This is a genomic window from Aequorivita viscosa (genome assembly GCF_900106795.1).
Classification (GTDB): Bacteria; Bacteroidota; Bacteroidia; order Flavobacteriales; family Flavobacteriaceae; genus Aequorivita; species Aequorivita viscosa.
In genome coordinates this window covers 1-57,671 of the sequence record NZ_FNNS01000012.1, presented here as the reverse complement: position 1 = coordinate 57,671, position 57,671 = coordinate 1, and the positions used below count along the sequence as shown (strand labels likewise).

General features: G+C 36.9%; 56 protein-coding genes, 1 tRNA gene and 1 pseudogene (1 of these 58 running past the window's edge). 27 read left to right on the top strand and 31 right to left on the bottom strand.

Annotated features, from left to right (window positions below):
• From BLW28_RS08660 to BLW28_RS08605, 12 genes are all read right to left on the bottom strand, one after another.
• On the bottom strand, positions 1 to 672 hold the beginning of the coding sequence (locus tag BLW28_RS08660) for a PD-(D/E)XK nuclease family protein (RefSeq protein WP_073217880.1). Its footprint begins 2,058 nt before the window's first position; only the first 672 of its 2,730 coding nucleotides appear in the window; its start codon is at positions 670 to 672; its stop codon lies beyond the left edge, outside the window.
• A 71-nt stretch (positions 673 to 743) separates the two neighbouring features.
• Complete coding sequence (locus BLW28_RS08655) at positions 744 to 2,126, bottom strand: OmpA family protein (RefSeq protein ID WP_073217877.1); 1,383 nt, start codon at positions 2,124 to 2,126, stop codon at positions 744 to 746.
• A 122-nt stretch (positions 2,127 to 2,248) separates the two neighbouring features.
• Positions 2,249 to 3,448, bottom strand: a complete 1,200-nt coding sequence (gene kbl / locus BLW28_RS08650; protein ID WP_073217873.1) for a glycine C-acetyltransferase — start codon at positions 3,446 to 3,448, stop codon at positions 2,249 to 2,251.
• 177 nt (positions 3,449 to 3,625) lie between these two features.
• On the bottom strand, positions 3,626 to 4,384 hold the full coding sequence (locus tag BLW28_RS08645) for a tetratricopeptide repeat protein (protein WP_244885844.1): 759 nt from the start codon (positions 4,382 to 4,384) through the stop codon (positions 3,626 to 3,628).
• 2 nt (positions 4,385 to 4,386) lie between these two features.
• Entirely contained in the window at positions 4,387 to 6,159 is a 1,773-nt protein-coding gene (locus BLW28_RS08640) for a BatD family protein (RefSeq protein WP_073217869.1), read from the bottom strand.
• A 3-nt stretch (positions 6,160 to 6,162) separates the two neighbouring features.
• The gene (locus tag BLW28_RS08635; RefSeq protein ID WP_073217866.1) at positions 6,163 to 7,023 is read right to left on the bottom strand and encodes a tetratricopeptide repeat protein; all 861 of its coding nucleotides are present in this window, start codon (positions 7,021 to 7,023) and stop codon (positions 6,163 to 6,165) included.
• 107 nt (positions 7,024 to 7,130) lie between these two features.
• The gene (locus tag BLW28_RS08630) at positions 7,131 to 8,177 is read right to left on the bottom strand and encodes a vWA domain-containing protein (protein ID WP_073217863.1); all 1,047 of its coding nucleotides are present in this window, start codon (positions 8,175 to 8,177) and stop codon (positions 7,131 to 7,133) included.
• Between the two features lie 36 nt (positions 8,178 to 8,213).
• Positions 8,214 to 9,218: a vWA domain-containing protein gene (locus BLW28_RS08625; protein WP_073217860.1), complete on the bottom strand. Its 1,005-nt coding sequence runs from the start codon at positions 9,216 to 9,218 to the stop codon at positions 8,214 to 8,216.
• A complete protein-coding gene (locus BLW28_RS08620) occupies positions 9,208 to 10,914 on the bottom strand; it encodes a DUF4381 family protein (RefSeq protein ID WP_083540708.1) in 1,707 nt (568 codons plus the stop codon). The genes BLW28_RS08625 and BLW28_RS08620 overlap by 11 nt, the downstream gene beginning before the upstream one ends.
• Positions 10,915 to 10,936: 22 nt before the next feature.
• Positions 10,937 to 11,800 (bottom strand): DUF58 domain-containing protein, encoded by an 864-nt coding sequence (locus BLW28_RS08615; RefSeq protein ID WP_073217858.1) that lies wholly within the window; start codon positions 11,798 to 11,800, stop codon positions 10,937 to 10,939.
• Positions 11,801 to 11,875: 75 nt separating this feature from the next.
• Entirely contained in the window at positions 11,876 to 12,880 is a 1,005-nt protein-coding gene (locus tag BLW28_RS08610) for an AAA family ATPase (protein ID WP_073217855.1), read from the bottom strand.
• 149 nt (positions 12,881 to 13,029) lie between these two features.
• Complete coding sequence (locus BLW28_RS08605; RefSeq protein WP_073217853.1) at positions 13,030 to 13,809, bottom strand: DUF4382 domain-containing protein; 780 nt, start codon at positions 13,807 to 13,809, stop codon at positions 13,030 to 13,032.
• Positions 13,810 to 13,951: 142 nt separating this feature from the next.
• Between BLW28_RS08605 and BLW28_RS08600 the strand changes: the two genes are divergently transcribed.
• The 8 genes from BLW28_RS08600 to BLW28_RS08565 all read left to right on the top strand — a co-directional run bounded on the left by BLW28_RS08600 (position 13,952) and on the right by BLW28_RS08565 (position 20,380).
• Positions 13,952 to 14,707: an SDR family NAD(P)-dependent oxidoreductase gene (locus BLW28_RS08600; protein WP_073217850.1), complete on the top strand. Its 756-nt coding sequence runs from the start codon at positions 13,952 to 13,954 to the stop codon at positions 14,705 to 14,707.
• 402 nt (positions 14,708 to 15,109) lie between these two features.
• The gene (locus tag BLW28_RS08595; RefSeq protein ID WP_234946470.1) at positions 15,110 to 15,457 is read left to right on the top strand and encodes a four helix bundle protein; all 348 of its coding nucleotides are present in this window, start codon (positions 15,110 to 15,112) and stop codon (positions 15,455 to 15,457) included.
• 36 nt (positions 15,458 to 15,493) lie between these two features.
• Positions 15,494 to 16,630, top strand: coding sequence for an ATP-binding protein (locus BLW28_RS08590; protein ID WP_073217847.1), 1,137 nt, complete (start codon positions 15,494 to 15,496; stop codon positions 16,628 to 16,630).
• A 57-nt stretch (positions 16,631 to 16,687) separates the two neighbouring features.
• Entirely contained in the window at positions 16,688 to 17,413 is a 726-nt protein-coding gene (locus BLW28_RS08585; protein WP_073217844.1) for a metallophosphoesterase family protein, read from the top strand.
• Positions 17,414 to 17,474: 61 nt separating this feature from the next.
• Complete coding sequence (locus BLW28_RS08580) at positions 17,475 to 18,464, top strand: acyl-ACP desaturase (RefSeq protein ID WP_073217840.1); 990 nt, start codon at positions 17,475 to 17,477, stop codon at positions 18,462 to 18,464.
• A 153-nt stretch (positions 18,465 to 18,617) separates the two neighbouring features.
• Positions 18,618 to 19,040, top strand: coding sequence for a hypothetical protein (locus tag BLW28_RS08575; RefSeq protein WP_092842560.1), 423 nt, complete (start codon positions 18,618 to 18,620; stop codon positions 19,038 to 19,040).
• A gap of 11 nt (positions 19,041 to 19,051) precedes the next feature.
• Complete coding sequence (locus BLW28_RS08570; RefSeq protein ID WP_073217833.1) at positions 19,052 to 19,990, top strand: 2-hydroxyacid dehydrogenase; 939 nt, start codon at positions 19,052 to 19,054, stop codon at positions 19,988 to 19,990.
• Positions 19,991 to 20,083: 93 nt separating this feature from the next.
• Complete coding sequence (locus BLW28_RS08565) at positions 20,084 to 20,380, top strand: TM2 domain-containing protein (protein ID WP_394331658.1); 297 nt, start codon at positions 20,084 to 20,086, stop codon at positions 20,378 to 20,380.
• 174 nt (positions 20,381 to 20,554) lie between these two features.
• On the opposite strand, the gene BLW28_RS08560 is transcribed toward BLW28_RS08565, so the two are convergent.
• The 3 genes from BLW28_RS08560 to BLW28_RS08550 form a co-directional block, all read right to left on the bottom strand.
• Positions 20,555 to 22,393: a GNAT family N-acyltransferase gene (locus BLW28_RS08560; protein WP_073217830.1), complete on the bottom strand. Its 1,839-nt coding sequence runs from the start codon at positions 22,391 to 22,393 to the stop codon at positions 20,555 to 20,557.
• A 48-nt stretch (positions 22,394 to 22,441) separates the two neighbouring features.
• Positions 22,442 to 23,695 (bottom strand): aspartate kinase, encoded by a 1,254-nt coding sequence (locus tag BLW28_RS08555; RefSeq protein WP_073217827.1) that lies wholly within the window; start codon positions 23,693 to 23,695, stop codon positions 22,442 to 22,444.
• Between the two features lie 147 nt (positions 23,696 to 23,842).
• On the bottom strand, positions 23,843 to 24,322 hold the full coding sequence (locus tag BLW28_RS08550; RefSeq protein WP_073217974.1) for a GNAT family N-acetyltransferase: 480 nt from the start codon (positions 24,320 to 24,322) through the stop codon (positions 23,843 to 23,845).
• A 333-nt stretch (positions 24,323 to 24,655) separates the two neighbouring features.
• On the opposite strand from BLW28_RS08550, the gene fbp reads away from it, so the two are divergent.
• The 3 genes from fbp (at position 24,656) to BLW28_RS08535 (ending at position 29,433) form a co-directional block, all read left to right on the top strand.
• The gene (gene fbp, locus BLW28_RS08545; RefSeq protein WP_073217824.1) at positions 24,656 to 25,663 is read left to right on the top strand and encodes a class 1 fructose-bisphosphatase; all 1,008 of its coding nucleotides are present in this window, start codon (positions 24,656 to 24,658) and stop codon (positions 25,661 to 25,663) included.
• A 238-nt stretch (positions 25,664 to 25,901) separates the two neighbouring features.
• Entirely contained in the window at positions 25,902 to 27,116 is a 1,215-nt protein-coding gene (locus tag BLW28_RS08540) for an OprO/OprP family phosphate-selective porin (protein ID WP_073217820.1), read from the top strand.
• Positions 27,117 to 27,189: 73 nt separating this feature from the next.
• A complete protein-coding gene (locus BLW28_RS08535; RefSeq protein WP_073217818.1) occupies positions 27,190 to 29,433 on the top strand; it encodes an inorganic phosphate transporter in 2,244 nt (747 codons plus the stop codon).
• A 189-nt stretch (positions 29,434 to 29,622) separates the two neighbouring features.
• On the opposite strand, the gene BLW28_RS08530 is transcribed toward BLW28_RS08535, so the two are convergent.
• The 7 genes from BLW28_RS08530 to BLW28_RS08500 form a co-directional block, all read right to left on the bottom strand.
• Positions 29,623 to 30,018, bottom strand: a complete 396-nt coding sequence (locus tag BLW28_RS08530; protein ID WP_073217813.1) for an acyl-CoA thioesterase — start codon at positions 30,016 to 30,018, stop codon at positions 29,623 to 29,625.
• The gene (gene mgtE, locus BLW28_RS08525) at positions 30,015 to 31,367 is read right to left on the bottom strand and encodes a magnesium transporter (RefSeq protein WP_073217810.1); all 1,353 of its coding nucleotides are present in this window, start codon (positions 31,365 to 31,367) and stop codon (positions 30,015 to 30,017) included. Before mgtE ends, BLW28_RS08530 begins: the two co-directional genes overlap by 4 nt.
• Entirely contained in the window at positions 31,345 to 32,184 is an 840-nt protein-coding gene (gene rsmA, locus BLW28_RS08520) for a 16S rRNA (adenine(1518)-N(6)/adenine(1519)-N(6))-dimethyltransferase RsmA (protein WP_073217807.1), read from the bottom strand. The genes mgtE and rsmA overlap by 23 nt, the downstream gene beginning before the upstream one ends.
• Positions 32,185 to 32,207: 23 nt before the next feature.
• Positions 32,208 to 32,549 (bottom strand): DUF4286 family protein, encoded by a 342-nt coding sequence (locus tag BLW28_RS08515; protein WP_073217805.1) that lies wholly within the window; start codon positions 32,547 to 32,549, stop codon positions 32,208 to 32,210.
• 5 nt (positions 32,550 to 32,554) lie between these two features.
• Positions 32,555 to 34,336, bottom strand: coding sequence for a tetratricopeptide repeat protein (locus BLW28_RS08510; RefSeq protein WP_073217802.1), 1,782 nt, complete (start codon positions 34,334 to 34,336; stop codon positions 32,555 to 32,557).
• Positions 34,337 to 34,474: 138 nt separating this feature from the next.
• On the bottom strand, positions 34,475 to 35,077 hold the full coding sequence (locus tag BLW28_RS08505; RefSeq protein ID WP_073217800.1) for a putative periplasmic lipoprotein: 603 nt from the start codon (positions 35,075 to 35,077) through the stop codon (positions 34,475 to 34,477).
• A gap of 95 nt (positions 35,078 to 35,172) precedes the next feature.
• Positions 35,173 to 35,736: a DUF3109 family protein gene (locus BLW28_RS08500; RefSeq protein ID WP_073217797.1), complete on the bottom strand. Its 564-nt coding sequence runs from the start codon at positions 35,734 to 35,736 to the stop codon at positions 35,173 to 35,175.
• A gap of 122 nt (positions 35,737 to 35,858) precedes the next feature.
• Here BLW28_RS08500 and BLW28_RS08495 point away from each other — a divergent pair, with 122 nt between their 5' ends.
• Complete coding sequence (locus tag BLW28_RS08495; RefSeq protein WP_073217794.1) at positions 35,859 to 36,440, top strand: MarC family protein; 582 nt, start codon at positions 35,859 to 35,861, stop codon at positions 36,438 to 36,440.
• Between the two features lie 96 nt (positions 36,441 to 36,536).
• Positions 36,537 to 36,734: a hypothetical protein gene (locus BLW28_RS08490; protein ID WP_073217792.1), complete on the top strand. Its 198-nt coding sequence runs from the start codon at positions 36,537 to 36,539 to the stop codon at positions 36,732 to 36,734.
• Between the two features lie 5 nt (positions 36,735 to 36,739).
• Here the strand turns inward: BLW28_RS08490 and BLW28_RS08485 are convergent, their stop codons facing one another.
• From BLW28_RS08485 to BLW28_RS08470, 4 genes are all read right to left on the bottom strand, one after another.
• Positions 36,740 to 38,365 (bottom strand): S41 family peptidase, encoded by a 1,626-nt coding sequence (locus BLW28_RS08485; protein WP_073217789.1) that lies wholly within the window; start codon positions 38,363 to 38,365, stop codon positions 36,740 to 36,742.
• Positions 38,365 to 38,799 carry a deoxycytidylate deaminase gene (locus BLW28_RS08480; protein ID WP_073217786.1) on the bottom strand — a complete coding sequence of 145 codons (435 nt, stop codon included), beginning with the start codon at positions 38,797 to 38,799 and terminating at the stop codon, positions 38,365 to 38,367. The genes BLW28_RS08485 and BLW28_RS08480 overlap by 1 nt, the downstream gene beginning before the upstream one ends.
• 433 nt (positions 38,800 to 39,232) lie before the next feature.
• On the bottom strand, positions 39,233 to 39,484 hold the full coding sequence (locus tag BLW28_RS08475; RefSeq protein ID WP_073217783.1) for a GIY-YIG nuclease family protein: 252 nt from the start codon (positions 39,482 to 39,484) through the stop codon (positions 39,233 to 39,235).
• 51 nt (positions 39,485 to 39,535) lie between these two features.
• A tRNA-Leu gene (locus tag BLW28_RS08470) sits at positions 39,536 to 39,617 on the bottom strand.
• A 123-nt stretch (positions 39,618 to 39,740) separates the two neighbouring features.
• Between BLW28_RS08470 and BLW28_RS08465 the strand changes: the two genes are divergently transcribed.
• From BLW28_RS08465 to serS, 6 genes are all read left to right on the top strand, one after another.
• Positions 39,741 to 40,679 (top strand): ribose-phosphate pyrophosphokinase, encoded by a 939-nt coding sequence (locus BLW28_RS08465; protein WP_073217778.1) that lies wholly within the window; start codon positions 39,741 to 39,743, stop codon positions 40,677 to 40,679.
• 269 nt (positions 40,680 to 40,948) lie between these two features.
• Positions 40,949 to 41,569 (top strand): 50S ribosomal protein L25/general stress protein Ctc, encoded by a 621-nt coding sequence (locus BLW28_RS08460; protein ID WP_073217775.1) that lies wholly within the window; start codon positions 40,949 to 40,951, stop codon positions 41,567 to 41,569.
• A gap of 130 nt (positions 41,570 to 41,699) precedes the next feature.
• Complete coding sequence (pth, locus tag BLW28_RS08455) at positions 41,700 to 42,332, top strand: aminoacyl-tRNA hydrolase (RefSeq protein WP_073217772.1); 633 nt, start codon at positions 41,700 to 41,702, stop codon at positions 42,330 to 42,332.
• Positions 42,333 to 42,334: 2 nt separating this feature from the next.
• On the top strand, positions 42,335 to 43,267 hold the full coding sequence (locus tag BLW28_RS08450) for a bifunctional riboflavin kinase/FAD synthetase (protein ID WP_073217767.1): 933 nt from the start codon (positions 42,335 to 42,337) through the stop codon (positions 43,265 to 43,267).
• The gene (locus tag BLW28_RS08445; protein ID WP_073217764.1) at positions 43,260 to 44,597 is read left to right on the top strand and encodes an HTTM domain-containing protein; all 1,338 of its coding nucleotides are present in this window, start codon (positions 43,260 to 43,262) and stop codon (positions 44,595 to 44,597) included. Before BLW28_RS08450 ends, BLW28_RS08445 begins: the two co-directional genes overlap by 8 nt.
• Positions 44,598 to 44,737: 140 nt before the next feature.
• The gene (serS, locus tag BLW28_RS08440) at positions 44,738 to 46,006 is read left to right on the top strand and encodes a serine--tRNA ligase (protein ID WP_073217761.1); all 1,269 of its coding nucleotides are present in this window, start codon (positions 44,738 to 44,740) and stop codon (positions 46,004 to 46,006) included.
• A gap of 77 nt (positions 46,007 to 46,083) precedes the next feature.
• Here serS and BLW28_RS08435 read toward each other — a convergent pair whose 3' ends face one another.
• On the bottom strand, positions 46,084 to 46,854 hold the full coding sequence (locus tag BLW28_RS08435; protein WP_073217758.1) for a hypothetical protein: 771 nt from the start codon (positions 46,852 to 46,854) through the stop codon (positions 46,084 to 46,086).
• 338 nt (positions 46,855 to 47,192) lie between these two features.
• Here BLW28_RS08435 and BLW28_RS08430 point away from each other — a divergent pair, with 338 nt between their 5' ends.
• The 6 genes from BLW28_RS08430 to BLW28_RS08405 all read left to right on the top strand — a co-directional run bounded on the left by BLW28_RS08430 (position 47,193) and on the right by BLW28_RS08405 (position 53,832).
• Positions 47,193 to 48,647 (top strand): oligosaccharide flippase family protein, encoded by a 1,455-nt coding sequence (locus BLW28_RS08430; RefSeq protein ID WP_073217755.1) that lies wholly within the window; start codon positions 47,193 to 47,195, stop codon positions 48,645 to 48,647.
• Between the two features lie 5 nt (positions 48,648 to 48,652).
• A complete protein-coding gene (gene dut / locus BLW28_RS08425; protein ID WP_073217751.1) occupies positions 48,653 to 49,087 on the top strand; it encodes a dUTP diphosphatase in 435 nt (144 codons plus the stop codon).
• A 202-nt stretch (positions 49,088 to 49,289) separates the two neighbouring features.
• Complete coding sequence (locus BLW28_RS08420; protein ID WP_073217748.1) at positions 49,290 to 50,306, top strand: sugar nucleotidyltransferase; 1,017 nt, start codon at positions 49,290 to 49,292, stop codon at positions 50,304 to 50,306.
• A gap of 37 nt (positions 50,307 to 50,343) precedes the next feature.
• Complete coding sequence (locus BLW28_RS08415; RefSeq protein WP_092842559.1) at positions 50,344 to 51,741, top strand: tetratricopeptide repeat protein; 1,398 nt, start codon at positions 50,344 to 50,346, stop codon at positions 51,739 to 51,741.
• Between the two features lie 2 nt (positions 51,742 to 51,743).
• A complete protein-coding gene (locus BLW28_RS08410) occupies positions 51,744 to 52,586 on the top strand; it encodes a lipoprotein insertase outer membrane protein LolB1 (protein WP_083540706.1) in 843 nt (280 codons plus the stop codon).
• A gap of 4 nt (positions 52,587 to 52,590) precedes the next feature.
• Complete coding sequence (locus BLW28_RS08405) at positions 52,591 to 53,832, top strand: murein hydrolase activator EnvC family protein (RefSeq protein ID WP_073217743.1); 1,242 nt, start codon at positions 52,591 to 52,593, stop codon at positions 53,830 to 53,832.
• Positions 53,833 to 53,891: 59 nt separating this feature from the next.
• On the opposite strand, the gene trpS is transcribed toward BLW28_RS08405, so the two are convergent.
• Entirely contained in the window at positions 53,892 to 54,860 is a 969-nt protein-coding gene (gene trpS, locus BLW28_RS08400) for a tryptophan--tRNA ligase (protein ID WP_073217740.1), read from the bottom strand.
• Positions 54,861 to 54,934: 74 nt separating this feature from the next.
• Here trpS and BLW28_RS08395 point away from each other — a divergent pair, with 74 nt between their 5' ends.
• Entirely contained in the window at positions 54,935 to 55,675 is a 741-nt protein-coding gene (locus tag BLW28_RS08395) for a lysophospholipid acyltransferase family protein (protein WP_073217737.1), read from the top strand.
• A 58-nt stretch (positions 55,676 to 55,733) separates the two neighbouring features.
• On the opposite strand, the gene BLW28_RS08390 is transcribed toward BLW28_RS08395, so the two are convergent.
• From BLW28_RS08390 to BLW28_RS08380, 3 genes are all read right to left on the bottom strand, one after another.
• Entirely contained in the window at positions 55,734 to 56,219 is a 486-nt protein-coding gene (locus tag BLW28_RS08390) for a hypothetical protein (RefSeq protein ID WP_073217734.1), read from the bottom strand.
• 44 nt (positions 56,220 to 56,263) lie between these two features.
• Positions 56,264 to 56,494, bottom strand: a complete 231-nt coding sequence (locus tag BLW28_RS08385) for a hypothetical protein (RefSeq protein WP_073217731.1) — start codon at positions 56,492 to 56,494, stop codon at positions 56,264 to 56,266.
• Between the two features lie 102 nt (positions 56,495 to 56,596).
• Complete coding sequence (locus BLW28_RS08380) at positions 56,597 to 57,073, bottom strand: Hsp20/alpha crystallin family protein (protein ID WP_073217729.1); 477 nt, start codon at positions 57,071 to 57,073, stop codon at positions 56,597 to 56,599.
• 318 nt (positions 57,074 to 57,391) lie between these two features.
• On the opposite strand from BLW28_RS08380, the pseudogene BLW28_RS08375 reads away from it, so the two are divergent.
• A pseudogene (locus tag BLW28_RS08375) lies at positions 57,392 to 57,671 on the top strand (transposase); the annotation flags it as partial.

Below are 57,671 nucleotides of genomic sequence, written 5' to 3'. Positions count from 1 at the left end.
CCAAAAGGTTTCTGAATTTCCTGTTTTTAATAGTTGCTGAATTATTTTCTGTTCAGCCGCGTTAAGTGCGTTAAAACCAATAAATACGTGATGTTTTTTACCGTGTTCCGCAATGTAGGCCGAAATATTGTTAGCGGCTTCTCGATATACCATTCCTTGGTATCCCAAATTTTCACTTTTTAGAAGATTCCATAGTTCGTTGTATAAACTTGGAAGCCCTTCCCAAAATTGAAGATAGCTTGATACTAATTTTGATTCTTGTTTTTCTACTCCCCACCTTTCAAGAGTTTTGATATTTGCCAGATATTCAAAAAAAGGTTTGGGTTCTATAAGATAACGATCTACTTCATTAAAATCATTTAATAAGGTTAGCGCCCAAGTTGCATAATTTTCGAATGTCTCTTTTTCACGAATTGAGGCAGTATTTAAATAAGCTTTGTAGCTTTTAAATATTAGTTCGGTAGGATCGATTATCGATAAGTTGGCTATTTCCTCAATAAACTCCTCAATACTTAAGATTTGAGGTGCGAAGTGAGTTACTGAGGCTTGTTTTTTAAGTTCATTCATTAAAAAACCGCCCGCTCTTTTACTCGGTAAGATAATAATGCTTTCAGAAATATCTGCACGAGAATTTCGCAAAGCAGCCAATGATTCTTGTAGAAATGTTACCATAGGCTAAAAATAAGAAACGCCCCCAATATTGGAGGCGTTTCTAAACTATTTATTAAGTGTGTTTAAAGAAATTACTTCTTTAAAGAAATTTCAACTCGACGGTTTTGTTGTCTTCCAGCCGCAGTATTGTTTGTTGCGATTGGTCTAGATGGACCGTATCCTTCAGAAGTTAATCTGTCTCTGTCCATTCCAATAGAGATTAAGTAATCTTTTACTGAAGCAGCTCTTTCTTTAGAAAGTTTTTCGTTCAATTTCAAGCTACCAGAGCTATCAGTATGTCCTTCGATCTCAAATTTAGCAGTTGGGTATTCTTTCATAATATCAACGATATTCTGAAGAACTGGGTAAGAGTCTTTACGGATACTTGCTTTACCTAGGTCGAACAAAATAGTTTTAGAGAACTCATTCAATTGCTTAATGATTTCAACTGTTACTTCTGGGCAACCGTTGTTTGCTACAGTTCCAGGAACATCTGGGCACTGGTCGTCTTTATCAAGAACACCATCACCATCTCTGTCTGGCCAAGGGCAACCATCGTTTGCAGCAGGTCCAGCTTCGTTTGGACACTTATCTAAGTGATCAGGGATTCCGTCACCATCAGTATCAGGACAGCCGTTAAATTTAGCCAATCCAGCTACAGTAGGACATTCGTCAAGGTGATCTGGAATTTTATCTCCATCAGTATCAGGGCAACCGTTAAATTCAGCTAAACCTGGAGTATCTGGACACTCATCAAGGTGATCTGGGATTCCGTCACCATCAGTATCAGGACAGCCGTTAAATTCAGCTAAACCTGGAGTTTCAGGGCACTCATCGTCCTTATCATAGATTCCGTCTCCGTCAGTGTCTACACCACCAAACTGGAATACAACTCCTGCTGAGTGTTGGAAATGACTGATACCGTAATCGTCCTCAAAAGCATGCTTATAAGTAGATTGTAGGTTAAGAGCGATGTTTTCGTTGAACCAAAACTTAACGCCTGCAAGGGCATTTCCAGTTCCAAATCCGATATCATCAACCCAAGTGTAACCACCTCCAATACCTATAGAAGGATCGAACCAAGTGCTTCCAATTGCATTTTTAAAGCTGTACTTGATTTCACCATCAGCTGAGTAGTAGTTTAGGTCATCAGCAGAGCTATCACCAATTTTGGTGATTTTGTTGACAGAACCACCCGCAGTAAATACAATACCGTTGGCGATATAGCGGCTAAGCGCAATTCTTGAAACAGAAGGGAGGATGTTCCAGTGATCGTTAGCATTAAAGAATTCGTCAAACATTTCCCCTCTCATGCTTGGGTCAATACGACCTTTATCGCTTGTGCCTACTGGGTAAAAGTCAACAGCGTTAACTCCAACCTCTAGGGCCCAAGGATGATTCTCGTCTTGTGCGTTCGCTACGCCAATCCCCATAAATAGGATGGCAGCAACTAATAATTTGAATAGATGTTTCATATTCGATTGTTTAATTTTTAAGTGTTAATTAAAGGCAAAAGTAGGTTGTTAAAGTGTATCTACAAAAGCAAATTTGATAAAGTTTTCCTAAAACAGACACGATTAATGCGAAATTGTTGGGTTTAAGAGTTGATTATTCTCAATTTTTTACCTACAGTTATAAATGCATTTATAGCTTTATCTAAATGCTCGCGAGTGTGAGCAGCAGATAATTGCACTCGAATTCGTGCCATATCTTTCGGCACCACAGGGAAGAAGAATCCAATTACATATATACCCTCTTCAAGTAGCATATCTGCCATTTGTTGAGAAAGCTTCGCATCATAAAGCATTACCGGTACAATTGCTGAGTCCCCATCGATAATATCAAATCCGGCTTTTTTCATTCCTGCTTTAAAATACGCTGTGTTTTCGGTAAGTTTATCGATAAGCGAATTATCTTTTTCAAGCATTTCAAAAACTTTTAAGGAAGCACCAACAATTGCAGGAGCAAGAGAATTAGAAAACAAATAAGGACGAGAACGCTGACGCAGCATTTCGATTATCTCTTTTTTACCAGTTGTATAACCGCCCATTGCACCTCCTAGCGCTTTACCAAGTGTTCCGGTAACGATATCTACTCTGTCCATTACCCCTTTTTCCTCACCGGTTCCACGTCCTGTTTTTCCGATAAATCCAGTTGCGTGGCAATCATCAACCATAACCAAAGCGTTGTATTTGTCTGCTAGGTCACAAATTTTATCTAATGGGGCAACAAGGCCGTCCATTGAGAAAACTCCATCTGTAACGATAAGTTTGAAACGATCTCCATTTTCAGTTGAAGCGATGAGCTGTTTTTCCAACTCTTCCATATTACTATTTTCATAGCGATACCTAGAGGCTTTACATAGTCTTACACCATCAATTATGGAAGCATGGTTTAATGAATCTGAAATTATTGCATCCTCTGGGCCTAACAGCGGTTCAAAAACACCACCATTAGCATCGAAACAAGCAGCATATAGAATGGTATCTTCATAACCATAAAAATCGGCTATCTTCTTTTCCAATTCCTTATGGATATCTTGAGTTCCACAAATAAATCGGACAGAAGACATTCCGAAGCCATGCGTATCCATAACATCTTTGGCTGCTTGAACTACTTCTGGATGGGAAGAAAGCCCTAAGTAGTTGTTTGCACAAAAATTAATTACCTCCTGACCTGTCGATATTTTTATAACCGCATCTTGGGGTGAAGTAATAATGCGTTCTTTTTTAAAGAGTCCATTTTCCTCTATTTCTTGTAGTTCTTTCTGTAAGTGTTCCTTGATTTTTCCGTACATTTTTTGGAGTTTTAAAATGTGTATATAAAAATCAAATTTAACCTTTATTTCTCAAATAGAACAAGATTTAGAAAATGCAAACCAAACGGTGGGTTAATGCTTGGGGAATTTTAACCTAAGAACACGCTAAAAAACCTTTAATTAAAATACAATAGATAAGATACCTCAACTCTACCCTTATAATTGTTTTAAATCGGATGCAGGAATCCATCCATCTTTTCCGTCGGCTAGAGAAATTCTGAACCAATTACCGTCTTGCGCCATAATTTGAACTTTGGTTCCTTCGTGAAGCACAAAAGCGGAATTGCTGCCCATAGAAGGTTCTGATTTGACTTCAATTTGATTGGCAAAGATAATTGCAGGTTGGTTTTTAGAATAATCTCCGTACGTTAAAAACGCCATAGTTACGGCTCCTAAAAGCAATACTATTGAAAGCATTGAAGTGGCAAACAACAATCGCTTTCGCTTTTCAATATGTGAGAAGTAATACAATAAAAATAAGATTACAAAAACTATAGAGAACCCAACTGCAAGAATTGCCCATCCATCATAAGTAAATGTGTCGGCGATATTTTTATACCATTTTGTAAATACCGATTGTGGTAAAGGTTCGATTGCGTCAATACGTGCGTTTTCGGCAAAAGCGAGATTGGTTTTAATATCAGAATCGTTTGGCGAAAGTTGTAAAGCCTTTTCATAATAATAAATACTTGGCCCAATTTGATTCAATTTATATTGTGCATTCGCTATATTAAAATAAAGTTCGGAGGAAGTCTGACCGTTTTCCAGAATTTGCATCCAGGAATTAATAGCCTGTTGGTATTTTCCATTTTTATACAACTCTTTTCCTTGGTCAAAAAGTTTGTCATTTTGACCAAAACTTAAAATTGAAAAAAGTAAAATCGATAAGTACAGCAGCTTTTTCATCATCTTCATTTTTACTGTATTTGTTTGTCAATATTTGAAATTACCTCAACCGATTTAGCGTAATCCTTTTCAACCGAAGTAGGCGAAGTTGACGCATATCTAGCAAACTCACAGCTCTTCAACAATTTGATAAACTCGTGAACAGTTTCAGTTTCAACATTTCTTTCGAGCAACATTTCAGAAATTAAACCTTTTTCCATTTCTGAAGTTTCAATGTTCAGTTTTGCTTTTAAGTAATTGTGAAGCGCAAGTTCCAAAGCTTCGTAAAAGGCAACTGGGTTTGAAATATTTCTTTTAGCTTCAGAAAGGTATTTTTTCGCGAGCTTGTTCGCTCTTCGCAATTTATTTCCTTCTACATCAGATAATCGCTCCTTGCGCTTTTTTCCTGCCATTATAAATAGTGGGATCAATAACATTGGACCACCTAATAACGACCAAAAAAGGGTAGATTTAAAAAATGGCTCTTGCCCAATAGGCTCTAAGTTAGCTTCGAGTTTAATGTATTTAAAATTATCCTGAGAGAGTACCACCTTTTGTTTGTGATTATTTGGAGTTGTTTGGCTACTACTCGCCGTTACTGGACCGTTTTCAACTTCAATAGTAAATTCTTTGGATGTAATTGTTCTATACTTTTCTGTTTTAGGATCGAAAAAAGAAAAAGTTAAAGGTTGAATAGGGTAACTTCCTTTAAACTGAGGAACTATGGTGTATGTATTTGCTATTGAACCCTGCATCCCGTTAATATTGGTTGTTACATTTTCGCTGTGTTCTGGCTCATAAACCTCCAATGAACTTGGTAACTTTACTGAAGGTGGCGTGAACAATTTTAAATTTCCTTTTCCTGAAATTTTTACATTCATTTCTAAGGATTCATTTGCATTCAGCGTGGTTTTATTGGTGGTAACTGCAAATTGAAAATCTCCTACCGCTCCATTAAATCCGTCAGGTTTTCCAGTTAACGGCAGCGGTTTTACATCAATGGTTCTTTTTCCGGCTGATATAGTTTTATTAACACGCTCCATTACACGTCGACCAAAAATATCACGACGATTGCCCTGTACGTCGATAGGAATATCTAGAGTGAGAGGTTCAATTTCAAGTTCGCCTGTTTTTTGGGGATAAAGGACAGTAGTTCTCAGAATTACATAGCGATAATCTTCACCATTGTATTTTCCTTCATACACCTTATAATTATTTCGATTATCGATGTTTTGGCTCCAGAAATCGGCATATTTCGGGGTGTCTATTTCACGCCACTGACTGGTAATGCTCACATCGTGTGAAACATATAGCTTATAAGTAACTGTTATTGCTTCATTTAAATACGGATTGGCTTTGGACACTTCGGCTATTAAATGCACGTTTTCACTCGCAACATAATCGGCATTATTTCCATCTTTTGGGACATCTACAGCCGCAGTAACCACCACCTCTACGGGAGAGGTTTTATAGACTTCGCCTTTTACATCTATAGTAGCTTGGCCAATCGTTAATTTACCTGTTTTTTGCGGTGCTAAAAAATAGGAATATGTTTTTGAAAAGCTTCGTTTCCCATTTATCCAGGAGTTGCTGATGGACTGATTTGGACCACCTACTACTCTAAAGTCTTCAAAACTAGGCGGCCTAAAGTTATCGCCATCTTGATTCATTTCAAAATCTACACGTAGTCGTTCATTAATCCCAAGTCGGTTTTTACTCACCTTGGCATCGAACTGAACTTGCGCTGAAGCATTTACGCCATATAGCATAAAACCAATTAGGAATAAAAATATCTTCATCTTCATAATCTACCAATCTTTATCTGACTTCACTTTTACGCCTTTTTGCATTTCGGCGTTTATTTTATCCTGTACTTTTTTCTCTTCGTTATTCATTGCTTCCAAGAGACTTTTCACTTGTTGCGGCGAAAGTTGCCCTGGAACCTGTTGCTGTTGTTGGGGCTTATCGCCCTCTTCTTCTTTTGGCTTATTTGGCTCGCCTTTTTCTTTATCTCCCTGCTGCTTATCTTCTTTTTCGTCTCCTTTATCTTTATCTTCTTTCTCTTCTCCTTCGTCGCCTTCTTTTTTATCTTGATCCTTTTGGTCTCGATCTTTTTCTTGCTCTTTATTGTCTTTGTTATCCTCTTTTTTATCGTCCTTGTCTTCTGGTGGCGGTGGATTTTTTTCGAGCATGTCTTTCGCTAAAGCTAGATTATATCGGGTTTGGTCGTCGTTAGGATTGTTTCTGAGTGCATTTTTATACGATTCTACCGCTTCCTGATATTTCTTTTCGTTCATAAAAGTGTTTCCCAAATTATGGAAGGCTTGGTGTTTCTGTGCCTTTGTTGTCGCTGTTGTTGCCGCTTGTTTAAAACGCAACATTGCTTCTGCATTTTTTTCTTTTCCATAATAAGCCGTTCCCAAGTTGTATTTTGCAACTTCACTTTTAGGATTTAAGGAAATGGCTTTTCGGTAATCTGCTTCGGCTTCGGCAAATTTTTCCTTTTGAAGTGACTGCTGTGCTTCACTAAGGTAATTCTGCGAGGCTTTTATTTCTTTTTCTTGTTCTTTCGTTTGTTGAGAAAATGAGAAAAAAGGAATGAGCAACAAAACCAACAGTGCGGTTTTGCCAAAATCAAACTTTGATATTTTCTTTAGTGAAATGTTCATTTTTTCAAATTATCCAGTTTTTTTAAGACCTAAAAGATTTTTGAGTCCAAGCAGGAAACAACTTTTTCAGACCTACAAGGTTTTGAAAATCTTGCAGGAAATATTAATTAAGTTGATTTCTTCTTTTCGTTAAACAAATTCAATCGTTCTAGCCACGCTGTTTTTCGTTCTAAAAAGAATATATCTAATACCAGCAAAAATAATGCCCCAGCCAAAAACCACTGAAATTGATCTTTAAAATCGGTAAATTGTTTTGCTTCGAATTCCTGTTTATCCATTGCATTCAGGATTGTTTTTACACGATCCACCACATCTTTGGTATTTGAGCCGTCAAGATACTCCCCATTGGTGATTTTTGCAATCTCTTTAAGAGTTTCTTCACCTAATCGGCTGATAACTTGCTCGTTGTTATTGTCACGGAGGTAATGCTGAAGAACACCATTCCGTTTTATAGGAATAGGTCCGCCTTCCACAGTTCCTACACCAATTGGATAGATGCGAATTCCCACTTCGGCTGCCTCTTCTGCGATTTTAGCGATGTTTCCGCCGTGGTCTTCTCCATCTGAAATCAGGAATAACACCCGGTTTGTTTGTCCTTCATCGTTATAAAAAGTTTGGGCAAGTTCGATAGCTTCGGTGATAGCAGTTCCTTGCGAAGAAACCATATCGGTATTCATGCTACTCAAAAATAACTTTGCCGCTGCAAAATCGGTGGTAATTGGAACTTGCGGGAATGCACTTCCGGCATATCCGATAATTCCAATTCTATCGCCCGCTAGGTTATTTATTATTTGGGTGATGAGCTGTTTTGATTTATCGATACGATTTGGCGCGATATCTTCTACCAACATACTTTTTGAAACATCCAAAGCAAAAACAATGTCTACTCCTTGCCGTTTTACCGTTTCGAGCTTGGTTCCTATTTTTGGATTGACCAATGCAAAACTAAGGCAAGCGATGGCGAGGCAAAGAACAAAAATCTTTAGTATAGATTTAAACGTAGACCGATTGGGACTCAGTTTTTTAAGCAGCTCTTTATCTATAAATCGTTTTTGCACCGATCTTTTCCAAACCATAACCATTGAAAACAGAATCACCACCACCGGAATGGCGAAGAGAATGTAGAAATATATGGGTTGCTCTAGTTGGTACACTTTATATTTAGTTAATGGTTATTGGATTTTCTGAATTTATAAAAAGCCTTTAAATAGTGTTATTCGAAGTATGAATTCCAATCCAATCAAGATCAAACCCAAAATGACCCAAAAGCGGAACATTTCGTTATAGTTTGTGTATTTGAATTCTTCGATATCGGTTTTTTCCAGTTTATTTATTTCTTCATAAATCTTTTCAAGCTTTTCATTATCGGTTGCTCTAAAATATTGACCTCCGGTTCTATCGGCTATATCTTTCATTAACTGTTCATCAATTTCAACCTGTACATTTCCATATTGGAATCCGCCATCTGGGCGTATTGCAATGGGCGACATTGCCATCCCGTTGCTTCCAATACCGATGGTGTAGACTTTAATTCCAAATTCCACAGCCAATTCACTTGCGATTTTTGGATCTATAAAACCTGAATTATTCACTCCATCTGTCAATAAAATAATAACCTTGCTTTTCGCACGACTGTCTTTTAATCGGTTTACGGCAGTGGCTAAACCCGAACCAATAGCTGTTCCTCCTTCGATTGTAGTATTGTATTCCATACTTTTAATCGAGGACAGCAAAAGGTTTTTATCGCTTGTAAGTGGCGTTCTTGTGTAACTTTCCCCGGCATATTCTACCAAGCCAATACGGTCATTTGGCCTGCCTTGAATAAATTTAGCCACGGTCGTTTTTAAGGCTTCCAAACGATTAGGCTTTAAATCACGCGCCAACATACTGGCCGAAAGGTCCATCGCCATAACGATGTCTATACCACGAGTAGTTTTGGTTTTAGTTGTTTCGTCTACCGTTCTAGGTCTCGCCATGGCCACGATAATTGCCGAAAGTGCCAAAAGCCGAAGTGCAAACAATATCGGTTTTAACTGAGCCAACCAGTTTTTTCCGGTTTTAAAGCCTTGAATACTCGATATTCTCAAGGTAGCTGTTTGTTGTTTCCGCTTCCATAAATACCACAGCACAAGCACTGGAAGTAGTAGGAACAACCAGAATAATTGCGGATTTACAAATTCGAAATTACTTCCCATCTTTCTGTTTTATTTCGAGTTCTATGGAAGCTTCCATTCGCTTAATTATTTCCTTGGCGTATTTATCATCATCTTGATAAACAATTAAAACTTTTTGCAAACCGTTTTCTTGCGCAAAGAGCATTAACTGATACGTGCTTTTTTCATTTAAAACCTTGTTATCTGAAACTTGAACGTTGAAATCGCCATAAGCCTTTAATCCGTTAATTCCTTTATCGGTTTCAAAATCGTCACGTTTAACTATCATGTTTTTAGCGCCACTTTGTTCTAAATCGTCTAATACAGAATCTAAAGCTAAGTTTAGGTCGATATCTTGTTTTTGCTGAAATTGAATGGTTGAAACTTGAATGTAGAATGGATCCTTCATTTCACCATAAGTGAAAATATCTTGTCCTTTAATGATACTTTCATTGGCATTTGTGACAGAGACTTCAGCTCTTATCAATACTTCAGGGGTTTCCAGAATAACTGCTGGGTTTCCGTATTCACTTTTTATCCAACGGCCTTCAGCAAGTTCGCGAAGATCATTGCCAAAAATTTTATCTTTTAAATTGTCGAATCCAGTTACTCCTCCATATATAACGGCTGCTAAAACAACTGCGGCGAGTACACCTGAAATTCCTAATATCCATTTTCTACGTTGGCGACGTTTTTTCAGTTTTTCGAGGTATTCTTGATTTTTCAAAAGCTCTTCCTCGGTAGGTTCAGGAATAACTTCGTGGGTTTCATTGATAATTTCTTCAATAGTTTTACGATCCACCTCAGCCTGTCCAGCTTGTTGGTTCATTTTGGCAAACTTCACCAAATCTGCTCGTTTAAAAATTGAATCTAATTTCCGGATTGTTTCAGTATCAAAATCGAAATTTCCCGCATCTTTGTGCATCATTAAGCGTGAAATAAGCTCGTCACTGGTGCTTTCCATAGCTGCTTCATCGACTTCGCGATCTAAGTATCGTTTTACAATTTCAGTTAAGCTACTGTAGTATTCCTTACTTTTATTTTCTTTTAGAAGCTGGGTGTTGTCTAACTGCTTTAAGGCTACAATTGCTTCTTCATAAGGAGGTAATTTCTTTTCGGCAGCCTCTCTTCGTTTTTTTCTTCTGAAGAGAAATAAGGCGATAGCAACAATTAAAATAAGCGGTAGTATCCAAGTTAGTGGTTCAATCCAGTTAAAAGGAGGAGCTTTAACTTGCATTGCAGGTTTAATGTCGAACATTTTCTGCTGCGTCGTGTCTACAACTACATCGTTAACCCTTACATTTATAGAGTCTGTTAAAAATGTTTTGTTGGTGATGGTGACACGTTGTTGCGGAATGGTGTAATGGCCGCTGTCAAACTGTGTGAGGCCATATTTTTTAATTATTCGGTATTTTGAAGCTTCAAAAGTAGTGTCGACTTTATACGATTCAATCATTTCTAAAGGCGCAAATGTTTGCTCTTCAGAAAAAACAACAGTATCGGTAGAATCTGCTTCTACGCTGATGATGTATAGTATTTCCTCACCGATTTTTATTTGAGTGGAATCAACGGTGGAGGTAACCTGGGCGGTTGCGAAGAAAGAGAAAAGAATAAAGAAAACAGAAAACAGGACTGGGATATAATTATTATACCTACAAGGTCTTGAAGACCTTGCAGGAAGTCTTGAAGACCTTGCAGAGATTGAAAATCCAATCGGTATTTGTCTAAAATCAAGCATCTAAAATCTACCGTCTTTTTTATTAACGTCTTTTAAAATATCCTAATAATTTTTTCACATAACTTTCGTCGACCCTGCAGCTTAAAGCCCCAGCTCCACTTTTTTTAAAAGCTTCAGAAAAATAGTCTGCACGCTCTCGATGATATGCGTAATATTGATTGCGTACACTTTTAGAACCTGTATTTACAAGCACTAACTCACCCGTTTCTTGATCTTCCATCTGCACCATTCCTAAATTTGGAATGTTTTCTTCGGCTTGATCGTATATTCTAATTCCTGTTAAATCGTGTTTACTGGCCGCTATTTTTAAAGTATCGCGGTAGTTATCGTCTATAAAATCTGAAAGCACAAAAACGATGGCTTTCTTCTTCATTACATTGCTCAAGAACTTCAACGCATGGGCAACATTGGTTTTATTGCTTTTTGGCTTGAATTCGATTAATTCACGTATAATTCGCAATACGTGAGATTTTCCTTTCTTTGGCGGAATGTAAAGTTCGATTTCATCTGAAAACAGGATCAATCCCGTCTTGTCGTTATTTTGCATTGCTGAAAAAGCCAAGGTTGCAGCTATTTCAGTAAGTATTTCATTTTTAAATTGTTCTTGAGTTCCAAAAAACTCCGAACCACTTATATCTACAACCAGCATTAAAGTAAGTTCGCGTTCTTCTTCAAAAACTTTTACAAAAGGCTCATTGTAGCGGGCGGTTACGTTCCAATCGATATTTCGAACATCGTCGCCAAACTGGTACCCGCGCACTTCGCTAAACGTCATTCCACGACCTTTAAAGGTACTATGATACTCACCACCAAACACGTGATCGCTCAAGCGTCGCGTTTTGATTTCGATTTTCCGTACTTTTTTAAGAAGCTCTTTAGTATCCATTTTCGTTATTTACGACATACGATTTTAGATTTATGATTGTTGGAATCGTAAATCGACATTCTAAAATCGAAAATCCTACGGTACTTCAATTACGTTTACAATTTTATTGATAATATCTTCTGAAGTGATGTTTTCAGCTTCAGCTTCGTAGGTGATTCCAATTCTATGACGAAGCACATCGTGAACTACTGCACGCACATCTTCAGGAATTACATACCCTCGGCGACGGATAAACGCGTAGCATTTTGAAGCTATAGCAAGGTTGATACTTCCACGAGGGGAAGCGCCGAAATTGATAAGAGGTTTTAAGTCGGCTAGACCAAAATTTTCTGGAGTTCTTGTTGCGAAGATGATATCGAGGATATATTTTTCAATTTTTTCATCCATATAAACTTCACGAACGGCGGCTTGGGCTCTTTTAATCTGATCTAAACTAACTACTGGATTTACCTGCGCATACTCCCCTTTCAAATTCTGGCGAATAATCAATTGTTCTTCAGAAATTTGTGGGTATTTAATTACGGTTTTCAACATAAAACGGTCAACCTGAGCTTCTGGCAATGGATAAGTACCCTCCTGCTCTACTGGGTTTTGGGTTGCCATTACCAAGAAAGGTTTTTCTAAGGTAAATGTAGTGTCACCAATAGTTACCTGCTTTTCCTGCATTGCCTCCAGAAGGGCTGACTGAACTTTTGCAGGCGCACGGTTAATCTCATCTGCCAGTACAAAATTGGCGAAAATTGGGCCCTTTTTTATACTGAAATCATTCTGTTTCATGTTGTAGATCATCGTTCCCACAACATCGGCAGGAAGTAAATCTGGCGTAAATTGAATCCTACTGAAACTACCGTGAACAGCCTTAGACAACGTATTAATAGCAAGGGTTTTTGCAAGTCCAGGAACCCCTTCCAAAAGAATGTGTCCTTGCCCTAAAAGACCAATCATCAATCGTTCAACCATATGTTTTTGGCCAACGATCACTTTGTTCATTTCTAAAGAAAGAATATCCACAAAGGCACTTTCTCTCTCAATCTTTTCGTTTAATGCTCCAATGTCAAGGGTCGAATTTGTATTTTCCATACTATATTTAGATTCAATTTATGCTCTTTATAAAAGACCGTGCAAATTGAAAATTAATTGATTAAATAGCTGTTAACAATTGGTTAAATATAAAAAGAGGAAAACCTAAATTCTCCTCTTATTCATCTACAATTGTTAAATTTTTAATTTTACAGATTAATCTCGCCCATACTTGTCACCTCACCTCGAACCACAGTAACATTTTCAACGATTACTGGTGGAATTCCTAGGCCTAAATCGGCTTGAATGGTTACGGTGTAATTTCCGTCTGGCACACCGCTAAGTAGAAAATCTCCTTGAAGATTTGTATAACTAGAAATTTCAAGGGATCCATTAACCGCCGTTACCATGGTTAACACCTCTGCAGGAAACACTTTTCCAGAAATAGCACCGCTTTCGGCAACAGTAGTTGCTCTAATTACAGGTTTTAGGCTGTAGCCTCCATTTCCTTGAGAAACAATAGATTTGTCAACATCAAAATCGAGCATAAATTCATACAAAACTCCAGGTTGAAGTGTTTCGTTAACCTGAATTTTTAAACCTGATTGTTGGGCGCTTGGAGTAGCCAATGGCAGTGTTTCTCCATCAACCACGATGGTATTTTCCTCTCCCAGAACTAATCTGATTTGGCTAATAGCTCCAGCAGGAACTTCATCATCATATAACAAAACATTGACACCAGCTGTTAACTCTAATAGATTGTAAATACCGGCGTTAATGCCTAAAGTAACATCATCTTGTCCGCCATTATATTTGATCACTACATCTTTCACATCGATATAAACTGCTTCATAATCGCCTGGAGCATCGGTAAGTCTTAATGCTAGTTTTGCATTACCTTCACTTTTAATAGCATCGTCATCACTGCTACAGGATGCAAATCCTACGAATACTAATGCAATCAAACTTAATTTTAATAGGGTTCTCATATTTGCTATTTTTAGAATTAGATTTGTAAACCTACCGAGTGAAAGTTTCTACTACAAATGAGTTAAGAACAATTAACTTATGAGTTAACAAAATTTAACCCATCATAGCTTTCGTGAAAATGAAAATTTAAAAAATCGTAAAATGAAAAATAAAATAGCCCTCATAACTGGAGCGACTTCTGGGATAGGAATGGCAACCGCAAAACTATTTGCCAAAAACAAAATGAAATTAGTGCTCTGTGGAAGACGTGCGGAACGCTTAAAAACTCTTTCCGAAGAACTTGCTGAACTTACTGATGTTTATACTTTAAAATTTGACGTTCGAAGTAAAGAAGATGTCAAAACCGCAATAAATTCACTTCCGAAACCCTTTTCAGAAATCGACATTTTGATAAACAATGCAGGTAATGCACATGGATTGGACGCTTTTGATGAGGGAAACACAGACGATTGGGATGCAATGTTGGATATTAATGTGAAAGGATTGTTGTACGTTACCAACGCTATTCTTCCTAAAATGATTGACAGAGAAAGCGGACACATTATCAATATTGGAAGTACTGCAGGAAAAGAAGTCTACCCTAAAGGAAATGTGTATTGCGCTAGCAAACACGCTGTTGATGCCTTAAACCAGGGAATGCGCATAGACCTAAACGGAAAAGGAATTAAGGTAGGTGCAATAAACCCCGGCATGGTCGAAACTGAATTTAGCGAAGTCCGTTTTAAAGGAGACTCTGAACGAGCAGGAAAAGTTTATCAAGGTTTTACGCCCTTAAAAGCAGAGGATATTGCCGACATTATTTGGTTTGCCGTTACCCGTCCGCCACACGTAAACATTGCAGATTTAACGGTAATGTGTTTGGATCAGGCGTCTTCTACGATTGTGAATAAGAGATAATTATTTATTCCCTATTATTATTAATTATTACACCTTATAAATTAACAGTGTAAAGAAATAATAATAGATAACAGTAAAAAAGAGTAAAAAGAATCAGTATTGTCCGAGGAAAGAAACAAGACCGCTGCGCTACAAGAACCTAGAGCCAAGACTAGAAACGTAACCTGTTGTGAATGAGTACTTAAAGATTTTAAATCAGATTGCATTTTAATATTTTGGTTTTGTTTATAAATAAGATAAAAAGGAAGGTCATCATTAAGCTAAATAGCCTAAAATCTTTGTTGGTCTGACTTTAATAGGAATATCTAAATTTTAATCGGACAACAGTGAAAAAGAATAATAGCAATAAAGAATAAAAATATGGCACACTATAACTCATATCAGGAACTGGAAATATAGAAACTGGCTAGAGAAATTTGTAAAGATGTTTGGGGCTTAATAATTTCAACGCCGCTTGGCAGTGATTTCAAACTTAAAGATCAAATAAATGGTGCTTCTGGTTCAATTATGGACAATATAGCTGAAGGATTTGGACGAAGAGGGAATAAAGAGTTTATAAACTTTTTGAGTTATTCCAGAGGTTCTTGTTGTGAAACTGAATCACAATTAATTAGAGCTTTGGATCGAAAACATATTTCTCAAGAGGAATATGATTTACTCATCATTAAAACACAAAATGAGATAGATCAAATATCAAAGTTTATGAATTATCTAAAAAACTCAGATCGTAAGGGACCAAAATTCGATTAATCCTTGAATAAAAAATAGGAATAGAAAATAACTATAATGATTAACAAACGGCTTCTTATTAAAAAACTACTCGCGCATAACGACGAGAGTAGTTTCTATGATAAAAAGCGAAAAATTGATCTTGGTACTAAAGAAGGTAAGGCAAAATTCCTAAAACATATTTGTGCGCTAAGCAATAGCAATCCGGCAAATAATTCATTTATAGTAATTGGGGTTGAGGATGAAACTAATGAAATAACAGGAACCGATTTTTTTGACGATAGCAAAATACAAAATCTTATAAACGCCTATTTGACTAACGCGCCGTTAATTGCTTATGAAAATGTTGCTTTTCCAAATTTACCGCCTGATAAAGTGGTTGGTTTGGTAACCATTCGGCCCAATGGGAAGATAACCTCACTTCGGAAAAATATTTGGAAATATTGGGGAGGCACCATATTCCTTCGCGATGGAAGTATCTCGATGCCTAAAGACTTTGACATCGAAATAAAGGATGTAAATTCCGAAATCGTGAAATCTATTGAAAATGCTGCCAAAAACAATATAGAAATGACGTTGGACGGCGTCATAGATTTTATAAACAACCGCCACAAAGATTTTGAAAGTCACTACAAGGTTTTTAAGGAGCAATTCGTTTTATGTTGGGCTGGAATCCCAAAAAAGGTGAAGAACGAAATTTATTATTCGCGTGTAGATATTGAGCTAATAAATGAACAAGTGCGACTTTTTTATTCTGCCTTGGATGAAATAACCATCAGTTATACAGCAGATTATTTTAGGACGGTAGAGTATGTACATTTAGGTCTTAATGAGCAGTTTAAGTATTATCCGCTAGAAGAGGTAACTATTTACTTCAATGAAAATGGTTCGTATAAAATCGACACCAAACTGCTTTTTGAGCCGCCTCAATTCAACAAAAAAACGCTCTATCATATTTATAACGCCAATAATTCAATTCTTGAAAAACTAAAAAAGCAAACCTCTTTGAGCAGTTCAGAAAAAAAGGATCTTTACAATTTACCTTCGACGTATCTAATTTGTTATTTGAACAATTTTGAAGAAGCCAAAGATAAATTACAAGAAGCCCGAGAACTCTTAAAAGATTTTGATTCTACAGTGTATCAATTAGCGAAAGAAGCGCTTCGAATTTTAAGAAAAGTGAATTATAATTAAATCTTCAATTATAAAATTCTTAACTCTTGAAATTCTCAAATTGATTATATTCCCAACATGAAAACAGTAGTAATAGGAGATGTTCACGGCGGGCTCAAAGCCTTAGAGCAATTAATAGAACACGCAAACCTTCCCAAAAACACAAAATATATATTCTTAGGAGATTATGTAGATGGATGGAGTCAGTCTGCCGAAGTAATTTCGTATCTAATCAATTTTTCTCAGGAAAACGACTGTGTTTTTATTCGCGGAAATCACGATGAACTGCTTTGCAACTATCTTAAAACAGGTACAAGTAATCCTATGTGGCTCAGCCAGGGTGGACAAAGTAGCGTTGATGGGTATTTAAATCTATCAAAAACAAAAAAAGAAATCCATATTCGATTTTTAGAACGCCTTACCAATTATCACATAGATTCTGAAAACCGACTCTTTCTACACGCTGGTTTTATGAACCTCCACGGCCCTCAAAACGAGTATTACCCAAATTTGGTGTATTGGGATCGTACGCTTTGGGAAATGGTTTGCGCAATGAACCCTTCCATTCCAGAAGATGACGACAGGTACCCTAAGCGTTTAAAATTGTTTAACGAAATTTATATAGGGCATACCCCAGTAACTCGCATCGGATTTGATAAACCAACCAATTTTGCCAATGTTTGGAACATCGATACTGGAGCAGCATTTAAAGGGCCAATCTCAATGCTTGACATAGATTCTAAGGAAATATGGCAAAGTAACCCCGTTCATTTACTCTATCCCGACGAAAAAGGACGGAATTAAGAGTTCTTTATTGCAAAATCAATTTTCACCTTCCTATATTTGTAGTTAACAAAAGACAATTATGGCTCTTAAGAATATACGATTGGAAGTAATGCAGACAGTGGAAAAGGAAATCGATGATTATATCGATAAATTTCTTATTCCAGTAGAAGAAATTTGGCAACCTACCGATATGCTTCCCGATTTTCAAAAAGAAAATTATATGGATGAAGTTACTCAACTTCGCGAAGAAGCCAAAGAATTAGGTTACGACTTTTGGATTGTACTCGTGGGAGACATGGTTACAGAAGAAGCTCTACCAACCTACGAAAGCTGGTTAATGGATATGGAAGGCGTTGATCAACACGGTAGAAACGGTTGGAGCAAATGGATACGCCATTGGACTGGTGAGGAAAATCGCCACGGAGACACGTTAAACAAATACTTGTATTTATCTGGAAGGGTAAATATGAGAGAAGTAGAAATAACTACCCAACACCTTATAAACGACGGCTTTGAAGTTGGAACGGGCCGAGATCCATACCGAAACTTTGTATATACCAGTTTTCAGGAATTAGCGACCAATATTTCACACAAGCGAGTAGCTAAAATCGCCAAGCAAAAAGGCAATAAAATGCTTTCAAAAATGTGTGCAATTATTGCTGGTGACGAAATGCGACACCATTTGGCTTATCGTCAATTTGTAAAAACTATTTTTGAATACGATGCAAGCGAAATGATGCTTGCCTTTGCAGATATGATGCAGAAAAAAATTATTATGCCAGCACAAAACCTGCGACAAAGTGGTGGGAAAATGGCATCTGCTTTTGATGATTTTAGTAATGCCGCACAACGATTAGGCGTTTATACAACTTATGATTATATCGACATTTTAGAAAAACTAAATGCGCATTGGGAAATAGCCAAAATGAATAATCTTACCGACGACGCTGAAAAAGCAAGGGATTATTTGGTGAAATTACCTTCTAGAATGCATCGAATTGCCGAACGCGTAAAAATTCCACAAGACACTAATTATTTTAAATGGGTAGAGCCTAACGGAATGATTTAAAACAAGCTTTTGTAGTTTGGTAATTCAGTTAGTAGTCCAAAATAAGTTTCAATAATGATAAATTACTTTAAAAGTACACTATTATTGTTATGCCTCTTTAGCCTTTCTTTGATAGCAGAAAGTTGTGGTAGTACTCAAATTTCCAATAATATTATGTTTGAAGCAAACCCTCCCTTTACAATTAAAGAAGCCTATTTTCAAAAATGGGTAGCTGGCACTAAAGAAGGTGGCGCTGGCACTAAGGTGCATCTTGTTTTTAAATCGATTGGACCTGAAGTGGCTTTAAAGGAAATTTATTTTCAAAATCAAATTCAAAAAGTACAAAAAGCTTCAAACAGCGGCTATGACTATTTCGCCGAGTTCGATAGTAATACTAGAAGTAATATCATTATGGATATCGACCCAATGAAAGAAGCACAGAACACACCCTCTCAAAATTTTCCGTTTGAATTACAAGAAAACGAAGCCGTTGTAAGCTATTTGTTTAACGACAAGACAAATTATTTTAAAATAATAAACCTTTCCGAAAAAGAGCGAATCGCCTATCCACAGTCCAATCCAAACCTTCGGAATTAATTTTTCTGATTATGAAAGTCCTTCACTTAGACAGCAATCATCCACTATTGATCCAAATGCTTCGGGAAGCAGGATTCAAGAATGAAGAAAATTACAAAGCGTCCAAAGCTGAAATTGAAGAAATAATTTCTGAATATGACGGAATTGTAATCCGAAGTCGATTTAATATAGATCGCCAATTTTTGGATGCAGGTAAAAATTTAAAGTTTATAGCGAGAGTTGGTGCAGGACTTGAAAGTATTGACACCGAATATGCCGAAGAACTTGGAATAGCGTTAATCGCTGCGCCTGAAGGCAATAGAAATGCCGTAGGAGAACAAACTTTAGGCATGTTACTATCCTTGTTTAACAAGCTAAACAAAGCCGATCGTGAAGTAAAACAAGGACAATGGAATCGGGAAGCCAACCGCGGAACCGAGCTCGACGGAAAAACTGTCGGTATAATAGGGTATGGAAACATGGGAAATGCTTTCGCAAAAAAGCTACGAGGTTTCGATTGCAATGTGCTTTGTTACGACCTTAAAGACAATGTAGGCAATGAAAACGCCAAACAAGTATCATTAAAAGAACTACAACAACAAGCCGATGTCCTCAGCCTACACACCCCTTGGACGCCATTGACAGACAAAATGATAAACACTGACTTTATCAATTCATTCTCAAAACCATTTTGGTTAATTAATACTGCGCGCGGCAAAAGCGTAGTAACTTCAGATTTAGTTGAAGCATTGAAGTCTGGAAAAATCCTTGGAGCAGGCCTAGATGTTTTGGAATACGAAAAATCTTCATTCGAAACATTATTCGATTCAGACAATTTTCCACAAGCTCTAAAAGAACTTTTTGAAATGGACAATGTGCTTCTAAGCCCCCATGTTGCAGGATGGACGGTGGAGAGCAAAATTGGTTTGGCTCGCACAATTGCTGAAAAGATTATCCATAACTTTAACTAGCACCCAAATTTTTACAAACTACTTTAACAGCTTTATGATAAAGTTTATTTCACTTTTTTTTACTTTAGTCAAACAAAAAAAATCAACTAAAACATGGAATACCAAAGAAATAATCCTACCAATGAATTTAAAGAAGAGTGGAACCAAATGCCTTACAACCAAGAAAACAAAAAAGTTTTGGCTGGCGTTTTGGCCATTGTTTTAGGAAGTTTAGGAGTTCACAAATTTGTTCTTGGTTACACTAAAGAAGGCGTAATTCAAATTATAATTTCAATGGTTACTTGCGGAATGGGAAGTGTTATTGGCTTAATTGAAGGAATAATTTATCTAACAAAAAGCGACGAAGAGTTTTACCAAACGTATCAGGTAGGTAAAAAGGGATGGTTTTAATTTAATTGACGCTTTATAAGAAACCAACACCAATTGGGTTTGTTACTTTAAGCTGAGTTGTGATTTAATGGTATATTAGAATCTGATAATTTTCGACTACACTTGGAATTGACATTCAGAAGGCCTTTATAGAAACCTCTTAGGCTTCTACACCATTCGCTTCATAAACGCATATTAATCTTCTTTTTCCGTTGTTATGGAGTCATTTTCCATATTCTGGTCGGAATATTTCTTTTCCAATTCTGCCTGAAACTCTTCCATTACGGGTTTTACCGTACTTTCGGGTAAATCGGCAATACGAATATACATTAACCCATCTATCGCATTATTGAATAGTGGATCTACATTAAAAGCAATCACTTTCGCATTTTGCTTAATGTACTTTTTAATAAGCACAGGAATACGCAGACTACCTGGCTCCACTTCATCGATTATTTTATCAAACTTATTCAGATCTGCCTCGCTTGCATCAAAAATAAAGTCTTTGTCAGCATCTTTTAGTTTGACTTTATATTCCTTTTTAGGCTTGATAAATTGTGCCACATACGGATCGTAATAATTCGACTTCATGAATTCTATCATCAAGCCTTTAGAAAACTCCGAAAACTTGTTGCTTATGCTCACCCCTCCAATCAAATAGCGATGTTCGGGAAACCTAAGTGTGGTATGCACAATTCCCTTCCAAAGTAAAAACAATGGCATTGGGCGTTGTTGATATTCTTTAATGATAAACGCCCTTCCCATTTCAATGGATTCGCTCATCATTTCATATAATTCAGGCTCAAAACGAAATAGATCTTGTAAATAGAACCCGTTTATGCCATATCTGGGGAAAATCTCAGAACCTAGCCCCATTCTATAAGCCCCGGCTATTTTCTGCGCCTCATTGTCCCATAAAAACATGTGGTGATAGTAACTATCAAATTTATCTAAATCGGTGCTATTGTTGGTTCCTTCGCCCACTTCGCGAAAGGTGATTTCCCGCAATCTCCCTATTTCTTGTAACACATAAGGTATAGATTGCGCCTTGGCTAAAAACACCTCATAATTTTTACTAGTAAGAAGTCGCTTATCCTCTTGTCGTAGCTTTTCAACTTCGGCCATCATCTTATCGACTGAAATCGGTCCAGCAATTTTCTTTGGCGGCTTCGGAAATTTTAGTGTTTTAGGAATATTATCAAGCAACTTTTTTCGCTCGAAAGCGTTAGAAAGCATATATGTTTTCCTACGAATAAATTGGGTGAAACCAAGGAGGGATTTGTGTTCGTTTTGGTCTTCAACCGAAATAGGATTGCCAATACGCACTTTTATCAATCTATCTTTTTGCGTCAAAAGTTCAGACGGGAGTTTGGCTGTACGCATCGTATCGCTTACACTCGCCATGCGATAAAACATTTTACTGTTTTTAGCATGAAAATATATTGGAACAATAGGCACTTGCGCTTTTTTAACAAGTTTCATTGCACCTTCTTCCCACGGGCGATCTACCAGAAGTCTACCTTCGCGATGTGTAGAAACTTCGCCAGCAGGGAAAATTCCCAAAGGGTGTCCGTCTTGTAAATGCTTTAATGCAGATTTAATACCAACTGTGCTTGATTTTACATCTTTTCTATCCTCGAAAGGATTTACAGGCATTACATAAGGTTTCAATGGTTCGATGCGATGCAGTAAAAAATTTGCTATTATTTTATAATCAGAACGCTGTTCTAGCAGAAGTTTCAGTAGTAAAATACCATCAATACCACCTAATGGGTGATTTGAAATGGTAACAAATGCTCCGTTTTTTGGAATCCGACGTAAATCTTCTTCGGGAATTTCAAAGTTAATTTCAAATTCATCCAGAAGTGCATTTATAAAGTCTAGATTGGTTAAATGCTTATGTTTATCGTAGATTTTGTTGAGGGCACTAATGTTTAGTACCTGCATCAAAGACCAGCCAACGAACGTGCCCATAAAGCCAAATTTGTCTAAACTAATAGCTTTTGCAACTTCTTTTGCATTGACTAATCCCATAAAATTGGAGGTTGTTTATTTCAACAAATATAAGGAAACCATTCGACTCTATTCCTTAATTACTAGCTGTACCGTTTCTTGAGTTTCTTGCTTTAGGAGTACTTGTTTATCTTCCCGAAGTGTCTTTATTTCAGTTGGATTAAAATGGCGAATGGTATAAAGAGCAACATTTTCATTCCATTTTACGCTAAATTTTTCTCGAAGTTTTTCTAACAAAGCATTCAAATTACCGAATTTATCGCTCACACAGACTGAAAAACTGATGGCTGAGTTTTGAATGAGTTCTACTTTCATTTTATACTCATGAAGCCATTTAAAAGCGTCGCCAATGTTATCTTCCATCATAAAACTGAAATCTAAGGACGAAAGGGAAATCAAGACCAAGTCTTTTTTTAGGATAAAACACGAAACTTGAGGTTCCAATGTTACGCCTTTCCCCACGCAAGTACCGCTATCTAATGGTGAGAGAAACGATTTTACATATAACGGAATCTCTTTTCTTTGCAACGGTTGCAATGTTTTTGGGTGAATGACCGAGGCTCCGTAAAATGCCAATTCTATTGCTTCCCGATACGAAATTTTGGAAAGTAATTGTGTTTGTGCAAAATATCTCGGATCGGCATTTAGAACCCCTGGCACATCCTTCCAAATAGTAACGCTTTCGGCGTTTAGGCAATATGCGAAAATTGCAGCAGTATAGTCACTTCCTTCCCGACCCAGCGTTGTTGTAAAATTATTCGTGGTATCTGCTCCTAAAAAACCTTGCGTAATAGTGATACCCGTTGTACTTACTTTTTCTGAAATTTTCTGTTGTGTTATTTCCCAATCTACTTTTGCATCGCGAAAATTATCGTCCGTTTTAATACATTGTCGGGCATCGAGCCAAGTATTTTGAAGGTTACAATCTGAAAAATAATTAGAAAGAATTTTGGAAGAAATCATTTCGCCATAAGAAACTACTTGATCGTAAACAAAGGCATGATTCCGTGATTTGTTGCTATTTAAAAAACTACGTATCTTATCGAAAATAGCTTCCAATTCTGAATAAATTGAATGCGAATTATCGGGAAAAAGTTCTTTTACAATGTTAAGGTGAAAGTCGTAAACAGAAGTTAAGGAAGTGTCGACTTTACCTGACTCAAAATAATAATTTACTACTATTTCCAGCGCATTGGTCATTTTTCCCATTGCCGAAATAACAATCACTAAATCCTTTTCTGCAGTCTGATTGATAACAGAAAGCACATTTTTTATATTCTTGGCATCTCTTGTAGATGCCCCACCAAATTTGAAAATCTTCATTCTTAAATATTTACCGCGGATTGATTTTTCATCACTAATTCACAAATCAATGTGTTTTTGTTAAATGTAAGTGACTAATTAAAATACAGAAAAAAGCTTAAATTCTTTTTCTTCAATACAAAAACGAACTTATTGCAATGTTTTTGCTCAACTATCTTTCCGCTTAATATAATTCTGCAATCCACTTTCGTCCATATGCACCACGCGCCAATCTGTCATTAGTTTTGCACCACTGCGTTCATAAAACCTAATTGCTCCTTGATTCCAATCCAATACATCCCAAGCTACTCGTTTTAGGCCTCTATCATAGGCGTATTGCATTACTTTATTATAAAGAGCTTCGCCTATTCCTTTACCTCGCTCCGATTCTTTTACTATTAAATCTTCTAAATGCAACATTCGGCCTTTCCAAGTAGAAAAACGAAAATAGACCAATGCTGCGCCAACAATTTCGTCCTGTATTTGTGCGACAAAACAAGTAAAAAGCGGAGTTTCACCAAAACCTTCTTTTTCTAAAGTTTCCACAGTTATTTCAACTGCATGAGGTTCGTTTTCAAAAACAGCAAGCTCTTTTATCAGCTCCAAAACCTGTGGCATGTCTTCATTATTAGCTTCTCTAATCAGCATTTTAATATATGATTGGTTTTCGATTTTATAAATTTTTTCTCTCGCAAAGGGGTTTTTCTCTCGCAAAGGCGCAAAATCGCAAAGGGGTCTTCTTGACGGATTTGCGACTTTGCGTGAAACCCCACGGATTCGATTTCAAGTTTTATTGTTTTCCTCTCGCAAAGTCGCAAAGGCGCAAAGGGATTTTCTTGGCGGCTTTGATTTTAACCAATTGTTTCATTTTCATCTTCATCTTCGATTTCGATTTCATTTCATTTCAACAATTGGTTACAAATATCGGTTCAATTTCTTAAAATTCACGATATTTGCGAAAAATTCAGGACACCTTCTATTATGGCAAAAATTAATCAATCTCTCGGCGAGTTCATCATTGAAAACCAAAGTGAATTCAAATATTCCTCTGGCGAACTTTCTAGACTTATTAACTCCATTCGACTTGCAGCAAAAGTTGTGAATCACAAAGTAAACAAGGCCGGGTTAGTAGACATAATAGGTGCTGCAGGCGACCAGAATATTCAGGGAGAAGACCAACAAAAGCTCGATGTTTTTGCAAATGAAGTGTTTATTAATACACTTACCAATCGCGAAATAGTTTGTGGAATTGCCAGTGAGGAGGAAGATGATTTTATTACTATAAAAGGCAGAAACGAAAAGAATGACAACAAATATGTGGTCTTGATTGACCCTCTAGATGGGTCTTCAAATATTGATGTGAATGTTTCTGTAGGTACTATTTTTTCTGTTTATAGAAGAATTACGCCATCGGGATCGCCCGTTACAATTGAAGATTTTTTACAACCCGGCGTAAATCAAGTAGCTGCGGGATATATTGTTTACGGAACCTCAACAATGATCGTTTATACAACTGGGCACGGCGTTAATGGGTTTACATTAAATCCAGCCATTGGAACCTATTATCTATCACATCCAAATATGTGTTTTCCCGAAAATGGTTGCATATATTCAGTAAACGAAGGTAATTATGTACGTTTTCCACAAGGAGTGAAGGACTATATAAAATACTGCCAAGAAGAAGCTGAGGATCGCCCATATACTTCGCGCTATATTGGCTCATTAGTTTCCGATTTTCATAGAAACATGATAAAAGGCGGGATTTATATCTATCCAAGCACTTCTAAAAGTCCTGAAGGTAAACTACGCCTTTTATACGAATGCAACCCGATAGCAATGATTGCTGAACAAGCGGGCGGTAAGGCTAGTAACGGTTTTGAACGAGTTATGGAAATACAGCCTACTACACTTCACCAACGGGTTCCATTTTTCTGCGGAAATACATCTATGGTAGAAAAAGCAGAGGAATTTATGCGGAATGCTAAGTAAATCGTTTCATATAAATAGTTTCTTGCCGATTGCTTGCTGTAATTTCACGAATTATATTGCTTTCGGATTTTATTTACAATAACTTAAATTCATTTTTGAGCATTATATCCACGTTGAAAATAAGGTTCGATTAATAGGCTTATTTATAGATTTTGTCTTCAATTTTTCTATCAGAGCACCTCTGTAATCGCAAAATTTTCAGTTATTTGCATCACAATAATCAATATTAAGTATTGTTATGACCCGATGGAAACTGCTTTTCTTCATTACTGTTATTTTTAGTACAAGTGTTTATTCGCAAGAAGATGCTGCCAATCCTTTCAATTTTAAGTGGGACAACGGCTTTAAGCTTGAAAGTCGAGATTCAATTTTTTCGTTAAAATTTGGAGGTTCTTTAATTATAGATCACGGTTATTTTCAGCAAGACACTGAACTTACCGAAAATTTTGGACCTTTGGTAAGCAAGAGTGGCACTGAGATTAGAAGGGCTCGTTTGTTTTTTTCTGGAGATATTTATCACAACACATATTTTAAATTTCAAGTTGATTTTGCAGGAGATGAGGTTTCGCTTAAAGATGCTTTCATTGGCATTAGCGATATTCCGGTGATTGGAAATATTCAACTAGGTCATTTTAAAGAACCATTTCGTCTTTCGGTGCTTACCAGCGGTAAATACGTAACGTTCATGGAACGAGGCCCAAACAGTTATTTTACTCAGTCCAGAAATAATGGCGCCATGGTGCTTAATGATTTTTTAGATAAGCAACTTTCTTTTCAAATGGGTGCTTTTCGAAATGCAAACAACAATAGCAATGATGCTTTGGCAAACGACGGATACGTACTTACAGGAAGAGTAACGGGAATTCCAATTAGAGATAACGCTACAAAACAACTGTTACATATTGGAGCTGCCTATAGCTTTAGAAAACCAGATAGTAAGGAATATAAAGTATCTGTTAAACCAAATTCTAATTTGGCGGAAAAATATCTAACCACTGGAACAATTGAGTTTGTAAATGACATAAGTTTAGCAAACTTTGAAACAGCCTATATCTACGGACCTTTTTCGATTCAAGCAGAGTATTTAACAGCTTCGGTAAACGCTGTTGATTATCAGTACAACTTTTCAAGTTATTATGGCGAACTGAGTTATTTTATAACGGGAGAAAGCAGAAATTATCGCAGTTCGTACGACGGTTTTGGACGAATTAAACCGAAAAATAATTTTGGAGGCGCACAAAAAGGCCCTGGAGCACTAGAACTGGCTTTAAGATATTCTAAAACAGATTTGGGCGATGAACTATTTATTGTTGAAGCTCAATCGGAATTTGCGTTAGGAATTAATTGGTACCTCAACCCAGTAACGCGCTTGATGTTAAATTATACAAGAACAGATATTGAAAACAAAGGAAATCTAGACGGCATACAAGCTAGATTTCAAATAGATTTTTAGTGAATACTTAATGTTTAGATAACATACCGTTCTAAATTAATTGGCACTTTTGCCGGATAATCGTTCAATCAAAATGGAGAACATATACTTATTAATGATAGTTGCCCTTGTTGGGCTTGCAATTGCAGATTTAGTTGTTGGAGTTAGCAACGATGCAGTTAATTTTCTTAACTCCGCAATTGGGTCGAAAGCAATTCCGTTTAAAGGAATTTTGATCATAGCAAGTTTAGGGATTTTCATCGGGGCTGTCTTTTCAAGCGGTATGATGGAAGTAGCCCGAAAAGGAATTTTTGTTCCAAGCGAATTCTATTTCGACGAAATCATGATCATATTTATGGCAGTAATGATAACCGATATCTTGCTGTTAGATTTTTTCAATACCATCGGACTGCCTACATCTACTACGGTTTCTATTGTTTTTGAACTTTTAGGTGCAGCCGTAATTATGGCACTTATAAAAATTGGAAATAATGACGCCGAAACAATCTCATCGCTTACTAAATACATTAACACAGAAAAAGCGGTTGAAATTATAGTGGGAATTGTCTTGTCCATTGTCATCGCCTTTACCATCGGAGCCATAGTACAATATATTTCGCGCCTTATTTTCACTTTTCACATTGAAAAAAAGATGAAGTATTTCGGTGCCATTTTTGGAGGTCTGGCATTGACGGCAATTAGCTATTTCATCTTCATGAAAGGTTTAAAAGGAACTCCTTTTTACGGAAGTTTTAAAGGTCTAGTCGAAACTAATACCGTAGTAATTATTTCAATTAGTTTTATAATCTGGACAATTTTCTCGCAGTTATTCATGATGATTTTCAAAAAGAGCATTTTGATTATCGTTATTGCCGTGGGTAGTTTTAGTCTTGCTCTAGCATTTGCTGGAAACGATTTAGTAAACTTTATTGGGGTGCCAATGGCGGCCTACCACAGTTATATAGATTGGACTGCCTCTGGAGTTGCTGCTTCAGAATACAGCATGTCGAGTCTTGAAAACGCTGTGCCGGCAGAACCTTTTTTACTATTTGCTGCAGGAGCAATTATGGTGCTTACACTGTGGTTTTCTAAAAAAGCACGAACTGTTTCCGATACTGAAATTGATTTAGCGCGTCAAGGCGAAGGTCACGAAAAATTTAATCCGAATGTTTTCTCTAGAGCTTTGGTTAAAGCTAGTACTCAAATGGCACTAGGTTTAAACAAAATTGTACCGGCATCGCTTCAGAAGAAAATAGACAGTCGTTTTGAAAAACCGGTTATCGATCTTCCGAAGCACAAGGCATACGAGCTACCAGCTTTTGATATGATTCGAGCTTCGATAAACCTTGTGGTAGCGGGAATATTAATTGCTACAGCAACATCTATGAAACTGCCGCTTTCTACTACTTACGTAACCTTTATGGTGGCAATGGGTACATCTCTGGCCGACAGAGCTTGGGGACGGGAAAGTGCTGTTTATCGCGTTGCGGGAGTGCTTAAAGTAATAGGAGGCTGGTTTTTTACTGCATTTGTCGCATTTACTGCCGCCGGAACACTTACTTATTTAATCTATATTGGAAGAGGAGCAATGATTGCTGTATTGTTATTACTAGCTGTTCTTTTATTAGTTAGAAATTACATTTCGCATAAAAATAAAGTGAAGCTTAAATTAAATAGTGGAGGCCTTAAGAAAACGGAAAGCAAAACCGTTCAAGGTATTATTCATGAGAGTGCCGAGAATATTGGCAACGTGGTTTCCCGCTCGAACAAGATTTATACCGATATGCTTCGCGGACTTGCAAAACAAGACACTAAAAAGCTTAAGAAAAGCAAGAAAGGTGTGAAGAAGTTGAATGATGAAGTAGAAGAATTGCGAGATAATATTTTCTATTTCATTAAAAACCTTGATGAAACCAGTGTTCGGGGAAGTAACTTTTATATTATTATTTTAGGATACTTAACAGATGTGGTTCAATCATTAGAGTTTATATCGAAGACGAGTTACAAGCACGTTAATAATAATCATAAGGCACTCCGATTTAATCAAATAAAAGATTTACAAGAAATAGATCGACACTTAGAAGAGCTTTTAAATGAAATTGAAGACATCTTTAACAAGAATGAATTTGAAAGAATAGGTAAAATATTGGATAATAAAGATGAAATATTCAATAGCCTTTCGCTAAAAATCGAAAAGCAAGTAGCGCGCACACGTACAGAAGAATCAAGTCCTAAGAACACAACTTTGTATTTCAGTTTGTTGTTAGAAACAAAAGATTTGGTTTCGGCATTAATGAACTTGATGCAAGAATATTATTCAAGCTACAAAAAAGCTTAATCAGTTGAGAGACTGAGTAGACAACTTGGAAACTTCGTTAGTCTCAAATTAAGTTAAAGCTAGATTTACTTCGGTATTTCTAGCTTTTTCTTTTGAAGTTTGGTAGTTGTCAAGTTTCGTGCAAACCCCACTTACGAAGCCATGAGGTAGTTCGCTAACGATGGAAAGCACTAATATAAAGTGATGTTTTTAAAGGAAAAGATTGGCGACATGCTCTGGGATTATAACTGGGCGGCGTGTTTCTCCGTCTAATAAACACCATAGCGTTTGTGCTTCAATAATTGTTTTGCCATCTGAAATTCGAACTATGCGATAGTGTCGCTCACTTCGGACACCTTTATGCGAGTCGATCCAGGTTTGCACTTCGAGTTCTTCACCCAAAAAAGAAGCGTTTTTATATGAAATATTGTGATTGAGCACGACCCAAACGTATTTCTCGCGCAACTTGGCATCGGTTTTAAATTTCCAGTGGGCTTCGGCAGCTTCAAGACACCATTGCAAATAGATAACGTTATTAACGTGGTTTAGCACATCTATTGCGGAAGTAGGAACTGTAAATCGGTGAGTAAATACTTTCGAATTCAAAATCCTAAAATTAGTTTAGCGATGAGGAAGTAGGTGAAAATTCCAAAAACATCATTACTTGTAGTAATAAACGGACCCGTTGCTACAGCCGGATCAATTCCTCTTCTATGTAGAAAAATAGGAATAAGGTTTCCAACAATTGCAGCAAGTATAATAACTGTAATCAATGCCACCCCGATACTTAATGACTCCAGGTAACTTGTATAGAAAATAAAATGACTAATAAACAGCACGATAATAGCGATTGAAATTCCGTTGACCAATGCAACCGTAGTTTCTCGTACTATTCGTGCAAATAAATGCCCTTTCAACGAATCGTTTGCCAATCCTTGAACAATTATGGCGCTAGATTGAACCCCGACGTTTCCAGCCGTTGCCTGAATTAAAGGCACAAAAATAAGTAGTTTGGGATAGGTGCTGAGAATAACCTCAAAGTTGGATATAATTGTTGCTGCACCCAGGCCGCCCATCATTCCAATCATTAACCAAGGCAAACGTGCTTTGGTTTGTTTAAAAAGGCCATCACTTGCTTCAACGTCTTGGCTAATACCTGCTGCCATTTGATAATCACGTTCAGCTTCTTCTTTTACGTAATCTAGAATATCATCAATGGTAATTCTCCCTACTAAAATGCCTTCGTCATCGACTACGGGAATTGCTTCAAGATCATATTTCTGCATAATACGAGCCACTTCGTTGGCTTCTGTATGAACAGTTACATAATCTACTTTTGGAATATACACCTCGCTAATATGGGCTCTTTGGTGGGCAGTAAGTAAATCTTTTAATGATAGCCTTCCCTTTAATCTTCCCTCTTTATCGGTAACATAAATGGAGTGAACGCGCGTAACGTTTTCGGCTTGTCTACGCATTTCCCGAACACAACCTGCCACAGTCCACGATTCTTTTACGCTCACCAGCTCCTTCGCCATTAATCCACCTGCAGTATCTTCGTCATAGCGCAAAAGATCAACAATATCGGCGGCGTGGGTGGTGTCCTCAATATGTCCGATAACTTGTTTCTGGATATCGTCATCGAGTTCGGCGATAATATCGGCCGCGTCATCGGTATCCATTTCATCAAGCTCATCGGCAATTTCGGATGGTGTAAGGTTGTCTAAAATACTTTCCCGCAGATCGTCATCGAGTTCGATAAGAATTTCGCTGGTTACTTCACTATCGAGAAGTTTTACGATATATGTAGCCTCATCAGTGTCGAGTTCTTCTAGGAGCTCGGCGATATCGGCAAAGTGATATTCTTTTAAAAGCGCCTCTAAAGCCTCGCCATTATCATCTGCAATAAGTTTTTCAACCTTCTCTATAAATTCATCTGTCAGTTGAAATCGCATCGTTTTCTAGTTTTTGGGTGAGCGCAATAAATTCTGAAACCGAAAGTTGTTCAGGACGTTGGCCAAAGATAATATCTTCTTTTATTCTATCGGAAAGATCAAAGGATTTTAGACTGTTCCGAAGTGTTTTTCTGCGTTGTTGAAAAGCGGTTTTTACCACTCTATAAAAGAATTTTTCATCACACGGGATTGAATAATCTTTCTTTCTTGTTAACCGCAACACGCCACTATCTACTTTTGGTGGCGGATTAAAAACTGAGGGCGGAACCGTGAACAGGTATTCGGCATCATAAAACGCTTGAGTCAGCACCGAAAGAATTCCATAGGCTTTACTTCCCTCCTTTTCACAGATTCGCTGCGCCACTTCTTTTTGAAACATCCCGGTAAACTCCGGAATTCGATCTTTCCATTCCAACATTTTGAAAACGATTTGAGTGGAAATATTGTACGGAAAGTTACCGGTTATTGCGAATTGTTCGTCACCAAAAAGTTGTGTGATATCAAACTTCAAAAAATCACCTTCAAGAATTTCCAGGTTTTTGTTGGGATAGTTTTCTTTTAAGTAGTCAATAGATTCTGAATCGAGATCCATGGCAATTACAGCAACATCCTTTTCAATTAGATATTTGGTCAGCACGCCCATTCCGGGACCTATTTCCAATACGTTTTTATATCCTTCGAGCGTTAGGGTATCGCCAATTCTTTCAGCAATCACCTCATCTTTAAGGAAATGTTGGCCAAGGTGTTTTTTGGCGCGCACTTCTCCTTGATTTGGTTTGGAATATGTTTTATTACTCTTTTGGATGTTTTTTGCCATGTTTCTTTTAAGCGCTACAAACTTTATGATTTTTGGTTGTTTTTGAAAAGTTCATTATGAGCTTCCCCTATAACTTCTAGTTCTGTTCTAAAAGCTATAAATTTTCCTTCAAAAGCCTTGCTATGGCCACGAAGTTCTTCCGCATTTTCGTCATAATATTTCTGAAGCGTTTCTTTACTATCGGTCGTATATTGAACGGAATATGTTGTACCGCCCATTTCTTCTTCTACAACCACACGTGTCATGAGCGCTTTACTGAATTTTCCAGTAGCGAGCATGGCGGGAATGTGTTCAGAAATCATCCACTGTAACCAGCGGTCGTGAATTACCTGTTCTACGTTTATTGTTACGTTGTATATGTACATATTTTTTAATTTATGGCATCGCCTCGTAGCATTCTAAACCTTTTGCGGGCTTCGACAAAATAAATACTATCGGCGTGATTAAATATTATTTGTTCGTATTGATATTTAGCTTTGTCTGGCTCATCTAATTTAGTTTCATAAATTTGAGCCAATCGGTAGTGGGCGTCGTCTGCCAAGATATCGTCTTTGTAAAATTCTATGATTTTTAGATAGTTTTCGATCGCCTTTATATAAGCACCTGTCTTTTCAAAAAGTTCTCCTTGTTTTAACAATGCTTCATCTTCGATAGATTCACCTTTATGATCTACCAACACTTCATCGAGCACCGCGATTGCTTCTGTATTTCGTTCTTGAAACGCCAATAAATCGGCACGTGCATATTTTTTTAAAGCCGTTTGAGTAGAATCTTCCAACGAGTTATCCCTGATCATTAAACTCAATTCCATAGCGTCGTTGGCTATTAACTGTGAAGTTGATTTTTTCAAGACATCGAGTTGAACTTGTGTCCATTCAAAATCTCCTTTAAAATAGCTGGTTCGAGCCACTTTAAATCGTGCTTCTTGCGCAAGCACATCGTTTTGCACCTTGTTTTGAATTTGTGAATAATAGATTAAAGCAGCATTAAATTTTTCGTCAAAAACCAAAATATCGGCGAGTTCCATTTTTACCCGAGCCTCTTGATAGCTGGTTAATGCCTGTTTTGTCAACGCCTTTAAATTTTCGATTGCAACTTCTTTCTTATTGTTTTTAAACGCCAAAAAATGGTTGTAATCTATTTGAAGCAAATAGGTGTCTTTACCCCTTCCAAATTCATCTAACAGTGCTTCAAATTTGTTTTCTACTGCAGCGTATTTTTCGGGAGTTGCAGTTTCGACTTCCATTTTCATTAGAATTTGATATGCCTGCAACCTGTTTTGTGGGGTAAACGAATTTTCGATTACGAAATTTATTATTTCCCTTCCGTTTTCGTAATCCTTGTCGCCGATGGCTATGTAGGCTAAATCGACAATACTGCTAAGATCTTCGTCTACTCGTTTATAAATTGCTTTTTCTTGCGTAAATGCTTTTTTATATTCTTTTTGCTGAATAAAAAGCCAGCTAAGTAATTCGTTATATAGCGTTTCTGGATTTTGTTGGGAGCGCTTTAAAAGCGTTCTTCTAAGCACCGAATTAGCCTCGTTTAATGGATCTTCTGTAATATAAAGACTGAAATAACGTTGGGCTGTACTTCTAAAACCTTTGTTCTTTTCTATGATATCCAGGTAACTCTCGAACATTTTTTCCAGATTGCCCTGTTCGCCATAAATTTGTGCCAACTGCATACTGTAATCCACTCTTTCATTAAGTTCCATTGCTTTTTTATAAGCAGCGATTGCTTCATCTAGCAAACTGTATTTTTCGAATGTGTTTCCAATAGTGTAGCCAAAGTTTGGATTGCTTTCGACCGCCTCAATTGCTTTGTTATAACTCTCGACAGCTAATTCAGTTTTGTTCTGAAGCGAATAGTTATAACCTAGCTCTACGAAAAGTTGCGGGTAGTTGCGTGCATTGCTTAATTTTTGTTTCAGTAACTGTTCTGCTTCTGAAAAATTTTCGAGCTGTTGGTGACTTTTAACTAAGCCTATGAAATAATCGATTCGGTTTGGTTGCTGTACACTAAGCTTTTCGTAAACAAGAAGTGCTTTTTCAAACTCGCCTTGTTCAAAATAATTTTTTGCTAAAGCACTGCTCTGGGAAAATCCAGAAACAAAGGTTAACAGTAAGAATATAGTACAAAAAATGCGCATGGTGTAAATATAAGGAAATGCCCCGATTGCTATGGGGTTCTGGAATTATTTATCAAAAATCGAACCTTATCAAAAAAAGGGCCAGCATAAAGCCAATCCCTTTTATATTAAAACTTGCAAAGTAAAACAATATTGGGGTTAGCCCAAATTGTCCAAATTTAAATCGTCTATAACGTCCCAAGTATCGTCGAGACTCATATTTTCTCCTTCCGTTTCGATATAAAAACGGTTTTTTTCCATAAATTGAATTTTGCTTTCACTATTGTCTTTGCGGTATTCTAAAATTACCTTTTTGCCATTTTTGGTTTCGGTTTTTCGAATTTCATATTCATCTTCCTCTTCAAAATCCTGACTCAGCATCATTCGCATAGACGCGGTTAAGGTAGCTCCCATTTGGCCTGCACCATCAATTAGTTTTACATGAAACTTTTTTGATTTGTCTTCGTTGGCATAGGTAGCTTCAATTGAAGAAATGCCCATCATTCCCACTTCGCCTGCCTTATAGCTTATACGTTTCATACCTTCAACTTCATCTGGCAACCACTCTTTTAATTCTGCATTGGTAAGTGGTGTTACTTCAGCTAAATCCTTGATGTCGTCCTGCATTTTATTTATTTCATTAACGGCATTGGAGGTGTTGGAAACCGTTTCTTGTGTTTCCTGAATTTTTTTACTCACTGGATTGTCTTTACAGGCTACCAATGAAGCGCAGAAAAGTAATAAGAATAAATACTTTTTCATAATCTTAAAATTTTAGTTCGTTGATTTAATTTTGAATACTAATATACTCAAAATCAGGTTAACTAAATATAAGTTATAAAAGTGATTATGGAAAATTACATTTGAGAAGCTACTTTCTCCAACTCGGCATACCAGTTTTCGCCAAATTTTCTAATAAGGGCAGTTTTTACAAATTTGTAAACAGGAACTTGTAGTTCTTTTCCTAAAGTACAAGCATCGTCGCAAATAGGCCAGCGATGATAGTTTACTGCTGCAAACTCACTATATTCCTGAACGCGAACAGGATATAAATGACACGAGACAGGTTTTTGAAAATCGATTTTGCCTGCATTATAGGCATCTTCTATTCCACAACCGGCTGTTCCGTTTTCAGAAAAAGTAACATAAGCACACTCCTTGCCTTCTACCAACGGTGTTTCAAATTCGCCAAGGTCAGATTCTATATGTGTGCCTTGTTTTTCAATTGAAGCGACACCCTCGGGGCGAAGAAAGGGTTTTACTTTTGGATAGATTTCTTTTAAAATATCTATTTCTTCAGGAGTAACAGGTGCTCCCGCTTCTCCTTCGATACAACAGGCACCTTTGCATGCGCTGAGATTGCACACAAAATCCTTTTCGATTATATCTTCTGATACTATTGTTTTTCCAAGCTGAAACATGCCGCAAAGATAAATTGTTTCCTGAATCTAGCTAATGGAAAATTATACATTTATTAACTACTAATAAATCAATTAGTTCAGATAATAATTTCTACTTTTGCGCCCTCAAAAAAAAAATCGAGATGAATTTTAATTTTAAAGAAATAGCCACAGCCACAATGGTACTTTTTGCAGTAATTGATATTATTGGCGGAATTCCCATCATTATAGGTCTTCGTGAAAAAGCTGGAAAAATACATTCTGGAAAAGCTTCTATTATTGCCATGATTGTAATGATTGTTTTCTTAATTCTTGGAGAAAAAATCTTGAAATTAATTGGTATTGATGTAAGCGAATTTGCTGTAGCAGGTGCGTTAATCCTGTTTTTTATCGCGTTGGAAATGATTTTAGGAGTTACCCTTTTTAAAGAAGGCGACGAAAACCCAAATATGGCATCTTACTTTCCGTTGGTTTTCCCTCTTTTAGCCGGCCCTGGAAGCTTAACAACCTTAATATCGCTTAGAGCAGAATACGCTCTTGAAAACATCATTGTTGCTATTGTAGTGAACATTATAATAATTTATGCGGTACTGAAAACCTCTGGAAGACTACAAAGATTTTTGGGAACAAATGGAATTGCTATAATAAAGAAAATATTTGGTGTAATTTTGTTGGCGATTGCTGTAAAGCTATTTACTTCAAATATTCAAGGACTTTTTAATTAGTTTTAAATATTTGAATCTTAAAAGTATATAGGTGGTGCTGTAATTTTTCAACTTCGCCTATATACTTTCAAAATCATCGAAATAAAAAATAATACCATGAAGATTTTTATTTACTTTTTGATTGCTGCCTCAGTAGGTATAATTGTTTATAATGCCACCAAACTGGATTTTGGCAACTTATTTGTAGGAGATAGCTCTATTGCGCTTTTCGGGGTTCTTTCTGGCTTGTGTGCAATTTTGGTACTCTCTATTTTTTTGATTTCACAAAAGATAGCTGCAAAATTGAAAAAATAGAAGCTCTATTTTTCATCCAAATGCCCTTTACCTTCTAACTCTAGAACTTTTAAGATCATAGGGTCTTTCTCGTTTAGAATAATTTCATATTCGTTAGGGCCATAAAGCTGTTGGGCTATATTTGCTTTTATGGTTCTTTTCAACTCTTCGGTATACCCTGAAAGATCTATATGAGCTTGATCAAATTTGGCATATTCAAGAAATTCATTCGATAATTTATCATCTACTTCAAACTTGGTTCTGAAATCCTCAAAATTCATTCCGCTAAAAATAGTTCGATTTTTTTCGAGATATTCAAAAATAAAATAGCTTAAAAACCCACTTCTTGAAACGTATTGGATGGTTTCATTTTCCATGCTCGTATCCTTTGGAATAAACACATCCGGAATAATACCACCACCACCGTACACTACTTTTCCTTTTGGAGTAACATAGCGTAAAGAATCTGCTACCTTAATACTGTCGGCATGGAGCAGTTCTCCATTTCGGTACCGTTTTTCATAATCGCTATAATACGATTCGTTCCCTTGTCCGTAAGGTTTTTGAATAGATCTACCGGTAGGCGTGTAGTATCGGGCGATGGTTAATCTAACGGCACTTCCATCGCCTAGCGACATTTCCCGCTGCACCAAACCTTTTCCGAAAGACCTTCTGCCAATAATGGTTCCTTTGTCGTTATCCTGAAGTGCACCCGCGACAATTTCACTAGCCGAAGCCGAATTTTCGTTGATAAGGACATATAGTTTTCCGTGTTCAAAATCTCCACGGCGAGTGGCGTAAGTTTTGTTTATTTCGCCACTTTTATTCTTAGTGATTAACACCAGTTTTTTATTCCCCAAAAACTCATCTACCACCCTTTCGGCCGTTGAAATGTAGCCTCCTGGATTATTGCGAAGATCTAATACCAATTTGGTAATACCTTCATCTTTCAATTTATCCAAGGCTATTTTGAATTCGTTGAAAGTAGTTTCGGAAAATCGGTTTAACTTAATATAGCCTAAGTCGTCGGTTAGTTTATACGAAGCATCTACACTTATTAACGGCACTTCTTTTCTTCGCAGGCTTATATTCAATTTTTCGTTTTGGCTAGGCCTGTAAATTTCTAAAGCAACTTTACTATTTATAGAACCCTTTAAATAATTAGTAATGCTGTCGCGTTCTATCAATTCTCCGAATAGCTTTTTACCATCGGCATAGATAATTCGGTCGCCGGCTTTAATTCCTGCATTATAAGCAGGTCCGCCAGTTATTGGTCGAATTACAGCAATACTATCTTTATAAATATAAAAGCTAACCCCAATACCAATAAAAGCCCCACGCATATCGTCGGCGCTATGAGCATATTCCTTTTTCGGAATGTAAACCGAATGCGGATCGAGGTTCTCGAGAATTGCGTTTACGGTAACATCAACAATACTGTCTGTGTTAACCTCATCAACGTATTCATAATCGATATAATCGATAAGCCTATTGAGCTTGTCCTTTTTTGAATTGGTTGCGAATATTTTTTTAGTAGTATCGTTAAAATTCAGTTTAGAACCGATTAAAACACCAGAGGCGAGCGCCAGTCCAACCCATAAAGGCAAGTACTTTTTAAGGTTGTTACGTGATTTTGAGGTGTTTTCTTTCATTATTCTGAATCCAAATCAGGAATGTGTTCAATTTTCACCCCTGCTTTTTCTAAAAATGCGATACCGGCATTATCTTTATATTCATCTTTATAAACTAGTCTTGTAATTCCCGCTTGATGAATCAATTTACTGCATTCTTTACAAGGCGACATGGTAATATAAAGCGTAGCACCTCGACAAGCTTGGGTAGAGGAGGCTACTTTTAAAATAGCATTGGCCTCTGCGTGTAATACATACCATTTTGTAAACCCTTCATCATCTTCACAAATATTTTCAAAGCCAGTGGGAGTGCCGTTATAGCCATCGCTTATAATCATTTTGTCCTTAACAATAAGCGCGCCAACCTGTCTGCGTTTGCAATAGGAAAGTTTGCTCCATTCCTTTGCCATTCGTAAGTAGGCTATGTCGTAGGTGTGTTGTTTACTATGTTTCATCTGTAAATATTCAAAAATAGTAGCACGGAATCCAAATTTACCTCTATTGAGTTACAAATAGTTAACAGGTATTTCCAGCTATAAACTAGAAAGCGAAATTAATGTGAACTTACGCCACTACCAAAAAAACCTTACTAACTTATTGCTAAATGAGTTTATGAGGTTTATTAGTTGGAGACAGATTGAATATTTATGGTTAAAAAACCTCTTTTGAACTAGGAAAACAATTGAAATTAATCTAAAGTCGGTACTATGTAGGTACAATTTACCAAAATAAAAACGCATCTATTTGTGAATCAAATAAATGCGTTTTTTTATCAGTACTCGAGGCGGGAATCGAACCTGCCTGCGTGCCTTCGGCAGGCAGGCCTGCCTGCCGAAGGCACGACAGGCAGGCCCGCACGTCTTGCGACATTGGATCTTGAACCCAACGCTACTTATTTAAGGAATCCCTCATTTTTCGAAGTTGTCTTTTCCCAGTTCCTGATTTCCAATACTTCTCGCGCAATCTTGCATCAACCCTATTGCCCGCAACTTCGGAATAAAGTAATATATATGGGCAATACGGCTTTGTAGTTCTTTCATAGCCTCCGTTATGCTGTTTCAAACGACGGTCAATATCATCGGTCATTCCGACATAAATATAGTTTTTGGACAAACTTGAAATGGCATAAACAAAAAACATAATTAAATATAAAAAAAATCCCTGAACGAGATAAGTCGTAAAGGGATTTCGTACTCGAGGCGGGAATCGAACCCGCACGTCTTGCGACATTGGATTTTGAATCCAACGCGTCTACCAATTCCGCCACTCGAGCAATTGGGGTTGCAAAAATAAGTAAATATTTTAGAATATCTCGAAAAATTTTGTTGCGTATTTTTTTTAAGATGACTAACCATTAATCTTTACCTTTGCGACGTATCCATCAAAACCTACAATTATGCCAACTCTTGCCCCCGAACCTAAGATTTTTGCCTGTAAACAAAGTGAAGCCCTTGGAAAAGATATCGCCGAAGCCTTTGGAATTCCATTAGGAAAAGTCATAACTTCTCACTACTCCGATGGCGAATTCCAGCCGTCTTTTGAAGAGTCGGTGCGTGGAAGCCGCGTATTTCTGATAGGATCTACTTTCCCAAACAGCGACCACCTAATGGAGCTTTTGCTTATGATTGATGCTGCGAAAAGATCTTCAGCTAGACATATCACTGCCGTGCTACCCTATTTTGGCTGGGCACGCCAAGACAGAAAAGACAAACCAAGAGTACCGATTGCGGCAAAACTAGTTGCAAAAATGCTTGAAGCCGCAGGTGCTACTCGAATTATTACTATGGATTTGCACGCAGATCAAATTCAAGGATTCTTCGAAAAACCAGTAGATCACCTTTTCGCATCAACCATTTTCCTGCCATACCTACGGAGTCTAAATCTTGAAAACCTCACCATTGCATCACCAGATATGGGAGGTTCAAAACGTGCGTATGCCTATTCCAAATTCTTGAATAGCGATGTGGTTATATGTTATAAGCAGCGTGAAAAAGCGAATGTTATCTCGCATATGGAACTAATTGGAGATGTAAAAGGAAAAAATGTAGTACTAGTTGATGATATGGTAGATACTGCTGGAACGCTTACTACCGCAGCCGACTTAATGATGGAGCGCGGAGCCTTAAGTGTTCGTGCAGTTTGTACGCACCCATTACTTTCAGGAAATGCTTACGAGCGAATAGAAAAATCGCAGTTATTAGAATTGATTGTTTCAGATTCTATCCCAACAAAGCCGAATGATAAAATTAGAGTAATAACTTGTGCTAAGCTTTTTGCAGATGTTATGTTGAGTGTAAACGCAAACAAATCTATTAGCGGTAAATTTTTAATGTAGCTTCGGAACGATTCCGATAAAACGCACTAATTCATTTTGTCGGAATCACTCAGTTGCCTTTTATTCGTTAAATAACGGACCCTCATTGAATGTATTTCTAATATAAATAGCGAAAACTATTTTATGGAGATTAGTTGGTTATCATTTTCGATTCATAGCAAATAATTTTAAATTCTAAATCGTAAATTCAAAATAAACCATATCTTTGCCAACCTTAAAAAATTGGGTTTTAATTAACTCAACAACTTAATAATTAATAACTTTTACAAATGAAATCGATTACAATTAAAGGATCAAAAAGAGAAAGCGTGGGCAAAAAGGCAACAAAAGCCCTACGTAATGCTGGAATGGTTCCTTGCGTAGTTTACGGAGGAAAAGAACCAATTAGTTTTTCAGCAGAAGAAATTGCATTTAAAAACTTGGTTTACACTCCAGACGTACACACGGTTGTGGTTGATTTGGGTGGCACTAAAGTAAATGCCATTCTTCAGGATATACAATTTCACCCAGTTACAGATCGTATTCTTCACATCGACTTTTACCAAATTTTTGATGATAAAGAAGTAACTATGGAAATTCCAGTCCGTACTACAGGAAACTCTCGTGGTGTACGTAATGGCGGTACTTTACGTATTGTTACACGTAACCTTCGCGTAAAAGCTTTACCAGAAAACCTTCCAGATTTTATTGAGGCAGACATTACCGAAATGAAAATTGGTGCTAAAATGTACACTAAGTCAATTGAAACAGACAAGTACAAGATCATGCACCCAGAAAACACAGTTATCTGTCAAGTTAGAACATCACGTACCGCTGTTGCAGACGTTGATGACGAAGATGAAGAGGGAGAAGCTACTGAAGACGCAGGAGAAGCAGCTGCTGAAGCATAGTATTATCTATACAAATATTAGTAGAAGGCATCCTGTTAAATCAGGGTGCTTTTTTTATTTTTACAACTTTATTAAGTTTCAGGTTTTAAGCGCAAAACCTCAGGTTTAAAAACTATGGATTAAAAAGTATATGCTATCATTTTTAAAGAAATTGTTTTTTGCAAAAGCTGAACAAATTAGTACAGAAGAAGATCCAATGAAAAAATTTCTTATCGTAGGTTTGGGTAATATTGGCCCTAAATATGAAAACACTAGGCACAACATCGGTTTTAAAGTGGTCGATTTTTATGCGAGCAAAAACTCTCTTTCTTGGGAAACAGCAAAATTGGGCGATATATCTACACATAAAGTTAAAGGAAGAACGCTTATCTTTCTAAAACCAAGTACCTTTATGAACCTGAGCGGAAAGGCGCTGAAATACTGGATGGAGAAAGAGAAAATACCGTTAGAGAACATCTTGGTTATTACCGACGATCTAAATTTAGCGTTTGGAACTATTCGTGTTAAAACCAAAGGAAGTGATGGCGGTCATAACGGACTAAAAGACATTCAAAATACGCTTCAGACCACCAATTACAATCGTTTTCGCTTCGGAATAAGCGATGCTTTTAGTAAAGGGCGACAAGTAGATTATGTGTTGGGCGAATGGGAAGCAGAAGAAGAGAACGCCCTGCCAGAACGTTTGGAAAAAAGCTGTGAGCTAATAGAATCTTTTGCGCTTGCAGGAATAAATATTACAATGAATACTTTTAACGGAAAATAATTTTGAAGAAATATTCCTCTGCCTCCGCATATAAAAACAACCGTAAAAGCGTTGTTACCATTGGCACTTTTGATGGAGTTCACATTGGGCATAAATCTATTTTAAAACGATTGGTAGAAACTGCAAAAAAGGAAGATTTAGATTCCGTAGTACTCACTTTTTTTCCACATCCTAGAATGGTGCTACAGCAGGACATGGACTTAAAGCTTATAAACACGATTGAGGAACGCACCCAATTACTTCAAGAAACCGGCCTAGATCAATTGGTTATTCATCCTTTTACGCACGCTTTTTCTCGTTTAACTGCCTTAGAATATGTACGCGATATTCTCGTAAACAGCTTAAATGCGAAGAAAATTATCATTGGTTACGACCATCGTTTTGGAAGAAATAGAACTGCCAATATTGAAAACCTAAAAGAATTTGGACGCACTTACGGATTTGAAATTGAAGAAATTTCAGCCAAGGAAATTGATGATGTAGCAATAAGCTCTACCAAAATACGAAAAGCATTGGATGCCGGCGATATTGAAACAGCCAACAGCTATTTAGGATACAATTTTATGGTCACTGGCAACGTAGTGCGTGGAAAAGCAATTGGAAGAACAATAAATTATCCAACTGCCAATTTAAAATTAAAAGAAACATACAAGCTCGTTCCAAAAAATGGCGTTTACATTGTACAATCAGTTTTGAACAATGAAAAGGTTTTCGGAATTACGAGTATTGGGACAAACCCCACGGTGGGAGGCGTCGAAAAAACCATCGAAACTCATTTTCTCGAGTTTACTAAAGATTTGTATGGAGAAGAAATCACTATCGAATTTTTAAAATTTATTCGAGCAGAAGAAACGTTCGACTCTATTGAAACCTTGCGCCAAGAAATTGCCAAGGATGAAAAGTTTGCCATTCAATACTTAAAAGACCGTGGATAAATTTCTTTTCAGGCAGATCGACAATATTGGTCTTGTCCTGTTTAGGGCCGTTTTTGGTCTTCTTATCACCATCGAAGCTTTTGGCGCTCTTGCCACTGGCTGGGTTCGAAGAAACTTGGTTGAACCACCCTTTACATTCAATTTTATCGGATTCGATTTTCTACAATACCTACAAGGCGATTTAATGTATTATTATTTTGCGTTGATGGGCATTTTCGGGATTTTCGTGATGCTTGGTTATAAATATCGCTTTAGTATGATTGCCTATGCCTTACTGTGGACAGGTGTTTATTTAATGCAAAAATCAAGCTATAACAATCATTATTATTTAATGATGTTGCTCTGCTGGATAATGGCTTTTTTACCCGCAAACAGATCGTTTTCATTGGACGCTAAGTTTAATCCCGAAATAAAATCACCGTCGATGCCTCGTTGGGTATTGTTGATTTTAATACTTCAAGTATGGATTGTTTACACGTATGCTTCCGTTGCCAAATTCTACCCAGATTGGTTAGACACTTCGGTAATTGCACTATTCATGCAAGGCAAAGCAAACTATTGGTTAATAGGCGGTTTATTACAACTTAAATTCGTGCACTGGACGATGGTTTATACCGGAATCCTGTTCGATTTATTAATCGTTCCATTGCTGTTATGGAAACGCACCCGTTTTCTTGGTTTTATACTTTCAATAATTTTTCATCTTTTCAATTCGGTTGTTTTTCAAATAGGAATTTTCCCCTATATGTCAATTGCGTTTGCATTGTTTTTCTTTTCACCCGAAATTCTTAGAAAACGTTTTCTTCCGAAGAAGGAATTATATGCTGGCAATGCTATAGTCGTTCCGAAATATAATACTATTCTGGTCGCATTGCTTTCGGTGTATTTTATATTTCAAATAGGATTGCCTTTGCGCCACTGGTTTTTTACAGATGATGTACTTTGGACAGAAGAAGGCCACAGATTGAGCTGGCGAATGATGCTGCGTTCCAAAAGTGGCACGCTAAACGTCTATGTTGCCGATAAAGAAAACGGAGAACGAAAATTTTATGATTACACGAAAATCCTAGGTCGAAAACAAAAGGCTTCCGTAAAATCCAAACCTGACTTAATGTGGCAATTGGCTCAGAAAATAAAAGAAATAGAAGCTGAAAAAGGTAGCGATGTTGCTGTGTATATGGAATCTTGGGTAAGCATAAACGGAGGGCCGTATCATCCTTTTACCGACACAAATATCGATATCGCTTCACAAAAATGGCACCCTTTTAAACATAGTGAATGGATTTTGCCTTCGCCTGAAGATTATAAAGCAAAACCAATAAAAAAATAATTTTCCTATCCGAATAGCGAACGCCATTACTTCAGTTCGTCAAAAAATTATATGAAATAATGTTATCATAAAAATAAGACCTCGTAGCTCTTGAAAACTTGAGAGGTCTATTGTACCTTAGCTGCCTTAAAAATAACCTTATGCTACAAGTAAACGAAATTCGCGAAAACAAGGAAAAATATGTAAAAGCACTCACAAAAAGAGGGCTAAATGTTGAATCTGTATTCGATGAGATTTTGTCGGCAGATGAAGAGCGTAGAAGTTCGCAAGCACAATTAGATGAGGTTTTAGCGCAAAGCAACAACTACTCAAAAGAAATAGGAAAACTCTTTAAAAGTGGTGATATTGAAAAAGCGAACGAACTAAAGAAAAAAACAGTCGATTTAAAAGAAACTTCAAAACAGCTAAACGACAAAATGCTCGCTGCTTCTGATCGTTTGCAACAACTGCTTTACACCGTTCCAAACATTCCTCACGATTTGGTACCAGCAGGAACTGATGAAAACGATAATCTCGAGGTTTTTAAAGAAGGCGAAATCCCAAAACTTATTGACGGCGCGTTACCGCATTGGGAACTTGCCAAAAAATACGATTTAATCGATTTTGAACTAGGCGTTAAAGTTACGGGTGCTGGATTTCCTGTTTATAAAGGGAAAGGCGCACGGTTACAAAGGGCAATGATTGCCTATTTTTTAGATAAAAACATTTCGGCCGGGTATACCGAGTATCAAATGCCGCTAATGATTAATGAAGCTTCAGGCTACGGAACGGGTCAATTACCCGATAAAGAAGGACAGATGTATCACGTGGGCGTTGATGATTTGTACTTAATTCCAACAGCCGAAGTTCCCGTTACAAATATGTTTCGCGGAGATTTATTGAATAATTCTGATTTCCCGATAATGTGTACCGGATACACACCTTGTTTCCGAAGAGAAGCAGGGAGTTACGGCGCCCATGTTCGCGGACTAAACCGTTTGCATCAATTTGATAAGGTAGAAATTGTACGAATTGAACATCCCGATAATTCCTATGCCGCTTTAGACGGTATGGTAGAGCACGTAAAGGATATTCTTCGTGAATTGAAATTGCCTTACAGAATTCTTCGCCTATGTGGTGGCGACCTTGGGTTTACTGCAACAATGACCTATGATTTTGAAGTGTTTTCAACCGCACAAGACCGATGGTTGGAGATTTCATCTGTATCAAATTTTGAAACCTTCCAAGCCAATCGTTTGAAACTGCGATTTAAAGATACCGACGGAAAAAACAAACTTGCACACACCCTAAACGGAAGTGCCTTAGCATTACCACGTGTTCTGGCAGGAATCCTTGAAAACTACCAAACCAAAGATGGAATTAAAATCCCAGAAGTTTTAGTCCCGTATTGCGGATTCGATTTTATATAAATTTTCAAAACTTCAATATATAACAAAGCCCCAACGTTCTACAACCTTGGGGCTTTGCATTTAAAATTAAAAACTCCTTATTCGTTTTCTACAGACATTCGTGTGTATTCTAAAATTAAAGCACTTAACCAATCCCAATTAATAGAGTTGTACGGGTACTTGGCCATAAATTGGGCATTATCACCAAAAAGCTGTTCGTATCTCTCTTTAAAGTCTTTTTTTGGCAACCAAAATATTTTGCCGTCTTTTTCAACATAATACGATTTCACAACACCGCCACCAAATGTAGGGCTTCCACCAACAGAAAAACCTCCAGATTCGCTAGCAAAAGGATCGTGATAAACAGCTATAATCGAACTAAAATCAGGATTTATCAATTGCATTAAAAACTCTCTTTCACTTTTCTTATTCTTTAAAGCAACGGTTTTGTTCTCAAAGTAAACCTCATCACTAGAAGTCAATTTCTTCACGCTATTTCGTTTGCCCATGCCGTAGTTACTGAATTTTTCAGATACTTTTCCGAATTTTTCCATGCCACTAGCAAACAGATATGCTTCAGCTATTTTAGTTGCTTCATAAGTTTCCTTGTTTCCTGAAATACTGTCTTTAAAGGTAATTTCATTTATTTGTCCTTTTTTTGTTCTTACTGAGTTACAATATCCTTTGTGAACGGTTCCATCTTTCATAATAAGAGTGGAAACTTTTTTAGTCGCCGGAGAGTTAAAACCTTCATTAAAAAAGTATGTTTTAAGCATATCGCGTTCTTTGTCGTTATACTTAACTTTTTTTTGCGCAGAAGCAATTCCGCAAACCGATAAAAATAGAAGTGTTAAGAGTTTTAGTTTCATGATTTTAAGTTTATTTATTAATAACCGCAATTTCAAAAAAATAATTAAGAAAAACAATGCAATAAGCTAAACTAATTAGTCATAACTGAAAAATACAGCAATTTCCTTCAATTAAATACATTGTCAAAAAACAAATCGTCTTAAAAAAGACCTATTTCCGTTTACGAATAGCTATTTGAAAATAACACCTTTTAGCATCGAAGCTTCGAAATATTCTTTTAGCATTTGGTAGGTAAAACCAAATTTTATTTTCACCTTAAAAATCAATCTTTTCAATACTTTTGCCACTATTACAAGCGTCCCCAATCTTGTGGATTCAAATAAATTGAAACTCGAATTTGGCACTTTTTAAAAAACTCTTTAAACAGACTTTTATTTATGGGCTAGCCACCGTTTTGCCCAGAATTTTATCCGTTATCCTTGTCCCACTTTATGTGGAGTTTTTGTTGCCAGAAGAGTACGGGATTTATTCAAGTTTAATGGCATTCCTTATCCTCGGGAACGTACTACTTTCCTATGGAATGGAAACTGCCTTTTTTCGCTTCGTTACCAAAGGAAGTACAAATCAAAAAGAAGTACAATCAACGACGCTTACCTCGCTTACGGTTTCTACAGTTATTTTCTTAGGAGTTACCTTGTTATTCCGAAATCAACTAGCTGAAATAGCCGATTTTAAGGTGGAATACGTAACCTACGGACTATGGATATTGGCTTTAGACGCACTCATTGTGCTTCCGTTTGTGTGGTTTCGGGTCAATGAAAAGCCCATGCGGTATGCAATCATAAAAATCCTAAATGTGTGTATTAATCTAGGGCTTAATTTATTCTTCTTTCTTGCACTTCCGAAGCTGGCAATTAATAGTGAATTCTGGAACTCGCTGTGGAGTTCGGAAAATAAAGTAGCTTATATCTTTATTTCCAATTTAATAGCGAGTGCTGCAACCTTGATAATGGTGTTACCGTTGTATGTGAAAATGGGTTTTGGTTTTAACAGCACAATTTGGAAACAGATGATGAAATACGCCATTCCTGTGCTTATAGCAGGAATCGCTTTTAGCGTAAATGAAGCGTTTGACAGAATTCTTTTAAAATACCTGTTACCAGAAAACATTGCCGAAGTACAAGTAGGTTTATATTCTGCCTGCTATAAACTCGGAATGTTTATGACACTTTTTGTAATGGCCTTTCGTTTGGGAATAGAACCGTTCTTTTTCAATTATTCTGCAGAAAGCAATGCAAAAGAAACCTATGCCACGATTACCAAGTATTTCACGCTTTTTGGATGTATCATTTTGCTTGGAGTAATCGTTTATATCGACATTTTTAAGTTGATATTAATTCCGAATAGCCAATATTGGGAAGCTTTAAAAATTGTTCCGCTTATACTTTTAGCCAATTTATTTCTTGGCATTTATCACAACCTTTCCGTTTGGTATAAGGTCACTGATCGTACAAAATACGGAGCGTATATTTCGGTTTTCTCGGCTGTTGTAACCTTGGTACTCAACTATCTTTTAATTCCATATATTGGGTATATTGGTTCTGCTATTGCCACACTGGCAGCCTATGGTAGTATGATGGTGCTTTCGTACCTTTACGGACGAAAATATTACAGCGTTCCATACGATTTGAAAAAAATAGGCGGATATTTAACGCTCGCCATTACTTTTTCAGCAATTTCGTTTTACGGACTTCCTGGAAATATTTGGGTTGGAACCTTATTGTTGTTGATTTTCATTTCGATTATGATATTGACCGAAAAAAAGGAATTCCAAAAAATTCTTAAAAAATAATTACTTTGAAAATAAAAATTATAAACAATTCTGGATTTCAGTTGCCATCCTACGAAACTATAGCTTCTGCTGGAATGGATTTGCGGGCTTGTATAGATGCGCCTGCAACCTTAAAACCGTTGCAACGTGCTATTGTTAAAACTGGACTTTTTATTGAGTTACCAATTGGATACGAAGCACAGGTTAGACCAAGAAGTGGTTTGGCTGCCAAAAAAGGAATTACGGTGCTAAATGCCCCAGGAACCATCGATGCAGACTATCGTGGCGAAATTGGTGTTATTTTGGTGAACCTTTCCAATGAAGATTTTACTATCGAAAGCGGTGAGCGTATAGCACAATTAGTAATTGCTAAACACGAACGTGCTGTTTGGGAAGAGGCTGAGGAACTTGGCGAAACTTCACGTGGCACCGGAGGGTTTGGTTCTACTGGGACTAAATAAAAATTCCTGCGACCGCGTGCGCTGAAGCTATAGCGGTGGCGCAAGACAGGAATCCCTGATCCATTTAAAAATAAAGCTATGGTTATATAATGACCAATAAATTAAGAAAATAAGTTTAACCAATAATCCTGAATTAGTTCAAATTCAATTTGATTGAACTACAGGAACAAAAAAGAGACCCCTGCCTTCGCAGGGGATGTGTATGAAAATAATAGTACCAATGGCCGGGAGAGGCTCAAGATTAAGACCACATTCACTAACAGTTCCAAAACCATTAATTCCTGTTGCAGGAAAACCGATTGTACATCGATTGGTTGAAGATATCGTTGGTGTTTTAAATGAAGAAATCGACGAAATAGCTTTTATTCTTGGCGACCCAGCTTTTTTTGGAGAGGAGGTTGTTGAAAGTTTAAAAGAATTGGCAACTGGATTAGGAGCAAAACCTTCCATTTACCGCCAACTCGATCCAAAAGGAACAGGTCACGCTATTATGTGTGCCAAAGACTCACTTTCTGGACCAGCTGTAGTTGCTTATGCAGACACGTTAATTAGAGCCGATTTCGATTTAGACAAAGAAGCAGATGCCGTTATTTGGACAAAAATTGTAGATAATCCAGAAGCGTATGGCGTTGTAAACCTCAACGAGAAGAATGAAATAATAGAGTTAGTTGAAAAACCAGAAGAATATGTAAGCAATCAAGCCGTTATAGGTATTTACTACTTTAAAGATGTAGCCCAACTCAAGAATGAATTACAATACGTTTTAGATAATAACATCATTAACGGTGGGGAATATCAAATAAACGATGGCATTAAAAGAATGATGGCACAAGGAAAGATATTCAAAACAGGAACTGTAGACGAATGGATGGATTGTGGTAATAAAGAAGTAACGGTAGAGACCAACCAGCGAATGCTAGGTTTTCTTGCAGAAGCCAATGAAAAACTGGTTTCGGAAAATATCACGAATGAAAATTCAAAAATCATTGAACCTTCTTTTATCGCAGAAGGTGTGGTTTTAAAGAATAGTACTGTTGGGCCATTTGCTTCTATCGGAAAAGGCACAAAAATTGAAGATAGCACGGTTAAGAATAGCATTATTCAAACGAATTCTACCATCAAGAATGCAAATTTAGACAATGCAATGATTGGCAATCACGCTATTTTTGATGGGAAGTTCACAAATGTTAGTATTGGCGATTATTCGCAGTTGAAATAATAAGTCTTTTTTTAATAGGAATAAACAGAATTTGAAAGTGTCCATTAAATACATATCGCTTATTTTGTTGGGAAGTTTATACTTGTCCCCACACTCCTATTCCCAAGAAACAAATCCCGTTCATCCGGCAGGCGAGAATGATTCCATTCAAAACCCAATGGATCAACTAGGTGTTGTAGATGATGCTTTTCAGGAAAACTTTTTCGAAGCCTTAAAACAGAAAGGAATAGAAAATCACGAATTGGCTTTAATTGCATTAAATAAAGCGGAAGCTGCAGCCACTACACCAGAAAATAAAGCAGTCGTCTATTTTGAAATGGCTAAAAATTATACGGCACTTAAAGTGTACGATAAAGCAGAAGAAAATTACAAAAAAGTACTTGCCGATTTGGGAGACAGGTTAGACGTTCTCGAGCACTTATACGATTTGTATTATCAGCAAAAGGACTACGACAAGGCTATTCCGCTAGTTCGCAAGTTAATTCCTTATGATGAAGATTACAAAGAAGACCTCGCCAACCTATTAACTCGGGCAAAACAATATGATTTGGCGTTGGAGCAATTGGACGAACTGGATGGGATTTGGGGTGAAAGCGATATCCGTAATGCCCTACGCGCCCAAATTTATAGAGCTACTGGCAATACGGAAGGCGCTATCGAAAATCTAGAACAGAAAATCGATAACAATCCTAAAAACGAAAAAGAACACCTTAGCCTTATCTTTCTTTATAGCGAACAAGGGAATACCGAAAAAGCTTTTGAAGCCGCAAAAAACTTGTTGAAGACGAATCCAAAATCACAATTGGTACATTTGGCTCTTTACAAATTCTATTTAGATTCTGGAAATACTTCGGAAGCCTTAAAGTCTATGAAAATTGTTTTTGCTTCAGACCAAATTGATACGGAAAGTAAATATCGAGTTTTGGGCGATTTTATTCAGTTCGTAAACCTAAACCCCCAATATGAAGCCGATTTAGAAGCAGCTGCGACTCTTTTTTCAGAAGAAAACGGGACTAAGGTTTATGAAAAACTAGGAGATTATTTTTCAGCAAAATCAAATAAAGAACAGGCGCTACATTTTTACGAAAAAGGAGTTGCGCAATCTATAGACAATTATAAATTGCTAAAAAACACGCTGCTCTTTCAAGTAGAATTCGAAAAATATTCGGAAGCGGCAACGCTGAGCTCAAAAGGATTAGAAATTTTCCCGGCGCAACCCTTGATTTATTTGTTAAACGGAGTTGCGAATAATGGCCTCGAGAATTCTGAAAAAGCAATTGAAAGTTTAGAAACCGGTCAAGATTTTATTCTGGACGATCCACAAATGCAGCTTGACTTTTACATTCAACTAAACATTGCGTACACCAACAAAGGCGATATAAAAAGAGCTAAAACCTATTCTGAAAAAGCAGCCCAACTAAAATTGGCAAATTAAAAATGAAACATCCTCAATTTATTTTTGAATCTAACAGAAAGAGTTTGTCAATCCTCTTGAAACAGTCAGGTAAAAGACAGATAACATCTCTTTTCTTTGGTTTTATAATTGCGCTTTTACTTTCGTCTTGTGGAACCACTAAAAAACCTATTTCCGAAATTGAAGAAACCTCGGCAAACGCAATTATCACTTCCCATATAGCTGCAATGCCCAAGTTTAAAACAATGGCAGGTAGAATTCAGGTTGCTTACGAAACTGAGGAAAAATCGCAAAGTATTACAGTAAGCCTACGAATGGAAAAAGACAAAACTATCTGGGTCAAGGCTTCAATATTAGGAATTACCTTGGCCAAAGTTTTGATAACTCCAGACAGCGTTAGTTATTACGAAACTATTAATAAAACATATTTTGAAGGTGATTTTGCATTGTTAGGCGAATGGTTAGGCACTCCATTAAACTTTCAACAAGCACAGAATTTATTACTCGGACAGTCTATTTTTGATCTGGAGACTTCCAAATATTCCTCAGGGATATTTCAGGACAAATTTAAGATCTTGCCCAAGCGGCAACCACAAAATTTTATACATTCGCTCTTTTTCTATCCTGAAAATTTTAAAGTAGCTTTAGAAACACTTGCGCAACCAGAACAAGATCGCATTTTGAATATTCGTTATGGTAATTATCAAATGGTAGAAGGGCAATTTTTTCCAAATGATATTTCGATTGTTTCTTCTGAAGGACAATCACAGACGAAAATAGAAATGAATTACAGAAAAATAGATTTGAATGTCGACATAGGTTTTCCATTCGACATTCCATCGGGTTATGAAAGAATCCAACTTTAATTAGATGAAGAATATACGTTTATATCTTGCCATTTTAATCTGTTTCGTCGCCCTTCCAGCAACGTTTGCCCAAAGTGATAGGCAAAAGGAACTTGAGGAGAAACGTCAGGCTATTTTGAATGAAATAAAACAGATAAACTCCCTTCTTTTTAAAACTAAAAAGGAAGAAAAGTCTGTGCTTTCACAATTGGAAGATGTTAAACAACGTATTTCTGCCACCGAAAACCTGATTCGAATTACAAACCAACAAGCAAATCTACTTACAAGAAATATCAACAGTAATATCAATAAAATCAGCGCACTTCGAAAAGAACTAAAAGTGATGAAGGATGACTATGCCGAAATGGTCCAGAAATCCTATAAAAGTAAAAGTCAACAGAGCAGGGTTATGTTTTTACTGTCTTCCGATAATTTTTTGCAAGCCTATAAGCGAGTTCAATATATGAAGCAGTACGCAGCTTTCAGAAAGAAACAAGGTGAAGGCATTAGGGTAAAAACAGAGGAACTTCAAAAGCTGAACGAAAGTCTGATTGCTCAGAAAAAAACAAAACAAAAGCTTATCGCCGAAAATGAAGTGGCAAAAAAACAACTTAATGAGGAACGAAAAGCACAACAGGATCTTGTTGCAACTCTAAAGAAAGACGAAAGTAAATTCACGGCTCAAATTAGAGCGAAACAAAAGGAAGCCGATAAAATTGACAAGGAAATTGACGACTTAATTAAAGCCGCAATTGCCGAGGCCAATAGATTGGCAAACGAAGCCAAGAAAAAAACAAAGAAAGCAGAGACCTCTGGCGGATTTGATCTTACTGCCGAAGATAAGGCGCTTGCAGCCAGTTTTAGTAAAAACAAAGGAAAATTGCCGTGGCCCGTGGAAAAGGGAATGGTGATTAAAAGTTTCGGGAAACATCAACACCCACAATTTCCAAATGTTACAACAAATAGTAGCGGTGTTGAAATTGCAACCGAGGATAATGCCCCAGTTCGCGCTATTTTTGAAGGCCAGGTAATGGCGGTACAAGTAATTAAAGGAGCAAATAAAGTGCTATTTATCCAACACGGAGACTATATTTCGGTGTATAGCCACCTGAATTCCGTATCGGTAAAAAAAGGTGATAGAATTTCTACCAAGCAGAAAATTGGTACGGTTGGAAAAAGCCCAACTGAAGGCAGAACAATATTGAAGTTTTATATCTACAAGAACAAAACTAAAATCAATCCAGCAGATTGGATATATAAAATGTAAAAAGGATTGAAAAGCTCATTTAACCTTTCAATCCTTGTATTTATATTGATAGCAGTAATTTAATACCCTAATTTTTCACGCACTCTTTGTAAAACATCGTCTGCCACTTTACGCGCTTTTTCTGCACCAGAAGCTAAGGCTGCATCAACCTCAGATAGATTTTCCATAAAATAGTTATAACGACTACGTTCTTCAGAAAATCTTTCAACTATCAATTCAAATAAAGCTTGTTTGGCGTGTCCGTAACCAAAATTACCAGCTTCATATTTTTGACGCATTTCGGCGACTTGGTCTTTCGAACCTATTAGTTTATATATATTGAAAACGTTACAAGTATCAGGGTTTTTCGGTTCTTCCAAAGGCGTGCTATCAGTTTCAATGCTCATCACCTGCTTCCGAAGTTGTTTGTCATTCAGAAAAATATTGATAATATTTCCTTTCGATTTACTCATTTTGCTACCATCAGTCCCTGGAACATACATCGTTTCTTCCCTTACTTTTACTGAAGGCATCACAAAAGTCTCCCCCATTTGTGTGTGAAAACGCGACGCCACATCACGTGTAATTTCAAGATGCTGCATCTGATCTTTTCCAACGGGAACAATTTCGGCATCGTACAAAAGAATATCTGCCGCCATTAACATAGGGTAGGTGAATAACCCAGCATTAACATCTTCCAAACGACCAGCCTTGTCCTTAAACGAATGTGCTAATGTTAAGCGTTGAAAAGGAAAAAAGCAACTTAAATACCAAGTAAGCTCCGTAGTTTGCGGCACATCACTTTGGCGATAAAACACCACTCTACTCGTATCTAACCCTAATGCTAGCCACGTAGCGGCAGTGCTGTAGGTATTTGTGCGAAGGGTTTCGGCATTTTTAATTTGTGTTAACGAGTGCATATTCGCGATGAAAAGGAATGAATCATTTTGTGGATCATTCGCCATTTCAATAGCAGGAATAAGTGCGCCCAATATATTTCCGAGATGTGGAGTTCCTGTGCTTTGAATTCCGGTAAGTATTCTGGCCATTGCTTAAAAATATTTTAGCAAAGGTACTTTATTTGATTTATTTGCATCAATCAAATTGTTACTTTTGAAAGTTGATGAAATTCCTTCGATATATATTTGCTCCGTTATACCGCGCTTGGTTTTATGTGGTTATTTTTATTGTAACCGTTATTTTATTTCCAGTTCTTTTTATCAGTATTTTAAAACACTCATGGTATCCTTTTTTCTTTAAGGTTGCCCGTATTTGGTCTGGAGCGATTATCTTCGGAATAGGTTGTTACCCTATTATTAAAAGGGAAATAAAATACAAAAAAGGCGAAAGCTATATGTTTGTAGCCAACCACACCTCAATGACAGATATTATGCTAATGTTTTATGCTACCAAAAATCCATTTGTTTTTGTCGGAAAGAAAGAATTAGCAAAGTTTCCACTCTTTGGATACATCTACAAGCGTACCTGCATCTTGGTTGACAGAAGCAATACCAAAAGCCGAGTGGAAGCTTTTAGAAGAGCTGAGAAAAGGCTTAGCGAAGGTTTAAGTGTGTGCATTTTTCCTGAAGGTGGCGTTCCAGATGATTTAGATTTAATCTTGGATGGATTTAAAGATGGGGCTTTTCGGTTGGCAATTGAACATCAAATCCCGATTGCTCCCATGACTTTTCACGACAATAAAAAACGATTCCCTTACGCTCTTTTTAAAGGTGGACCAGGCCAGATGCGCGTGAAAGTCCATCATCTGTTTCCAACCCAAGGAATGACTTTGGAAGACAGAAAGGTTTTGAAAAACAACACCCGAGAAGTTATTCTACAAGAACTTCTAAAGCCGACGGTTTAGGCCTTTTGCCACATTATCAATAATAGTAAAACCTACCGATAGCGCAAATCAATACTTTTTATTCTTCTTCAATTTCGATAAAATCGGCCTGGTATTTTTCAAGGAATTCTCTTTGTTTCTTTATCATTTGTTGGGTTATATTGTCAATATCCATAAAGTCCCTTCCAAAATCACTTCCAAAAAAATCATCATTAAAAAAATGATTACTAAAAAGCGAATCTTCAGTGAACAAAGTTTCAAATCCTTGATTTTCGAAACCAGAGAAGTTCGTAAAGAATCTTGATTTAAAACTTTGCAAAAGACTATCTCTATCCTGTTTTGAAAGCTGGTTAAACTCACGGTTTGATGACCAAGAATAAATACTGTCGTATCGAATCATATTCCCGTGTTCATCAAATTCTTTTTCAACTTTCCAGCTGCCTTTTGGCTGTTCTACAAGTACTTTGTTGTTTAATTCAAATTCGGTTTTGTCTGTGTCTGTTTTTTGTCCGTTACAACTAACGCTCATTAAGGCTGTCATTAAAACCAATAAATGTGTTTTCATTGTTTTGATTTTTTAAGTTAGACATCGTTATGGTTGTATAAAAATCATACTTTATACAAACCACCTGTTTTAGTTAGTTTCAGCAATCTGTTTTGGTTGAATGTTTCTACATTTCGGTTACCATTTTGATACCAAACACATTGCAAATAGGTTTCATTATTTACTACACCCAAAATAGCATCCTTCTTAGGAATATATTTGAGTACTTCCATTTTTGGGCAAACTTGTTTTCCTTTCAATTTCACCCAATCTCCTGGTTTAAATTTTCTAGGCATAACAGTACGATATTAAAGTTTAATGAATAGTATTAGGCAAATCGTGGAGTCCGATAGTCGAACTCCACGATATACATCAATCACGGTTTTAAGCAAAATATATTAAGAAATCTTGATGCTTCTTGCCGGCTTTTTTTTCGCCTCTTCTTTTTTAGGTAGGAGAATACTTAAAATACCATCAATATATTTGGCATTGATTTTTTCGTCGTTCACGCTTTCCGGCAAAGTAAAGGTTCGTTTGAACGAAGAATAACCAAATTCCCGACGGGTATAATTCTCTTCATTTTGTTCATTCTCCTCTTTTGTCTCTGTCGAAATAGATAGCAGTTGATTGTCTATGTCTATTTGGAAATCTGATTTTTTAAGACCTGGAACTGCCATTTCTACCATAAAAGCATCTGCAGTTTCCTTAATGTTTACTTTCGGTAATGAAATTCCCGTGTTAAAGTTTGAAGTAAATACCGATGAAAGGTCTCTATTAAATATATCATCTAACCAGTTAGACCAAGTAGGGAAGTTTGCATTTGAATTAGTGTTTGACAAACTTCGGTTTTTAGGAACATTTACTAAATTGCTCATAATCTCAAAATTTTAAATTAAACATTATTTCAAATTTTTGAAACCTTAATTGATTTCGACGCTACATATTTCAAATAAAATACCAAAATGGATATGTATTCTTATTAAACTAATAGACTATAAAATCAAGGGCCACAACTCCAAAAAACAGGAAATAATGTCAGTGTTTACTTAAATAAAAGACAATTTGTCATTTTAAGAATGAGGTTGAAAATCACTTTACATACACGTTTATTAAATGTGATTTTCATTTTGTAAGCTTCCCTTTAAACCGAACTGTTTAAAAGTAGAATAATTATCTTAATTTTAAACAGTATTATGAGACGAAGTAAATTTTCACCACAACAGATTGCAAAGATTTTAAAAGAGTTCGACAATGGAAAGAGTGTCGACCAGATCAGTCGTGAGCATGGGGTCAGCCCCGCCACTTTCTATAATTGGCGTTCTGGATATGCTGGAATGAACTCCAAGGAGCTCAAGCGCCTCAAGGAGCTAGAGGAAGAGAATCGCAAGCTCAAGCAGATGTATGCCACTCTGGCCCTTGACCACCAGATGGCCAAGGAGATCATCGAAAAAAAGCTTTAAAGCCCTGCAGGAA

Bases quoted from the DNA above. Each gene is read 5' to 3' on its own strand.
- BLW28_RS08515 (WP_073217805.1), bottom strand. From the start codon at position 32,549: ATGTACATATACAACGTAACAATAAACGTAGAACAGGTAATTCACGAC.
- BLW28_RS08585 (WP_073217844.1), top strand. From the start codon at position 16,688: ATGAAAACAGTAGTAATAGGAGATGTTCACGGCGGGCTCAAAGCCTTA.
- BLW28_RS08600 (WP_073217850.1), top strand. From the start codon at position 13,952: ATGAAAAATAAAATAGCCCTCATAACTGGAGCGACTTCTGGGATAGGA.
- BLW28_RS08380 (WP_073217729.1), bottom strand. From the start codon at position 57,073: ATGAGCAATTTAGTAAATGTTCCTAAAAACCGAAGTTTGTCAAACACT.
- BLW28_RS08505 (WP_073217800.1), bottom strand. From the start codon at position 35,077: ATGAAAAAGTATTTATTCTTATTACTTTTCTGCGCTTCATTGGTAGCC.
- pth (WP_073217772.1), top strand. From the start codon at position 41,700: ATGCTATCATTTTTAAAGAAATTGTTTTTTGCAAAAGCTGAACAAATT.
- trpS (WP_073217740.1), bottom strand. From the start codon at position 54,860: ATGGCCAGAATACTTACCGGAATTCAAAGCACAGGAACTCCACATCTC.
- BLW28_RS08625 (WP_073217860.1), bottom strand. From the start codon at position 9,218: ATGGGAAGTAATTTCGAATTTGTAAATCCGCAATTATTCTGGTTGTTC.
- serS (WP_073217761.1), top strand. From the start codon at position 44,738: ATGCTACAAGTAAACGAAATTCGCGAAAACAAGGAAAAATATGTAAAA.
- BLW28_RS08395 (WP_073217737.1), top strand. From the start codon at position 54,935: ATGAAATTCCTTCGATATATATTTGCTCCGTTATACCGCGCTTGGTTT.
- BLW28_RS08500 (WP_073217797.1), bottom strand. From the start codon at position 35,736: ATGTTTCAGCTTGGAAAAACAATAGTATCAGAAGATATAATCGAAAAG.
- BLW28_RS08605 (WP_073217853.1), bottom strand. From the start codon at position 13,809: ATGAGAACCCTATTAAAATTAAGTTTGATTGCATTAGTATTCGTAGGA.
- BLW28_RS08655 (WP_073217877.1), bottom strand. From the start codon at position 2,126: ATGAAACATCTATTCAAATTATTAGTTGCTGCCATCCTATTTATGGGG.
- BLW28_RS08570 (WP_073217833.1), top strand. From the start codon at position 19,052: ATGAAAGTCCTTCACTTAGACAGCAATCATCCACTATTGATCCAAATG.
- BLW28_RS08645 (WP_244885844.1), bottom strand. From the start codon at position 4,384: ATGAAGATGATGAAAAAGCTGCTGTACTTATCGATTTTACTTTTTTCA.
- BLW28_RS08420 (WP_073217748.1), top strand. From the start codon at position 49,290: ATGAAAATAATAGTACCAATGGCCGGGAGAGGCTCAAGATTAAGACCA.
- mgtE (WP_073217810.1), bottom strand. From the start codon at position 31,367: ATGCGATTTCAACTGACAGATGAATTTATAGAGAAGGTTGAAAAACTT.
- BLW28_RS08540 (WP_073217820.1), top strand. From the start codon at position 25,902: ATGACCCGATGGAAACTGCTTTTCTTCATTACTGTTATTTTTAGTACA.
- BLW28_RS08590 (WP_073217847.1), top strand. From the start codon at position 15,494: ATGATTAACAAACGGCTTCTTATTAAAAAACTACTCGCGCATAACGAC.
- BLW28_RS08410 (WP_083540706.1), top strand. From the start codon at position 51,744: ATGAAACATCCTCAATTTATTTTTGAATCTAACAGAAAGAGTTTGTCA.
- BLW28_RS08575 (WP_092842560.1), top strand. From the start codon at position 18,618: ATGTTTGAAGCAAACCCTCCCTTTACAATTAAAGAAGCCTATTTTCAA.
- BLW28_RS08405 (WP_073217743.1), top strand. From the start codon at position 52,591: ATGAAGAATATACGTTTATATCTTGCCATTTTAATCTGTTTCGTCGCC.
- BLW28_RS08565 (WP_394331658.1), top strand. From the start codon at position 20,084: ATGGAATACCAAAGAAATAATCCTACCAATGAATTTAAAGAAGAGTGG.
- BLW28_RS08560 (WP_073217830.1), bottom strand. From the start codon at position 22,393: ATGGGATTAGTCAATGCAAAAGAAGTTGCAAAAGCTATTAGTTTAGAC.
- BLW28_RS08550 (WP_073217974.1), bottom strand. From the start codon at position 24,322: ATGCTGATTAGAGAAGCTAATAATGAAGACATGCCACAGGTTTTGGAG.
- BLW28_RS08490 (WP_073217792.1), top strand. From the start codon at position 36,537: ATGAAGATTTTTATTTACTTTTTGATTGCTGCCTCAGTAGGTATAATT.
- BLW28_RS08475 (WP_073217783.1), bottom strand. From the start codon at position 39,484: ATGTTTTTTGTTTATGCCATTTCAAGTTTGTCCAAAAACTATATTTAT.
- BLW28_RS08510 (WP_073217802.1), bottom strand. From the start codon at position 34,336: ATGCGCATTTTTTGTACTATATTCTTACTGTTAACCTTTGTTTCTGGA.
- BLW28_RS08580 (WP_073217840.1), top strand. From the start codon at position 17,475: ATGGCTCTTAAGAATATACGATTGGAAGTAATGCAGACAGTGGAAAAG.
- BLW28_RS08480 (WP_073217786.1), bottom strand. From the start codon at position 38,799: ATGAAACATAGTAAACAACACACCTACGACATAGCCTACTTACGAATG.
- fbp (WP_073217824.1), top strand. From the start codon at position 24,656: ATGGCAAAAATTAATCAATCTCTCGGCGAGTTCATCATTGAAAACCAA.
- BLW28_RS08620 (WP_083540708.1), bottom strand. From the start codon at position 10,914: ATGCTTGATTTTAGACAAATACCGATTGGATTTTCAATCTCTGCAAGG.
- BLW28_RS08610 (WP_073217855.1), bottom strand. From the start codon at position 12,880: ATGGAAAATACAAATTCGACCCTTGACATTGGAGCATTAAACGAAAAG.
- BLW28_RS08640 (WP_073217869.1), bottom strand. From the start codon at position 6,159: ATGAAGATGAAGATATTTTTATTCCTAATTGGTTTTATGCTATATGGC.
- BLW28_RS08390 (WP_073217734.1), bottom strand. From the start codon at position 56,219: ATGAAAACACATTTATTGGTTTTAATGACAGCCTTAATGAGCGTTAGT.
- BLW28_RS08495 (WP_073217794.1), top strand. From the start codon at position 35,859: ATGAATTTTAATTTTAAAGAAATAGCCACAGCCACAATGGTACTTTTT.
- BLW28_RS08460 (WP_073217775.1), top strand. From the start codon at position 40,949: ATGAAATCGATTACAATTAAAGGATCAAAAAGAGAAAGCGTGGGCAAA.
- BLW28_RS08635 (WP_073217866.1), bottom strand. From the start codon at position 7,023: ATGAACATTTCACTAAAGAAAATATCAAAGTTTGATTTTGGCAAAACC.
- BLW28_RS08555 (WP_073217827.1), bottom strand. From the start codon at position 23,695: ATGAAGATTTTCAAATTTGGTGGGGCATCTACAAGAGATGCCAAGAAT.
- BLW28_RS08385 (WP_073217731.1), bottom strand. From the start codon at position 56,494: ATGCCTAGAAAATTTAAACCAGGAGATTGGGTGAAATTGAAAGGAAAA.
- BLW28_RS08485 (WP_073217789.1), bottom strand. From the start codon at position 38,365: ATGAAAGAAAACACCTCAAAATCACGTAACAACCTTAAAAAGTACTTG.
- BLW28_RS08435 (WP_073217758.1), bottom strand. From the start codon at position 46,854: ATGAAACTAAAACTCTTAACACTTCTATTTTTATCGGTTTGCGGAATT.
- BLW28_RS08535 (WP_073217818.1), top strand. From the start codon at position 27,190: ATGGAGAACATATACTTATTAATGATAGTTGCCCTTGTTGGGCTTGCA.
- BLW28_RS08465 (WP_073217778.1), top strand. From the start codon at position 39,741: ATGCCAACTCTTGCCCCCGAACCTAAGATTTTTGCCTGTAAACAAAGT.
- kbl (WP_073217873.1), bottom strand. From the start codon at position 3,448: ATGTACGGAAAAATCAAGGAACACTTACAGAAAGAACTACAAGAAATA.
- BLW28_RS08615 (WP_073217858.1), bottom strand. From the start codon at position 11,800: ATGGATACTAAAGAGCTTCTTAAAAAAGTACGGAAAATCGAAATCAAA.
- rsmA (WP_073217807.1), bottom strand. From the start codon at position 32,184: ATGGCAAAAAACATCCAAAAGAGTAATAAAACATATTCCAAACCAAAT.